Origin of the sequence: Paenibacillus sp. SAFN-117, assembly GCF_051966115.1 — a bacterium.
GTDB classification, from domain to species: domain Bacteria; phylum Bacillota; class Bacilli; order Paenibacillales; family NBRC-103111; genus Paenibacillus_L; species Paenibacillus_L residui.
This window is the reverse complement of sequence record NZ_JBQCLK010000011.1, coordinates 1-57,671: the sequence shown is the minus strand read 5'-3', so window position 1 is coordinate 57,671 and position 57,671 is coordinate 1. Positions and strand designations below refer to the sequence as shown.

The 57,671-nt window shown below is 46.4% G+C and carries 50 protein-coding genes (1 of these 50 running past the window's edge); 37 read left to right on the top strand and 13 right to left on the bottom strand.

All coding sequences use genetic code 11. The annotated features are described in order from the left end of the window. The 4 genes in view from ACTHRH_RS09260 to ACTHRH_RS09245 are tightly spaced (at most 4 nt apart) and all read right to left on the bottom strand, a layout consistent with a single transcriptional unit that may run on beyond the window. Nucleotides 1–711: the 5' portion of a GerAB/ArcD/ProY family transporter gene (locus tag ACTHRH_RS09260; RefSeq protein WP_440415211.1), read on the bottom strand. 636 nt of this gene lie to the left of the window's left edge; 711 of the gene's 1,347 nt are visible here — the first part of the coding sequence; its start codon is at nt 709–711; its stop codon lies beyond the left edge, outside the window. After that, nucleotides 692–949, bottom strand: a complete 258-nt coding sequence (locus ACTHRH_RS09255) for a hypothetical protein (protein WP_144934639.1) — start codon at nt 947–949, stop codon at nt 692–694. Before ACTHRH_RS09255 ends, ACTHRH_RS09260 begins: the two co-directional genes overlap by 20 nt. A 4-nt stretch (nt 950–953) precedes the next feature. Continuing rightward, the gene (locus tag ACTHRH_RS09250; RefSeq protein WP_186328282.1) at nt 954–2,135 is read right to left on the bottom strand and encodes a Ger(x)C family spore germination protein; all 1,182 of its coding nucleotides are present in this window, start codon (nt 2,133–2,135) and stop codon (nt 954–956) included. Then, nucleotides 2,116–3,630 carry a spore germination protein gene (locus tag ACTHRH_RS09245; RefSeq protein WP_225312799.1) on the bottom strand — a complete coding sequence of 505 codons (1,515 nt, stop codon included), beginning with the start codon at nt 3,628–3,630 and terminating at the stop codon, nt 2,116–2,118. The genes ACTHRH_RS09250 and ACTHRH_RS09245 overlap by 20 nt, the downstream gene beginning before the upstream one ends. Nucleotides 3,631–3,796: 166 nt before the next feature. Between ACTHRH_RS09245 and cls the strand changes: the two genes are divergently transcribed. The 6 genes from cls (at nt 3,797) to cdaS (ending at nt 10,126) form a co-directional block, all read left to right on the top strand. Continuing rightward, on the top strand, nt 3,797–5,290 hold the full coding sequence (gene cls / locus ACTHRH_RS09240) for a cardiolipin synthase (RefSeq protein ID WP_379287992.1): 1,494 nt from the start codon (nt 3,797–3,799) through the stop codon (nt 5,288–5,290). Nucleotides 5,291–5,383: 93 nt separating this feature from the next. Next, nucleotides 5,384–5,839, top strand: a complete 456-nt coding sequence (locus ACTHRH_RS09235) for a MarR family winged helix-turn-helix transcriptional regulator (RefSeq protein WP_144934630.1) — start codon at nt 5,384–5,386, stop codon at nt 5,837–5,839. 226 nt (nt 5,840–6,065) lie between these two features. Then, the gene (locus tag ACTHRH_RS09230) at nt 6,066–7,280 is read left to right on the top strand and encodes a stalk domain-containing protein (RefSeq protein WP_440415208.1); all 1,215 of its coding nucleotides are present in this window, start codon (nt 6,066–6,068) and stop codon (nt 7,278–7,280) included. Nucleotides 7,281–7,413: 133 nt separating this feature from the next. Next, entirely contained in the window at nt 7,414–8,304 is an 891-nt protein-coding gene (locus tag ACTHRH_RS09225; protein ID WP_440415206.1) for a PhzF family phenazine biosynthesis protein, read from the top strand. Between the two features lie 61 nt (nt 8,305–8,365). Then, nucleotides 8,366–8,974: a transglutaminase-like domain-containing protein gene (locus tag ACTHRH_RS09220; protein ID WP_144934623.1), complete on the top strand. Its 609-nt coding sequence runs from the start codon at nt 8,366–8,368 to the stop codon at nt 8,972–8,974. A 522-nt stretch (nt 8,975–9,496) separates the two neighbouring features. Next, entirely contained in the window at nt 9,497–10,126 is a 630-nt protein-coding gene (cdaS, locus tag ACTHRH_RS09215; protein ID WP_379287982.1) for a sporulation-specific diadenylate cyclase CdaS, read from the top strand. Between the two features lie 11 nt (nt 10,127–10,137). Here cdaS and ligD read toward each other — a convergent pair whose 3' ends face one another. From ligD to ku, 3 genes are all read right to left on the bottom strand, one after another. Next, nucleotides 10,138–11,022, bottom strand: a complete 885-nt coding sequence (gene ligD / locus ACTHRH_RS09210; RefSeq protein WP_440415280.1) for a non-homologous end-joining DNA ligase — start codon at nt 11,020–11,022, stop codon at nt 10,138–10,140. Between the two features lie 92 nt (nt 11,023–11,114). Continuing rightward, nucleotides 11,115–12,029, bottom strand: a complete 915-nt coding sequence (locus ACTHRH_RS09205; RefSeq protein WP_440415203.1) for an ATP-dependent DNA ligase — start codon at nt 12,027–12,029, stop codon at nt 11,115–11,117. A gap of 1 nt (nt 12,030) precedes the next feature. Continuing rightward, nucleotides 12,031–12,861: a non-homologous end joining protein Ku gene (ku, locus tag ACTHRH_RS09200; protein ID WP_150960470.1), complete on the bottom strand. Its 831-nt coding sequence runs from the start codon at nt 12,859–12,861 to the stop codon at nt 12,031–12,033. A 396-nt stretch (nt 12,862–13,257) separates the two neighbouring features. Here ku and ACTHRH_RS09195 point away from each other — a divergent pair, with 396 nt between their 5' ends. From ACTHRH_RS09195 to ACTHRH_RS09145, 11 genes are all read left to right on the top strand, one after another. Then, complete coding sequence (locus ACTHRH_RS09195) at nt 13,258–13,461, top strand: hypothetical protein (RefSeq protein WP_144934611.1); 204 nt, start codon at nt 13,258–13,260, stop codon at nt 13,459–13,461. A gap of 58 nt (nt 13,462–13,519) precedes the next feature. Then, nucleotides 13,520–13,699, top strand: coding sequence for an H-type small acid-soluble spore protein (locus ACTHRH_RS09190; protein ID WP_144934608.1), 180 nt, complete (start codon nt 13,520–13,522; stop codon nt 13,697–13,699). A gap of 325 nt (nt 13,700–14,024) precedes the next feature. Continuing rightward, a complete protein-coding gene (locus tag ACTHRH_RS09185; protein WP_379287977.1) occupies nt 14,025–14,567 on the top strand; it encodes an RNA polymerase sigma factor in 543 nt (180 codons plus the stop codon). Next, a complete protein-coding gene (locus ACTHRH_RS09180; protein ID WP_440415199.1) occupies nt 14,560–14,877 on the top strand; it encodes a hypothetical protein in 318 nt (105 codons plus the stop codon). Before ACTHRH_RS09185 ends, ACTHRH_RS09180 begins: the two co-directional genes overlap by 8 nt. Continuing rightward, entirely contained in the window at nt 14,874–16,376 is a 1,503-nt protein-coding gene (locus ACTHRH_RS09175) for a hypothetical protein (protein ID WP_440415197.1), read from the top strand. The genes ACTHRH_RS09180 and ACTHRH_RS09175 overlap by 4 nt, the downstream gene beginning before the upstream one ends. Nucleotides 16,377–16,895: 519 nt before the next feature. After that, nucleotides 16,896–17,915: a thiamine-phosphate kinase gene (gene thiL / locus ACTHRH_RS09170; protein WP_379287971.1), complete on the top strand. Its 1,020-nt coding sequence runs from the start codon at nt 16,896–16,898 to the stop codon at nt 17,913–17,915. 3 nt (nt 17,916–17,918) lie between these two features. Then, entirely contained in the window at nt 17,919–18,407 is a 489-nt protein-coding gene (gene tsaE / locus ACTHRH_RS09165) for a tRNA (adenosine(37)-N6)-threonylcarbamoyltransferase complex ATPase subunit type 1 TsaE (RefSeq protein WP_379287969.1), read from the top strand. Next, nucleotides 18,404–19,246, top strand: coding sequence for a tRNA (adenosine(37)-N6)-threonylcarbamoyltransferase complex dimerization subunit type 1 TsaB (tsaB, locus tag ACTHRH_RS09160; RefSeq protein ID WP_144934587.1), 843 nt, complete (start codon nt 18,404–18,406; stop codon nt 19,244–19,246). The genes tsaE and tsaB overlap by 4 nt, the downstream gene beginning before the upstream one ends. Continuing rightward, nucleotides 19,227–19,745, top strand: coding sequence for a ribosomal protein S18-alanine N-acetyltransferase (gene rimI / locus ACTHRH_RS09155; RefSeq protein WP_144934584.1), 519 nt, complete (start codon nt 19,227–19,229; stop codon nt 19,743–19,745). Before tsaB ends, rimI begins: the two co-directional genes overlap by 20 nt. Further along, a complete protein-coding gene (tsaD, locus tag ACTHRH_RS09150; RefSeq protein ID WP_150960463.1) occupies nt 19,742–20,785 on the top strand; it encodes a tRNA (adenosine(37)-N6)-threonylcarbamoyltransferase complex transferase subunit TsaD in 1,044 nt (347 codons plus the stop codon). The genes rimI and tsaD overlap by 4 nt, the downstream gene beginning before the upstream one ends. Nucleotides 20,786–21,656: 871 nt before the next feature. After that, complete coding sequence (locus ACTHRH_RS09145) at nt 21,657–24,476, top strand: hypothetical protein (protein ID WP_440415193.1); 2,820 nt, start codon at nt 21,657–21,659, stop codon at nt 24,474–24,476. A gap of 235 nt (nt 24,477–24,711) precedes the next feature. On the opposite strand, the gene ACTHRH_RS09140 is transcribed toward ACTHRH_RS09145, so the two are convergent. Next, nucleotides 24,712–26,637, bottom strand: a complete 1,926-nt coding sequence (locus ACTHRH_RS09140; protein ID WP_144934576.1) for an ABC-F family ATP-binding cassette domain-containing protein — start codon at nt 26,635–26,637, stop codon at nt 24,712–24,714. 312 nt (nt 26,638–26,949) lie between these two features. Here ACTHRH_RS09140 and ACTHRH_RS09135 point away from each other — a divergent pair, with 312 nt between their 5' ends. From ACTHRH_RS09135 to tatC, 4 genes are all read left to right on the top strand, one after another. Next, nucleotides 26,950–27,555 (top strand): 5-formyltetrahydrofolate cyclo-ligase, encoded by a 606-nt coding sequence (locus ACTHRH_RS09135; protein ID WP_440415191.1) that lies wholly within the window; start codon nt 26,950–26,952, stop codon nt 27,553–27,555. A gap of 134 nt (nt 27,556–27,689) precedes the next feature. Continuing rightward, nucleotides 27,690–28,181: a MogA/MoaB family molybdenum cofactor biosynthesis protein gene (locus ACTHRH_RS09130; RefSeq protein ID WP_144934570.1), complete on the top strand. Its 492-nt coding sequence runs from the start codon at nt 27,690–27,692 to the stop codon at nt 28,179–28,181. A gap of 203 nt (nt 28,182–28,384) precedes the next feature. Further along, nucleotides 28,385–28,639, top strand: coding sequence for a twin-arginine translocase TatA/TatE family subunit (locus tag ACTHRH_RS09125; RefSeq protein WP_144934567.1), 255 nt, complete (start codon nt 28,385–28,387; stop codon nt 28,637–28,639). A gap of 126 nt (nt 28,640–28,765) precedes the next feature. Beyond that, nucleotides 28,766–29,518, top strand: a complete 753-nt coding sequence (gene tatC / locus ACTHRH_RS09120; protein WP_144934564.1) for a twin-arginine translocase subunit TatC — start codon at nt 28,766–28,768, stop codon at nt 29,516–29,518. Nucleotides 29,519–29,591: 73 nt separating this feature from the next. Here the strand turns inward: tatC and ACTHRH_RS09115 are convergent, their stop codons facing one another. Then, nucleotides 29,592–29,972 carry a glyoxalase superfamily protein gene (locus tag ACTHRH_RS09115; protein WP_440415188.1) on the bottom strand — a complete coding sequence of 127 codons (381 nt, stop codon included), beginning with the start codon at nt 29,970–29,972 and terminating at the stop codon, nt 29,592–29,594. A gap of 330 nt (nt 29,973–30,302) precedes the next feature. Between ACTHRH_RS09115 and groES the strand changes: the two genes are divergently transcribed. The 11 genes from groES to ACTHRH_RS09060 all read left to right on the top strand — a co-directional run bounded on the left by groES (nt 30,303) and on the right by ACTHRH_RS09060 (nt 41,840). Continuing rightward, nucleotides 30,303–30,584 carry a co-chaperone GroES gene (gene groES, locus ACTHRH_RS09110; protein WP_144934559.1) on the top strand — a complete coding sequence of 94 codons (282 nt, stop codon included), beginning with the start codon at nt 30,303–30,305 and terminating at the stop codon, nt 30,582–30,584. A gap of 79 nt (nt 30,585–30,663) precedes the next feature. Continuing rightward, complete coding sequence (gene groL / locus ACTHRH_RS09105; protein WP_144934556.1) at nt 30,664–32,292, top strand: chaperonin GroEL; 1,629 nt, start codon at nt 30,664–30,666, stop codon at nt 32,290–32,292. A gap of 185 nt (nt 32,293–32,477) precedes the next feature. Next, on the top strand, nt 32,478–33,302 hold the full coding sequence (locus ACTHRH_RS09100; protein ID WP_440415185.1) for a DUF6597 domain-containing transcriptional factor: 825 nt from the start codon (nt 32,478–32,480) through the stop codon (nt 33,300–33,302). A 128-nt stretch (nt 33,303–33,430) separates the two neighbouring features. Then, entirely contained in the window at nt 33,431–33,871 is a 441-nt protein-coding gene (locus ACTHRH_RS09095; RefSeq protein ID WP_440415183.1) for a VOC family protein, read from the top strand. 572 nt (nt 33,872–34,443) lie between these two features. Further along, complete coding sequence (locus tag ACTHRH_RS09090; RefSeq protein WP_440415181.1) at nt 34,444–34,980, top strand: TetR/AcrR family transcriptional regulator; 537 nt, start codon at nt 34,444–34,446, stop codon at nt 34,978–34,980. A 122-nt stretch (nt 34,981–35,102) separates the two neighbouring features. After that, nucleotides 35,103–35,585 carry a hypothetical protein gene (locus tag ACTHRH_RS09085; RefSeq protein ID WP_379287953.1) on the top strand — a complete coding sequence of 161 codons (483 nt, stop codon included), beginning with the start codon at nt 35,103–35,105 and terminating at the stop codon, nt 35,583–35,585. A gap of 77 nt (nt 35,586–35,662) precedes the next feature. Next, a complete protein-coding gene (locus ACTHRH_RS09080; RefSeq protein WP_379287951.1) occupies nt 35,663–36,202 on the top strand; it encodes a hypothetical protein in 540 nt (179 codons plus the stop codon). 362 nt (nt 36,203–36,564) lie between these two features. Further along, nucleotides 36,565–37,332: a tyrosine-protein phosphatase gene (locus ACTHRH_RS09075; RefSeq protein ID WP_144941273.1), complete on the top strand. Its 768-nt coding sequence runs from the start codon at nt 36,565–36,567 to the stop codon at nt 37,330–37,332. Between the two features lie 116 nt (nt 37,333–37,448). Next, on the top strand, nt 37,449–39,917 hold the full coding sequence (locus ACTHRH_RS09070) for an S-layer homology domain-containing protein (RefSeq protein ID WP_440415278.1): 2,469 nt from the start codon (nt 37,449–37,451) through the stop codon (nt 39,915–39,917). A 101-nt stretch (nt 39,918–40,018) separates the two neighbouring features. Beyond that, nucleotides 40,019–40,720, top strand: a complete 702-nt coding sequence (locus tag ACTHRH_RS09065; RefSeq protein ID WP_440415178.1) for a hypothetical protein — start codon at nt 40,019–40,021, stop codon at nt 40,718–40,720. A 67-nt stretch (nt 40,721–40,787) separates the two neighbouring features. Continuing rightward, nucleotides 40,788–41,840 (top strand): copper amine oxidase N-terminal domain-containing protein, encoded by a 1,053-nt coding sequence (locus ACTHRH_RS09060; RefSeq protein ID WP_440415176.1) that lies wholly within the window; start codon nt 40,788–40,790, stop codon nt 41,838–41,840. A 469-nt stretch (nt 41,841–42,309) separates the two neighbouring features. Here the strand turns inward: ACTHRH_RS09060 and tnpA are convergent, their stop codons facing one another. From tnpA to ACTHRH_RS09045, 3 genes are all read right to left on the bottom strand, one after another. Then, nucleotides 42,310–42,780, bottom strand: coding sequence for an IS200/IS605 family transposase (gene tnpA / locus ACTHRH_RS09055; protein WP_144942112.1), 471 nt, complete (start codon nt 42,778–42,780; stop codon nt 42,310–42,312). Nucleotides 42,781–42,971: 191 nt separating this feature from the next. Next, nucleotides 42,972–44,591 (bottom strand): S-layer homology domain-containing protein, encoded by a 1,620-nt coding sequence (locus ACTHRH_RS09050; RefSeq protein ID WP_440415173.1) that lies wholly within the window; start codon nt 44,589–44,591, stop codon nt 42,972–42,974. A 121-nt stretch (nt 44,592–44,712) separates the two neighbouring features. Then, entirely contained in the window at nt 44,713–47,193 is a 2,481-nt protein-coding gene (locus ACTHRH_RS09045) for an O-antigen ligase family protein (protein WP_440415171.1), read from the bottom strand. A 691-nt stretch (nt 47,194–47,884) separates the two neighbouring features. Here ACTHRH_RS09045 and ACTHRH_RS09040 point away from each other — a divergent pair. The 5 genes from ACTHRH_RS09040 to ACTHRH_RS09020 are packed head-to-tail and all read left to right on the top strand — an operon-like array spanning nt 47,885 to nt 56,847. Beyond that, nucleotides 47,885–48,661 carry an ABC transporter permease gene (locus ACTHRH_RS09040; protein WP_440415169.1) on the top strand — a complete coding sequence of 259 codons (777 nt, stop codon included), beginning with the start codon at nt 47,885–47,887 and terminating at the stop codon, nt 48,659–48,661. An 18-nt stretch (nt 48,662–48,679) separates the two neighbouring features. Continuing rightward, nucleotides 48,680–50,215 carry an ABC transporter ATP-binding protein gene (locus ACTHRH_RS09035; RefSeq protein WP_440415167.1) on the top strand — a complete coding sequence of 512 codons (1,536 nt, stop codon included), beginning with the start codon at nt 48,680–48,682 and terminating at the stop codon, nt 50,213–50,215. A gap of 53 nt (nt 50,216–50,268) precedes the next feature. Further along, entirely contained in the window at nt 50,269–52,806 is a 2,538-nt protein-coding gene (locus tag ACTHRH_RS09030; protein WP_440415165.1) for a glycosyltransferase, read from the top strand. 40 nt (nt 52,807–52,846) lie between these two features. Then, nucleotides 52,847–55,522, top strand: coding sequence for a glycosyltransferase (locus ACTHRH_RS09025; RefSeq protein ID WP_440415163.1), 2,676 nt, complete (start codon nt 52,847–52,849; stop codon nt 55,520–55,522). A 17-nt stretch (nt 55,523–55,539) separates the two neighbouring features. After that, the gene (locus tag ACTHRH_RS09020; protein WP_440415161.1) at nt 55,540–56,847 is read left to right on the top strand and encodes a nucleotide sugar dehydrogenase; all 1,308 of its coding nucleotides are present in this window, start codon (nt 55,540–55,542) and stop codon (nt 56,845–56,847) included. 465 nt (nt 56,848–57,312) lie between these two features. Here ACTHRH_RS09020 and ACTHRH_RS09015 read toward each other — a convergent pair. Beyond that, the coding region (locus tag ACTHRH_RS09015) for a transposase (protein WP_440415159.1) at nt 57,313–57,671 on the bottom strand (359 nt) is incomplete at its 5' end.

Sequence of the window (57,671 nt, the reverse complement as noted above, 5' to 3'; positions counted from 1 at the left end):
GACGGCAATAGCTGTTGCAATAACGATGGTTAACGAAAAAGCCGACAGGATGACACCCAAACGGAAGCCGGTCAGCAGATGCTTCGCGTTCTGGACCGTATGGAGAAAAGCTCCAAAAACAATCAGATCCCCGAAGCGAATGGAATTTAAAATGCTCCCCAGCGCCAATTGTGCGGGGGTTTGGGTAAATACCGGCTCCCATTGGCTGACTTGAATTTCATTAACCAATAGAAGCGGAAAAAAGAGAATGATCACGAAGGCGAAAGGAAATACGATTTCATTCACCCTCGAGATGACCTCTATACTCGATTTTCCGTAATAAACCATGACCAAAATGAACAGCATGATCAAGATTTCCGGCGGTGTCTTCTGCAGGAGCGTAGCCCGCAAAAACATCGTCGTTGCGAAGGAATCCCGGGCAAAGATGAACCAGATGTTAAGCAGCACCAGGATGTTGATTATGCCGCCGCCCCATTTCCCGGCCACAATGAAGCTGATTTCGAACAGATTCTTGCCGGGAAATTTCTTGGACAGCGAATAGAAGAAATAACAAACTATGAAGGAGAGCAGCAGCGACAACGAATAGGTGAAAATAGCATCGTGGCCGGTGCTGCGCGCCAACTGCTGGGGATCGACAATGATCCCGGCCGTAATAATGGAGGAAGCGATAATTAAGGCCAGTTGGCGGCTGCTAATGACCTGACGTGACATAGTAAATTCCTCCTGTCCAGGCTTTGACCCAATAATATACCGTATTGTTCATTAGCGATACGGGAGTAGGAGGTCTATACTGCATAAATAAGGCGAAGAACAGCAGAAGGGTTAGCGTATTTATGGTAACGAATATAGCCATCATTGATTTCGATTTTGATTGTTTGATTTTACGGAAATCGATGGCGATCCAAATCAGAAAACCGATTATGAACAAAACTTGAAAAATCGGATCCATAGATTTACCCTCCTCTCACAATATTTTCGGAGATCAATCCGAACTCGCTGATGTCCGCCTTCACTTTGACGTCAAACTCCGCTTCCTTAAGTAATTCTCTCCAATTCGGCTCTAGCTTTTTCCATGTTATCGGATCTTTGCGGAACAGCTTCAATCCGAGTTCCGCGGAATCCGCCCCCGATTTCTGAATTAACCGGATCGTATCCATCACCTGAAGCCGTATATTGTCGGCAGCGTGTTTCTTCACCTTCTCCATGACCAGCCGGTTCGTCAAATCTTCCTTCGATTTATTCTCGTTCAATCGCAACCTGGCATCTATACGGATATCGAATCGGAGACGGCCGTCCTGCTCCACGATAGGCTCTATTTTGGCATTGGAACGAATAACGGTAAAAATAAGGTTCTCCGGTTTGTTCAAATTAACGACGACGGTGATCGGCCGAATGTTGTTTTTCAACCAGGATAATCCCATGGCGGATTCCCGCGCCATCACGTCTACCATTCGGTCCTCCAGAAATTGGGCGTACCCGAGCAGTTCAATTTCCTCGGTTCCCTTGCTGTCCTTTTCCTTCAGCTTCTTTACTCCCATATATGGGAGGACCGCATCGCTCCCATAATGGCTTAAGGACATGGCGGTATTCTTTACGTTAGTCGGCACGATTTCTCCCTGCTTAACCATTTCCCGGATGGCTTCGCCGGAGAACCTCTCCAGCTTGGGCTGGGATTTCATCAGGCTTTCTGCCGTCCCCTTGGCCACAATCATGTAGGAGGAAAGCCGGTTCTCCGGTCTTCTGGCAACGATATCGAAGACGTCCTCTATCCCGCTCCTCGCCATCTCTTCTCCTATAATGAGAACCCGGTAATGACCGAATTTCAGTCTGCGTGACATCCGGTCCTGTAGCTGGGCATAAGCTTGAACAAAAGTAGGGGCAATTTCCGAATCGATATAGTCGGCTCTGCCGCTACCGCCCGTGCCTCCCCCGCCGCCTTGAGTGCCTCCTAATTGGGAAGCCAACGGAATCTCTAGACTCACCCGTATGTTTCCATCCTTCTCCTTATCCACCGCAATGGCCAGTACGATGGCAATATCATTAATTTCAATGCGGTCCCAGCAACCGGTCAACAGGAGAGATATAGACAAGACCAGTGCCAGGAGCTTTCTCCGGTTAAGGGTTCGGATCATCATCGGAAGCTCCCTCCTGATCATTTTTCTGATGGGGGTGCGAAATGTTCTTCCCCTTTAAGCCATTATCCCGCTTAATAGTCTCGGGCAATTCTTGGCCGATTCGGATTTGATCCTGAGCCCCTACGAAGCTGGGACGGGTGGTAAGCTCCCATTGCGGCGCACGGATCAGAACGTCCTTGAGATCAGACCACTTGGTCGGGCCTAAAGGAGATAAGTAGGGGACGCCGAAGGAACGCAAATTGGCCATATGTCCGAGGACGATCATTATGCCGAACAGGATGCCGAAGATTCCGAAGATGGAGGCCAGAATCAGCATCGGAAAGCGCAGCATGCGGATAGCGATAGCCCCGTTGAATTGAGGAATCGTGAACGATGCAATTCCCGTAATCGACACTACGATAACCATAGGGGCGGAGACGATTCCGGCTTCGACCGCCGCCTGCCCGATCACGATAGCCCCAAGGATACCGACGGCGGAACCGACCGATTTGGGCAGGCGGACACCGGCTTCCCTCAAGGCCTCGAAGATGACCTCCATAATGAAGGCCTCGACAACCGCGGGAAACGGAATGGCTTCTCGGGATGCGGCTATACTGAGCAGCAGGGAGGTCGGGATCATATCCGGATGAAAAGTCGTAATCGCAACATATAGTGCCGGTGTAAACATCGACGCAAAAAGAAATAAATAGCGGAGCCAGCGAATTAAGGTTGAAATCTGGAACCGTTCGTAATAATCCTCCGCCGTCTGCATCAACTGCATGAATATGGTCGGAAGAATCAGGGCGAAGGGGGTACCGTCCACCATGATTGCTATCCTTCCCTGCAGCAGGGCGCTGGCCAGCACATCGGGCCTTTCCGTATACTGCATCTGCGGGAATGGAGAATAGGCGCTGTCCTGGATCATTTCTTCGATGTAGCCGGACTCCAGTATGCCGTCTAAATCGATTTTTTCCATCCTTTGCATGACTTCATCGATCAATGCCGGGTCCGTTAATCCGTCGATATAGGAGACAATTACGTTCGTATTGGTATGCTGTCCTAACACCAGGGGCTTCATTTTTAACCGCGGTGATTTGATCTTGCGCCGCACGAGAGCCGTATTCGTCCGCAGGTTTTCGATGAAGCCTTCGCGCGGCCCGCGAATGGTGATTTCGGTGTTTGGTTCCGAGACAGACCGGGTGTCCGGCCCCCGGATACCAAGCAGAATCGCTTGATCATTGTCTTCTACGAAGATTCCGGTATCCCCGCCCAGAACGGCGATCAGAAACTCGCCGTAATTGTCTTCCGTCGAAATCTGTGAAACCGGAAGCGTCGTAGCGACGATTCGTTCGATTTCCGACTCATTGCCCTCCATAACCATTAGAGACCGGAGAGCGTCATCCAGTACATCGGAGATGACCAGACCGTCGACAAAGACGGCAAGGGCTTGAATGTTTTTCTCGATGACAAAAGGACGGATGACCACATCCGAGCAATCGACGAACAGCTCCTTCATTAACCTTTTATTCTCTTCCAAAGAGGGGAGAATGCTCTTCTTTTTCAGGTCGTTGAGGAAATGATAATCGAGAATGTCTTCTATGGGCGATTTTTTATTTTGACGGTTTTTTGGGTACACTGGATAACCACCTAGCATTAAACTTCTTAGTTGTCGAGGTGAAGCTGTGATTTGGTTAGGCGTTCTGCTGCTTGTCATTTATCTCCAGGCCATCGTCATGGCGAGTCTGGAGTACCGCCATCCGGCCAAAGCCGTGGCATGGCTGCTGGTTCTGTTTATTTTCCCCATTGTTGGCTTTATTATGTATTATTTTATCTCCAGACGATTCTCTCACCGGCGCCATTTGCCCGTCCGGGGTACCAGCCACTTGGAGGCGGCAGCTTATGAAGGAATTACAGGAACCGAGGAGCCTGCCTCCGGGGCAGCGGGGAACTTGGAAGGGAACATAAAGGATAAGGACGGTTGTTACCTCGAGCATGGCGGTACTGCAAACCGCAAACCGGCCGCCGCAGGGGATCAGCAATTGGACAGGCTGCTGTGGTCGGTTCCCGGGCCCGGAATGACTTGTCATAATGAAGTCACCGTATTAACTAATGCTGAAGAAGCTTATAAAGCGATATTGGAAGCTATCGGAATGGCGGAAGATCATATCCATCTGGACTATTACACCATTCGCAACGACGGGATTGGCCGAAGGTTCAAGGAAGCCTTGATCGCGAAAGCGAGGCAGGGGATTGAGGTGCGGGTCATCTATGATGGAATCGGCAGCTACGAACTGGATGAGGCTTACCTCGGGGAGTTGCGGGCGGCCGGAGTAGAGACGAAATGCTTTCTTCCCGCACTCATTGCTTTCCTTGACAAAAGAATTAACTACCGGAATCATCGCAAGATTGTTGTAGTGGACGGCAAGGTTGGTTTCCTGGGGGGCATTAATATCGGAGATGAATATTTGGGCGGCAATCCGAAGCTTGGATTCTGGCGGGATACGCATCTTCGTATCAGTGGAGAGGCAGTCCTTTCTTTACAGGGGACATTTCTAAAGGACTGGGAATACGTAAGCGGCATTCGGATTAAGGACGAGCGGTATTTTCCTCCGCAAAGCTCAGAATCGAGCCAGCGGGTGCAAATTGTCAGCGGCGGGCCGGACGCGGAGGAAGATTCTATTCTGGCGGTCACTTTCGCAGCTATCGGGGGGGCCAAGGAACGGATTTATATTGCGACTCCTTACTTTATTCCGAATGCCGGTATCATTCAGGCGCTTAAGGTCGCTGCTCTAAGCGGAGTCGATGTCAGAATCATCCTTCCCGGAATTCCGGATACCCGGATCGTCTATTGGGCGTCTTTATCCTATGCCAAAGAATTGCTTGGGGCAGGGGTGAAGTTCTATCAATATCAGAAAGGGTTTATGCATGCGAAAGTCATCCTCGTCGACGATCGGCTGGCCTCGGTCGGAACGGCCAATATGGATTTGCGCAGCTTCTACAAAAACTTTGAACTAAACGCGATCATATTCGATCGATCGACGGTTCACAGGCTCGAGCGGGATTTCCTGCAAGATCTGAAGGATAGCAAGGAACTGAGGCCCGAGCATTATGCCCGCCGGTTTGGTCTTCATTCATTCAAGGAAATCTTGGCACGACTGCTGTCCCCATTATTTTGAAGAGCCGCCGGATCCCCGGGATAGCTTGACAAGAGCAAGGAGTAGACTTAAGATTACCCTTAATTCAAGATAACGGACAGGAAGGTATTGATTATGAATCCCACTCAGCAAGAATATGAATTGTCTTTAAAATTGTTTGTTGTCTTTTCCCGGGCTAACCGGGCGGTGGTGGACCGGATTAAGGAGGATATCAAAAATTATGGCCTCAACCCGACGGAATTCGCTGTTCTGGAGCTGCTGTTTCATAAAGGAGACCAGCCCATTCAAAATATCGGCAAGAAAATATTGCTGACCAGCGGAAGCATGACTTACGTCATTGACCAATTGGAGAAGAAGGGACTGCTGACGCGAAAGCAGTGCAAGGAAGACCGCCGCATCACCTATGCTTCCATTACGGAAGAGGGACGGCTCTTGATGGAGGATATTTTCCCTAAACATCGGAACGTCATTCACGACATGTTCAGCAGCCTGAACAGAGAGGAACAGGAGCAGATGATTCATCTGTTAAAAAAGCTGGGCCTGCAGCTGGGCAGCCAAAGCATCGACTAAGGGATAAATATGCTTGGTTCGGAAAAAGGATAAGCAATTTCATCTAGCCTTCGAATAATGCAAATAAAGGGATTGGAGCCGTTTCCGTCGAAAGATAAGGAACCGGCTCTTTTTTCATGGCTCTTATTGGATTTCCTTTCTATTTACTTTCCTGTATGAATTGCGATAACTTAATCTCATATGCCCTGTGAGCGATTGAATGGGAACAAGGAGGACACATGGGAAAATGCGGGTATCGAAAAGTATGCTTTCTATAATCGGGGTATGGCTTGCGTTGGCGGTTTGGGTCCTGCTGGTTCCATCCGCAACCTTCGCAAACTCGAATAATGTCGAACTGCTGCAGTCCGGGCATGAACTAGTGGACGGTAAAATGATGGTGACTGCCGACGTACGTGTGAAGTACGAGGAGAATGTCTCTCTCTTGGTGGTTGGGTACGACGCAGAGGGGGAGATCATAGAAATAAAGAAGGAAGACCACTTTATAGCGGGCGGCCAGACCAAGGCCATTCAACTGCCCATGGAGCATGGGGAGGAGCTTCAGAAAGTGGATGTCCGGGCACTGGGTTCCATTACAGAGCCGTATAAAGTGCTGGAGGAAACGACGGTGGCCAAGAGGGATCAGATGGAGGCCGTCGCAGCTATCAAGAATGGAGGCAAGCCCCAACTGATTAATGTGGTGGCTACGGCCTACAATGCAAACGGTAAGGTAGTGGAAGTGCGGGGGACCTCAAATTACGTAGTAGAGAATCGGGTATCCATTTTTAAGATCCATCTGGATGCAGTGCACGAAATCGACGAGGTTAAATTTACGGTGCTGACCGATGATCGAACCTATTTGGTTGATTCCGGGACCTACATGAAGGACGGACAGCTTGTTTTTACTTCCGTAGTCAAGAACGGGGATCAGCCGCAGAAGCTTACGGCCAGGGCAACTCCCTATTCGGCCGATGGCAGGGAGTTATCCATCCAGACCGCTGCGGACTTTATTGAAGCTAACCGTTTATTTAATCATCGCTTGACGATTAAAGATTCTAACGCCACCAGGGTGGCTGCGAAATATTACGATGAGACGGGCAAACAGGAAATTGAAAAGAGAGGGACACTGGTCACCGTTAACGGTAAAGGGGTGGCTATGGAGCAGTCACCCGTCAATTTGGAGGGGAATGTCGTTGTCCCGATAAGGGCCATTACTGAGGCTATGGGGGCGGGTCTGGAATGGGAGCAGGAAACCCGGTCGGTAACGGTTACCCGCGGGAATAGAGTGATTAAGCTGCAGAACGGATCGGAAATAGCTTATGTAGATGGACAAGAAATCACCCTTGCCGTTCCGCCCCAAATCATTAATAATCATACTATGGTCCCTATAAGGTTTATCAGTGAAGCATTGGGGGCGCAGGTATTCTGGGATCAGAATTCCCAGACCGTGCTGATCGTCCGATAACATATTACCAAGATGCCGGCGTGAGAAAATTGACTATCGATGAAGCATCGATCCGGGAGAGCCCGGGGAAGGTCATAGGCTCCGCCGGATTTTTTTGCCATATATAATGTTTAATACAAGAGGAGGACCTGTCATGAAGGAAGTAAATGTTTATCATTACGATGCTTTTTCTTCGATCCCCAACAAAGGCAATCCGGCGGGAGTGGTTCTGGATGCGGATGGATTAAGCGAGGATCAAATGCAGCATATTGCCCGTGAGGTCGGCTTTAATGAAACGACTTTTGTTCTCAAATCTGATAAAGCAGATGTCCGGTTGAGATTTTTCACTCCCGGTCACGAGATGAATCTATGCGGCCATGCTACCATAGCCTCTCTGTTCTGCCTGCAAGAAAGAGGAATGATTGACTCGGCGAATAATATCAATATTGAGACCAATGCCGGCATTTTACCTATTGAAATCATTAATGATATTAATGTAACCACTATAAAAATGAAGCAGGCAAACCCGCAATTCGGCTCCTTTAACGGAGATATCGAGCGGCTGGCCCACTCCATCGGTTTATCCGTTGAAGAGCTGGACGACAGGTATCCCATCGTATATGGCAGCACCGGCATCTGGACGTTGTTAGTCCCTGTGAAAAGCTTGAGCAGCTTTAGGCGGATGCTCCCGAAGAACGAATTATTTCCGGATATACTCACCGGGAATCCGCGATGTTCGCTTCATCCCTTCTGCCTCGAGACCATAGATCAGAATGCAAAGATGCATGCCAGACATTTTTCTTCCCCCTATTCGGGAACCGTGGAAGACCCCGTTACGGGGACCGCCTCCGGAGTTATGGGGGCCTACTATTTAACTTATATGGAGCCGGAGCTTCAGGAGGCCGCTTTCACCGTTGAACAAGGTCTGGAAATGAACAGGGATGGGAGAGTTAAGGTGGAAGTGCGCAGGTCTTGTCTGGGGCAAATGGATGTGCTCATATCCGGAACGGCCGTGAAGGTGAACGAGTTCCGGGTTAGTTTGTGAATGAATTGGTATAAGCCTGGGAAATGGGTTAGGGATGCCGCCCCCGGAAGGAGGAAAAGGTGTGGAATTCATATGTGAATCGGCCAACAAGGAGGATTATCTGCTGGAAACGAAGGAAGTCGATTTCAGTCACTTGGTCATAAGAGAGCAGGTCCGGAAGTGGGACAGAATGGCGCTGAATGAGCCGGAGCTGGTGAAAGAGGTGTTTGAATATGTGCGTGACGAAATAGCGCATTCCTGGGATATTCAGAGTACCCGGGTTACACGGAAGGCTTCGGAGGTTCTCATATTTAAAGAAGGAATTTGTTATGCCAAATCGAATTTATTTGCCGCCTTTCTTCGTGCGTTAGGCATTCCCGCAGGGTTTTGCTACCAAAGACTGACCATCGGGGTCGAGCCGGAGTCCGGATATTGCATTCACGCCTTGAATGCGGTGTACTTGTCGGGCCATAAGAAATGGGTTAGACTGGATTCCCGGGGAAATAAGGAAGGAGTTAACGCCCAATTTTCCATTGAAGAGGAAAAGCTGGCATTTCCGGTGCGAGCCCACTATGGGGAAGCCGATTATCCGACCATCTACGTCCATCCAAATCATAGAACTATGGAAGCTCTCATGAATCATTCGAATGCTCTAGATATGTATCTCCATCACCTTCCGACGGAAATTTAATGATGACTCCATGATTTTAGTGTGATTGGCAAATATAAGCTTGGTCATAGCCAATTGCCATAATAGAAAATGCTGATGAAAAGGTGTAACGGTTGCTGCAATCGTTATTCCGACAAAAATGCATTGGTGTACAACCAAATATCATGCGAAAACCTACACGGTTTGGTTTTAACGGATCTCAGAGACCTTAATTACCCCAGAAGAGCCTTTCGGTAATTTTAACGGAACCTGATGACCTTATTCCCAAAAAATGCTCACGAAAGTAGGAGAATTCTAAGCAATAAGCGCAACTGTTTCCGTTAGTCTAAAAAAACCGCCTGTTTTGACGAAATAGGTTCTCCCAGTTCCGTTACATTTTCGCTGTTTAACCATTACAAGAAGGTCATGATCAGGTGGGCCATAGGACTATGACAAACCTGCCGGTCTGCTGAGAAAATGGGTCTGAAACCAACATTCCTGCTGAATGTGAGTGATGGTAAACGGTCATACTGTCATAAAGGGCAAAAATAGGGATGTGATGATATGACCAATGAAGTAAAAACTCCGAAGGCGGACTGTGATTTTTCTCCCTTAAAAGAGCAGTTGAAGCTTGATTTACAGCAAATGAAGGAAGATATAGAAGCAAGTCTGGAAGTTTTCAACAACGAAGATCGATGTGTTCTGGGGCAAATTGAAACTTTCAAGGAACGGTTGATCCAGCTGGAATCCAGGGCCGCGACCTTTTATCTGAACTGTTATTTGGCTCCATTTACCGATAAATACGTCGATTTGTCAATAAGCATTAGACATTTGTCTGAGCGTAGGCACGGGGCCTTGATAGCGGTTGAACGCAGCGAGCCGCTGGAATGGTTAGTGCAGCCCGGTACACCGATCGGTGCGGCGATAACTTATACGCTTCTGGAATCGATTTTCTACCCGGGCAACCCGCTTCATGACGGGGCGGTGCTGGTACGGGCGAATCAAATTATTTCCGCTGCCAACGTTCTCCCGCTCACCAATACCATGTTCGGACAGAGGAAGCTGGGAACCCGGCATCGCGCCGCAATCGGCCTATCGGAGAAAAGCGATGCAATCGTTCTGGTCGTCTCCGAAGAAACCGGGCGATCCTCCTTTGCCTATAAAGGGCAGCTTTATCCGGTGATCAACCCTTAACCTCGCAGGAGTTAAGTAATAATTTTCAGAACATGATCCAATGACTGCGGTTCAACTCGCTCGATTAAATCCCCGTACTGCTTCAGCCGTTCCTCAATGGTCAACAGATTGAATTGACGGATATCGCAATCCCGGCGGACCTCCTCCCAGAGTAAAGGAGTAGAGACGGTGGCGTGTTCCCGAGCTCTGGGAGTGTACGGGGCCGACAGAGTCTTGCCGTACCAATGCTGCAGGTAGTCGACATAAATGAGATCGCCGCGATTTTTTTTGAGCCGTTCAATGGTAAATAAAGCGGGATACTTCTGCACCAAATATTTGCCGATAAATTCTCCGATGGCACGAAGCTGTTCGAAGGTGTACTTGGGAAGAATCGGGATGAAAATTTGTACGCCGGACGCTCCTGAAGTTTTGGGAACAGATCGGATGTTCATCGAATCCAGCACGTCACCGATCAGGCTGACGGCGTACATAATGCGGGGCTCGTGATCCAAAGACGGATCGATATCCAGAATCCACTCGGACGGCCGTTCGCTCCCTATATGATGGAAGGAAGAATGGAATTCCAGACAGGCTAAATTTCCGAGCCACAGCAAGGTGGGGACGGAATCCATATTGACATAGCGGATGCCTTGGAGCATGGCCGTCTTGACGAAAGCGGGAGTCGGCTCCGGGCAATTTTTCTGATAGAACGATTTGTCATGAATTCCATGGGGATACCGGATCGTAGTCAAATAGCGATCCCGGCAATATTTCAGCAAATAGGGAGAAAGGACAATGAGCTTCTGCAAATAAGTCAGCTTGGAGATGTTCTGCTCGGGCCATAAAATTTTGTTCGGGTTGGTAATCGTCAAGTCATGCCCTTCAATTTGAACCACTCCTTTGGTGGCGCTCTTCATAAGCATGGCGCCGTATCGCCGTGCGCGATGCGCTGGCAGGCGCCCCCCTCCTCTCATAGCTTTCTATACTGCCGGTTCAAGTCTGCAGCCTTTCACTGCCGGGTCATCGTACCGAAGGTAACGATTTTGGGATGGCGCAGCAGTCCGGCATCGGTAATTTCCAGGCCGGTGACTACAATGGCAAAAGGAGTCTGCAGCCAAATGAGCCGATCCCGCCTCAAATCGGAGGGCAAGGAGGCGAAGGGGGACTGCCGTGCGCTGTCCGCAAGAGCGAAATCTAGAAGCTGACGCTTCATCTGCTCATTTAGTCCCAGTGATACCTTGCCTAAATAAACTCCGTCCATCACCATAACGAGGCTGGCCAGACGTCCTTCTCTTATCGTTACGCCGACGATCATCACTTCCAGCTGCAGTGCTGTTTTTTTCTTGTACCAATCTCCGTGCTTCTTTCCTTCCCGGTAAGTGCTGGTCAAGCGCTTGCTGACAACGCCCTCCCATTGATGCTCTTCAACCCACTTCCATAAAGACTCGCCATCTTCATACAGGTCGGTAACGAAGAACAAGCCGTTCTTGTCCGGAAATTTGTTAAGCAGACGCTGATGTCTCTCCTGATAGGGAAGTCCGGACAGGTCCTCCGATCCGTCCTGAAGAAGATCGAACAGCACGTATTGCACCGGCTGCCTGGAACCGGCCTGGGAAATCGTCCCGGGGCTCCGCATTCTTTCCCTCTGAAGAACTTTCTGAAACACGGGACGCTGCTTGACCGGGTCGAATACTATCGCTTCCCCGTCGAGCACACACCTGCCGCCTACCGCGGACAAAGAAGCGGCAAGCTCCGGGTATACCGAGTTTTTGGAGAGCATTTTGCGCGAATACAGCTCGACCCGTCCCGCGTCGATATGGGCAATCAGCCGGACCCCGTCCCATTTCAGCTGATACCCCCAATCGGTTCCTTCGGGAAGCTGTTCGCGAAGAATGGGGGACATGGGATCAAACGGAGGGTGCATGTCAGGAAACGGTCTCCTTCGCTTTTTTGCCCCGCCCTTTGGGAGCCTTCGGCTTCGTTTCCTTAGGCTTGACGGCATCCAAACTGGCCTGCAGGGCGGCCATCAGATCGATAACATTGGTTTTAGGCTGCTCCGGAGCGACCCTGACCTCCTGGCCGGCGATTTTTTGCTGAATGGCATCCATCAGGGCGCTTCGGTAATTATCGCTGTACTTATCCGGCTCGAAAGGACCGGACAATTGCTCGATGAGCATTTTTGCCATATCCAGCTCTTTTTCATTAATGGACGCATTCTCGGGAAGGTTCGGCACTTGGGAAGTAGAGCGGATCTCGTCCGGGTAGAAAATGGTCTCCATAGCAATGCAATTGTTAATAATGCGGATGGCGGCAAGACTGCTCTTGGAACGGATGGAGACGGTCGCTATACCGATTTTGCCCGTTTGCTTGATCGATTCGAGCAGCAGGTTATATGCGTTTGAACCGGTATCCCCCGGCGACAGGTAATAAGTTTTTTGAAAATAGATCGGATCGATGTCCTCCAGATCGACAAAATCCATTATTTTGATTTCTTTGTTAATCTCTGAGGAGAGACTCTCCAGCTCATCCTTCTCAAACAGAACAAAATGCCCCGGCTCATACTCATAGCCTTTAGTAATTTCCTCCCAATCAATCTCCCGGTCGCAGGACTTACACTTGCGGACGTAGGAAATAGGCGTACCGCATTCCTTGTGGATATACCGCATGCTGATATCTTTGTCTTCCGTGGCGGCGAACATTTTTACGGGAACATGGACAAGACCGAAGCTGATGGCTCCTTTCCAAAGCGTATGCATCCCTGGTACCCTCCTTTAAAACTAAATTGAAGTGAAGCGAAAAAGAATAAGGACTCGACATAAGTTCCGGGGCTCCCCGCAAAGTACCCGGAATAAGCTACGAAGGCATACTTCACTTTGTGGGGTATTTACAGGGCTCCCCGCAAAGTACCCGGAATAAGCTACGAAGGCATACTTCACTTTGTGGGGTATTTATTATTATTTCCAAATAGAACGGCTTCTAAAAGCGGTAAGACCGGAATTCCTGCCCCTGGTCTGTCCGTCACGAAAGAGGCTCCGATGTTAGTATGTATCCGGCTGTCAGGATTATGAATGGTTCGGGTGGATCGGGGATAAAGTAAGCTATATTGGCACAGAAAATTTCAACTAAATGTTAATGAAAGGCGGGCTTAGAGTATGGCGGAAAATAAAGAGGATAAAAGAAAGCAGGATGAGTTAAACGAAGGAAGAGACGAACGCTTCATGGATATTGACCGGATGGTTAACGAAGGGTTAGGCGGGGGAAATGTAACGGTGGACAACGGATGGATTGACGAGTCGACCACGGATACTATGGACGAAGAGGAATCGTTCTTGAACTTGGAGGAAGACGAGGACTGAGGTTCTTTTCGCAGTCAACTCAACGATCCGGACATATCGAGAGAAAGGAGGGGATATCATGGATTTGCTAAGAGCCAAGGAAATTCTCGATTCCGAGAACAAAATTAATGTAGAAGTAAACGGCCAACGGGTCTGGATCGACAGTGTGGATACGGAGAGCCGGACGGCCAAAGTTCATGTGGAGCATAAGCCGGAAGAGATGAGGTTTGTTCCGCTGGAAGAGCTTCATGAAGTTTAGGGAGAAGATCCCGCGCCTTAATTGGCCGGGGTCTTTCTTTTTTTGAAATATAGAAGTATCAATTCCTGTTCTTACCACATTAGAAAATTTAAGTTCATTAAAGCATTAAAGTGGAACAAACTTTCTAATTGGCATAAAAAGCTTCCTCTAATACCGGGTTATTCGTCTTCGAAGAGGCTCCGTTAGAAGCTTTTTTATATGTCATCGGTAAACGCGCCTTTCCAAAAGGACGGCGAGTCGTTTATCCTTGTTACGACTAAATTAAATTGCAACCGAAACAGAGGCTTACCCCGTCTAATATAGAGAAGGGGTGGGAGGGTAAAGGATGAACTCGGAACAGGAATGGATAGACAGACTTCAGAAGGGGGACGGTTCCGCATTAGCTTGGCTTATGGACCGTTACGGGACCAGCATATACCGGACTGCCGCGCTGCTCTTGAAGGATCGGCACCTGGCCGAGGACATCAGTCAGGAGGTCTTTCTCAAGGCCTATCAAAAAATAAGCCAATACAAAGGGCAGGGCAGCTTGCAAAGCTGGCTGACCCGGATCGCCGTTCATCTATGCCGGAGCAGGATGAGGCTGGCTTCCTGGAAGAGGCTGTTTATCCGGGATCCGATAGAACAAGAGATCGTCGGAACGGATTCCAACATAGAACAAATGGTGGAAGAACAAACTCTGTGGAACCACCTGCAGAGAATTCCTTATTCGTATAGAGAGGTTATTGTTCTGCATTATTATCAGGATCTATCCATTCGGGAAATTGGAGAGATCACCGGAGATAAAGAAGGAACGGTCAAAAGCAAGCTGTCCCGGGGCAGGGCCATGCTGAAGAAGGAATTAATCCGGGGAGGGTGGGAAAATGAATAATTGGACGAAAGAGGAAGCGGCAAAGATTAAGGAACAACTGGACAAGGAATTGTCCGCCGTTCAATTTACAGACTCGATGAAAGCAAGCGTCCTCCGGCAAGCGAAACGGACCTTCTGGGAGAAGGAGGTATATATTCCTCATCCGTTTGTCGCGGCTGTGGTCGGAGTGATGGTTCTTGCGGCGGTTCTTATTTTTAACCCGGTATCCCGGGATCAACAGCCGGAGGCGCCTGCCGGCCCCAAGCTTGTCGTGCTGAACAGCGGGGTTTTCTATGAGGAACAGTTGCAGGAAGGGGGAGATCGGCCATGAGGGTAAAAATAAGAACGATAGCCATAGCTGGATCTATCCTTCTCCTTATGGCTATAGGATTGGTTGTGTCACTTCCCGGCTGGCTGTTGAAGATGGAGAAATATGACGCGCTTCTGACTTGGTTTCCCAAGAGTCCCGAAGCTCCCGAAGCCTTGTTTTGGTCGGCTGATAAGGCGATGAGAGGAGCTCAAACCAACAAGGTGGACCGGATTTATATTTTTCCTAATAGCTCCTCTTACTCTCGTTCAGAGACGGCTGCCCAGTTAGGCTTGGCGATAGACCGATGGGAAAGGCTGCTCGCTGAATATCCGGATTACCGTGATGCGGAGCAGGCGAGACGCAGATTGGCGGAAGCTTATTTTGCCCAAAATAACTGGCCGCAGGCCGAACGTGTCTACGAGCAACTGGCTTCCTCCGAGAACCAGTGGGTCGGAAAAGAGGCGCAGGGGTATTTGGAGGCAATCAGATCCAGGCAGCCCCGTCCCGGAGAAGAACCGTCAATAACCGGCCGGGTAATTGTAGGAGGTAAGGGAGTCGAGGATGTTTTTGTCATATTGAGGAAAAAAACAGAAAATAATACGTGGTATTCCAATCCTTTCGGGTATTATCCGGTAGCGATAACGGATTCGGATGGAACTTACCGATTTTATGATGTGGAGTCTGGTCATTACGAAGTGGGAGTCGGTATCGGAGCGGATGCCGTCAGCGAGTTTTACCGGACCGGACAAGAGGAGCCGGTGGCAGAGATAAGTGAACATTCGACAGCCGGTTACGATATCGTCTTTCTGCCGAAGGTGGAGACGGTCTCGCCGGTTAACCGGGAATTAATAGACGGGGATGCTATCCGTTTTGAGTGGGAGCCTTATCCTGCGGCTTCTTATTATCAACTGGGCATCACCTCCATAGACCGTGATAAGCAGGGCAAAGTGGCCGGGAGCTCTACAGTATTGCTGAATGAAAAATGGACGGAAACCACCGCCGAATATGATTTGGATACACTCCGAAATTATCGGCGGGGAACTTCCGTGTCTTACAGCCAGGATGAGATGTGGCTGTCCACACAGGGGGTTCTGGGAGCAATCTTCCCGGGAGGGGAGTTTACCTGGTACGTGGATGCATTCGATGCCGAAGGGCGTAAGATCAGCAGCTCCAGCGGTTATTATTTGTTAAATGACAATCAGGTTCCTTACTTCACGATCGATGACCGGGAGCAGTTGGAAGGGGACCGCTACGTCATGGAACACCGGTATGAGGAGGCTGTCCAGGCTTATGAAAAGCAGCTGGACCATCCTTATGCCCTGCGGGCGCTCGCCCGGCTGTGGTTTACCGGCTTCCGCTACGGGGAGGAAGGGGATAAAGCCAAGGCGCTTACTTATCTCGAACGGTTGGAAAACCCGACGGTTAATGATTATGAGCTGATGCTGCATGCCTACGAAGCTGCGGGGAACGAGGAAGCGAGCCGCCGAATTCAACAGCTTCTTGATGCTAAACAGCCGTAATCCGTAGTTGTTCAATGGTTGGAAATAATAAGGGGGAGATTGAGGCTGTCGATTAAGGTGTACAACCAAAGATCATGCGATAATCGCGCACGGTTTGGTAATTTTAACGGAACCAGATGACCTTATTCGCCCCAAAAGGGCCTTTCGGTCATTTTAACGGAACCAGATGACCTTATTCCCTAGAAATGCTCGCGAAAGTAGGAGAATTCCAAGCAATAAGCGCGACTGGTTCCGTTAGTTTAAAAAAACGGCCTATTTTGACGAAATAGGGTCTCCCAGTTCCGTTACATTTTCGCTGTTTAACCATAACCAGTTTCATTGATACTATACCAATTGGACTTTTCACTATACATCCTGTTGTACACCTTTCCTACAAATGAAAGACAGCCTCAGATTTAGCCCCACTTATCGGTTTGGCGCGGACGGCGGTCTGATTCGGTAATTCGACAGCGCTTCTTGCGGCATCTTTAACAGAGGGCTATAATATGTTCAATACTGAATGAGGGTGGCCTTGAAAGTATGGACGAATTTGCTCTTATCCGTCGCCTGACCGAACGCAGGACACGAACCGGGGCGGCTCTTCCGCCTCTGGCGGTCGGAATTGGAGACGATGCGGCTGTGGCGGATTGGCCGTCCGGATCGCAAATCGTCATGTCCTGCGATACGATGGTGCAGGAAGTTCATTTCAAGCGAGTGACTATGAAAGACAGTGACGTCGGATACAAGGCCATGGCCTCTAACATTAGCGATATCGCCGCCATGGGCGCCATTCCGCGATATGCTTTATTGTCGCTGAGCGCACCCAAGAACGTACCTGTATCCCGGTTGGACAATCTGTACGAAGGGCTGTACGAATGCGCCGAACAATTCGGAGTTACGGTGGCGGGCGGGGATACGACTTCAACCCCGGGTGAAATAGTGCTTGCCGTTACCATTATAGGAGAGATCGAGCAAGGGCGGGCGTTAGTCCGCTCTTCTGCCCGTCCGGGTGACGCGGTCTTCGTCACCGGCTATCCGGGCTGCTCCGCCGCCGGCCTGCACTATCTGCTCGGTAGGCAGCAGGCTGCCGATTCCATCGGCGAGCTTACGCAGCCTTACCGCTTTCTTGTGCAGGCGCATCAGAGGCCGCAGCCGCAGGTGAAAGCCGCCCGAATGCTGCTGCAATCTGGCTTCGCCGGGGCGCTGAACGATGTTAGCGACGGCGTGGCCAGCGAAGCCGCGGAGATTGCCGAAGCGTCCGGCGTCGGTCTGCTGCTGGAGGAAGGGCGGCTGCCGGTGCATCCGGACTTGGCGGAATATGCGCGGCTGGCCTCCCGGGAACCGCTCGATTGGATCTTGGGCGGCGGCGAGGATTATCAGCTGCTCGGAACGGTGAGGCCCGAGGGAGTGAACGAGTTGGCCGCGTTGTTCAGCCGACACGGCATTCCGCTGGCGATCGTCGGCGAGGTGAGCGAGCGGTTCACGGGCGTCCGGCTGCTTCGCCGCAGCGGAGCTATAGAGCCTGTGGACAAGCGGGGCTATAATCATTTTGACAATTAGGGGATGATGACTACGCAGCCGCAGTATACTTATGGGTCTGCTAACGAGCAGGACACGTCACGCTTGGCCGAAGCGCTGGCCCCGATGATGACGCCCGGTACCGTGCTGGCATTGGACGGCGATCTCGGTGCCGGGAAAACAACCTTCTCCCAGGCGTTGGCCAGGGCTCTGGGGGTGGCGGATGTGGTCAACAGCCCGACCTTTACCATCATTAAAGAATATTCGGGAGAATCGCTTCCTTTTTATCATATGGATGTGTACCGGATAACCGAGGAAGAGGCGGATGAGCTCGGGCTGGACGAGTATTTTTATGGCGACGGGGTAACGGTCGTGGAATGGGCCAGCCGGATCCCGGATTTGCTTCCGGAGGAGCGTCTGACGATCTATATCGAAACGACCGGCTTGCAGGAGCGAAGGTTCCTGTTGACTCCGGAAGGGCCGGTCTACAGGCATTGGTGCGAGACGTTGAAACAGAACGGAGTTTTCATATGACAGAAGAAACCAAGATACAGAATACAAGCGGAAGATGGCTTGCCCTGGATACCTCCACCTCTGCGATGACCGTCGCGGTGCTGGAGGGAGAACGGTTATTGGGCGAACGGAATTCGCGGGCGGAGCGTAACCATTCGATGTATTTGCTGCCCACCATTCACGAATTGTTGGCTGAGCTCCAGCTTCGTCCGGCTGATCTGGACGGCTTCGCTGTCGGACGGGGGCCCGGCTCCTATACGGGCGTTCGAATCGGCATCACCGTGGCGAAGACGATGGCGTGGGCGCTGAAGCAGCCGGTCATCGGAGTGTCCAGCCTGGAAGCGATGGCCTTGGGCGCTGCCGAATCGATGGCCGGGACGGAAAGGGAAGCGCAAGTCCGTGAAGACAGCCAGCCGGGTCCATCCTGGATCGTTCCTCTGATGGATGCTCGCCGGGGACAAGTCTATACGGCTTTATTTGCTTCCGGGTCCGGACGGTGGAGTAGAATTCGCGAGGATGGAATCCGACTGCTGGAGGTTTGGGTAGAGGAGCTGGCGGAGGCGGCCCGGAACGAGCCGGAGAAATCCAGACCGCGGCAAATCCGGTTTGTCGGAGAAGTCGGGGCCTTCGCCGATGCTATAGGACGCCTGGCGGAGCAATGGAGCGGAGAATCAGGGGCATACCCTCATGATATCCATGCATATGATGTCGGTAGGCTTGCTCTACGGCTTCATGCGGCCGGAATTCACGATGACGTGCACCGGCTGGTGCCCAATTACACGCAGCTGGCCGAGGCAGAAGCGAAGCTGTTGGCCAAAACGTCCTCGGGAGGAAAAAGGGATGGAGAAAAGCGTCCATAACGACACCTCGCCCAAGCTTGTTTTTCGCTTGATGCAGGTGGACGATATTGAGCAAATCTGCCAAATCGAGGAGGAGGCTTTCCCTACTCCCTGGACGGCAGCCGCTTTTTATAACGAGTTGGTCAATAATCACTTCGCCCGTTATATGGTGATGGAATACGATGGGGAAGTGGCCGGCTATGCCGGGATGTGGCTGATTATGGATGAAGCTCATATTACCAACATAGCGATCAGGGAGAAATACCGGGGCATCAAGCTCGGTCGGAAGCTGGTCGGCGAGCTGCAGAAGACCGCAGCCTATATGGGCGCTTCGCGAATGACCCTGGAGGTCAGGGAATCGAATGCCATCGCCCGGAATCTGTACCGGAAAATGGGCTTCGAGGACAGCGGGGTCCGCAAAGGATACTATACCGACAACAATGAGGACGCTATTATTATGTGGGCGGAATTGAACAAGTCCCCTCAGGCATCCAAGAAAGGAGCAGGTGGAGGCGAATGAAGCCGGCGGAAGAGCTGCGAAAGCAGCCTTGTTATATAGTTGCCATTGAGACAAGCTGTGATGAAACCTCGGTGGCTGTCGTAGAGGATGGAACGAAGGTCAGATCGAATATCGTCTCCAGTCAAATAGAGACCCATCGCAAATTCGGAGGGGTCGTTCCGGAGGTGGCCTCCAGGAAGCATGTGGAGACCATTACATGGATTATTGAAGAGGCCCTTAGGGAAGCCCGCGTGAGCCCGGCCGAGCTGTCGGCAGTGGCGGTTACTCACGGTCCGGGGCTTGTCGGTTCGCTGCTTGTAGGGATGGTGGCGGCCAAAGCATTGGCCACGGCGCTTGAGCTTCCGCTAATCGGAGTGCATCATATCGCCGGCCATATCTATGCGAACCGTCTGGTAGGAGAGCTGGAGTACCCGTTGGTCGCGCTGGTCGTATCGGGAGGCCATACGGAAATTGTTCATGTGCAGGAGGAAGGGCGCTTCCGCATTCTCGGACTGACCCGGGATGATGCGGTGGGAGAGGCCTTCGACAAGGTGGCACGGGCCCTGCAGCTCCCCTATCCTGGCGGACCGCATATCGACCGGCTCGCTCATGAAGCGAAGGAGAGCATTACGCTGCCAAGAGCTTGGCTGGAGCCGGGCTCATACGATTTCAGCTTCAGCGGCTTGAAATCGGCCGTTCTGGCCGTCCTGAACCAGGCGAAGATGAAAGGGGAGGCTTTGGACCCCGCACATGTGGCCAGAGGCTTTCAGGAGTCGGTCATCGACGTGCTCGTGGAGAAAGCGGTGCGCGCCGTTCGGGAGACAGGCGCACGGCAGCTTCTTCTGGCGGGCGGAGTGGCCGCGAATCGCGGGCTGCGGACCGAATTGGCGGGACGCTGCGCCGAGGAGGGAATTCCTCTGGTCATTCCCCCGTTCGAATATTGCACGGATAATGCGGCGATGATCGGTGCGGCTGCGTATTTGAAATATACGCGCGGGCAGTTTTCATCCTTTGATATGAAGGCCGAGCCGTTACTTTCATTAGAAGAATGGTCGGTTTAGAGGGGCATCGTCGATGCCAATTAAGATAAATTGGGACGCACAATCGTTTATCCACAACTTAATAATGTAAGAAATCTACCGTTTGCCTCACCCGTATGGGGGGCAGACGGTTTTTTTGCGCTTCATGTAGAAAAATGACGAGGTAAGGACTCTGTGGACATAGTTATCCACAACCTATGTGGACAATGTGAATAGAATCAAAAAGTCTATGGGAGAGTAAGGGCGACAATTATCCCCGCTTCGGGATAGTTTTTTCAACAAAAACTGTGGATAATGTGGATAAAGTTGTTGATAGTCATGTTTTTTTTCTAATTTTCCTTTGATTTTTCGATTATCCACTTGTGGATAACGATGTGGACATTTTTGTTCATATTCGGGTAGTAAAAGAAACCAGGCGAAAGCTCGCAGCAGATACACGGTTAGGGCTTTTTTTTAGCGGGTGGATAGCTCCGGGAAGGATGAAAAAATGCACAAAGGGATTAAACGAATACCTGAAATTAGCCAACCACTCACCTCGTGTCGATTTCTCCATCGGAAGGCTTCGCGTCAGCGGCATGGGGACTACCTTGAGAAATCCATCTATTTTCATTTTTGCCGGTGCCGTACCCGGAATGACGCGTCTAATTGGAATTCAAGTGCGTCCGTTGTTTAGATTTGGCGCGAGAATCGGGTTATTGCCGGGGCTATTCTTGGAAGGTATTTGTACGGAGTATGTCTGCAGGGATTCAAGACGAGACTAGGAATTGGCGGATCTATTCAAAGCTCCAGATTAAGGTAAACGTCTATTGGCCGAAGTCATGGGGCGATGTTGGAAGTCATCTTTATTTTCAAGTAACCTCTGGCGTACTTTCACAAGACCGGGAGGAAGAAAATGGGGTCCCAATCCAGTGTTCGTTCTTTCTTGCTGTTACTTACAGGGCTGTTGGTATCGGCCGGGTACATATTGTTTTTCGCTGTTCTGGGGCATCTGGGACAGGTTTATCTGAAGGACAACATAGCGCGGCGAAGCCCTGTCTCCGGGCAGCCGGTTCATCGTGTGAACTCGTCCGAAGAGAGGGAGTCAGCGGAGCGCTTGACGATTATCTCTATCCCCGGTTTGTCTTTCCTGGAGCTTCGGGAGCCCAGCTTAAGGGTGATGCCGGAGTTGAGCCGGCTATTGCAGGAAGGAGTGCTGGGGGCGGTCAATGCAAGGCTTGCGGGGCAAGGGGGCAAAGACAGCTACGCTTCCATCGGAGCGGGAAGACGGAGTGTGAGCGGCGGTGCTCAGGGGTATAACCGTTGGGAAACGGTAGAGGAGGTTCCGGCTGATGTGCTATATCAGCGATACACCGGACGCCCTTCCGGGAAGGAAGCGATTTTCGTTCCCGCTATTGAAGGGCTGGCGAGTACGAACCGGGCCACTTCTTATGGAGGAAGGCCGGGTTCGTTGGGAGACATTTTAGGAAGGAATCAGGTTCAGACCAATGTCTGGGGCAATGCGGATATAGTCTCGGAAGCCGATCCGGCGAAAGGTCTTCAACGGTACGCGCCATTGGCGCTAATGAATCTGGAGGGAACCGTGGCCCAGGGGGATGTCAGCCGGTCTCTGTTGAGATCATCGCCCTGGCGTGCCGGAGGGGTAAGCACGGACTATTCGGCCATCCTGGATCAGTGGAAACAGAGGGACAATCGTTCTGTCACGCTTATTGAATTGGGGGACTTGCAGCGGTTATATGCTGTTAGATCCTTTTATTCGGAGGAAAGCTTCGCGGCCCAAATGCAGGATGTACTTAAGGAAATGGATTCGTTCATAGGAAATGTTCGCCGGGAGATTGCGGATAAGGAAGATCTGTGGATCTTATCCCCAGTAGTTCATTCGGATGCTGCCAAGAGGAAGCTGACGATGGCTCCATGGATTATGCATCGCAACGATGGCGGAAGGGGGTTGATTTATACGGAGTCCACCCGCCGGGATGGAGTTGCCGTCATGTGGGATCTGACCCCGTCCGTTACCGAGCGGTTAGGTTTGGCCGGAGCTGCGGAATGGACGGGAAAAGCCGTTCAGATCAAGCCGCATGCCGACCCGCTCGCATACCTGCTGGGGGAAATAGGGCGGATGGAGGCGGTTTATCGCGTCAGGCTCCCTTTGTTATCCGTTTTTACGGTATATGAAATTGGGGTGTTATTAATCGGGCTTTATTATGCGTTGTCCCGTAAAAAAGAGGGGCGGCCCTTGGTGCGCGGCCTGTTGTGGTCGATTCCGGCGGCCCCCTTGCTACTGTTTGCCTTGGGCCCCGGGTTGAATGGGACCTTGTCTATCCATGGCCCGAAGCCGGGCGGCGGAGGCTTATCCCTGGCCAGCGCAGAGGGTACGGCGTTATGGAATGCCGCGCAAATAGCGCTGCTGCCGGTTGTTTTGGCAGCCATCAGTCTGTGGCTGGTCCGCAGAAGCCTCTGGGCCGGCTGCACCTGGATCGGCCTCGCCACGGCAGCGGTGCTCATGCTGGACGGCTGGACCGGAGCGAACGTCATGAAACGCTCGGTGCTTGGTTACGATCCGATTATCGGAGCCCGGTTCTATGGAATCGGCAATGAACTAATGGGCGTGCTGGTAGGATCGGCTGTGTTGGGAACGATGGCATGGGCCCAACAGCGGCAGGGCCAGCCCGCGGGTTCCATGCCCGGGTCTGCTTCAGTTGCAGCCGGACGGTCTGGCCGGCCGAAGCGCCTGGCGTCTCCCGCAGCCGCCCGGTCTGGCCGCGCGATCGGCCCGGCAGCTCCCGCAGCCGATCGGTTGTTCCATTGGGGACTGGCGGCTTTGTATGTCGCGCTGCTGATCTATCTGGCTTCTCCGGTCGGCGGGGCTAATGCGGGTGGTGCCATAACGGCGGCAGTGACCTGCGGGGCGGCCTGGTTCGGCCTACGCAGAGGGGAGCGATGGTCCTCACCGCTTTCTGCTTGGCCGGAAAAGAAGCCGCTGCGGGGTGGAGGGCGGGTGCCGAAGACAGGCGCAGGCGCTGTCCGTTATCTGGGCCCTCCCATTCCCTTGCGAAATCTGCCCGTACTTAGACAAACGCCCCGATCCGGGCAGCCGGAGTTAGTTCACACTGACCGGGCATCTATTGAGCGTCAACCCGGGCTGGGACAGTACGTACTAACGGTTTCTGGAGGGGAAGAGTTCGGGCGGACGACGCCCCGGTCCGGAAAGCCGGTGCCAAAACAGCCGGGACATGAGTTCCGGGAGCGTGGGACGAAGCTGCGGACAGCGCTTCTACTGGGACTTCTGCTGGTGGGCGGCATTCTGGTTCTATGGGTGGCCAATGTATGGTTTAAGGGAGGGCAGCATAGTCATATCGGGGATGCCTTTCGGTATTTGGCGGCGGGAGATCTGGCGGAGATCAAGGACATTCTCGTGAGGAAGCTGAAGATGAACGTGCACCTGCTCGGGGCGTCCATCTGGAGCAAAGTGGTTCTGACCTGCGTTCTGGTCATGCTGGCAATCTTGGTGAAGCCGCCGCGGAGATTCCGCAGGTGGAGAAGGCTTTATCCCGCTTTCCTCAACGGCTGGGCAGCCATAACCATCGGAACGGTTACGGCATTCCTCTTCAACGATTCGGGCATTGTCGCTGCGGGGACGATGATGACCTATGCGGCCGTACCCCTGCTGCTTCTTTCCTTGGAAGAGCAGGTGGAGGAGTCGTCCGACGGATGAAAATGCTTCCGCACATTTATTCAATTTTGACTAAGACAAGCGTCATTTTAATCAATTACTTAACGAATCAGTGACCGGCATAGCGATGCCTGCTGGATGATAAAGGAAGGCAAGCTTTTCGCTATTGGGGCCCCCATCAGCTATTGATCCAAAAGCCTCGAAAAAGGGGATAGTCCCTTTTGGACCATCCCCCGACAAGGTGCGCCGCAGACGAACGAATCTCGGCACGTCAAGCCTATTCCATCCATTCTGCCCATTGCTCGTACAGCTGCTCGAGGTGCACTTTTTTCTGTTCCAGGTCGTTGTTCTTCTGCTGTACGAGGACGTAATCGTTAAAGATTTCCGGCTGAGCGAGTTCCGCCTCAAGATCGCTTATCTCCTGCTCGACCTTGGCGATCTCCTGCTCCAGTTGTTCCAGCTTGCGCCTGCGGGTGCGTTCCTCCCGTTTGGCTATTTTATCCGCTTCATAATCGTTCTGTGGTTCAACAGGCTGCTGTCGGCCGCCGTTCGTGGGCTTCTCTTGTTCGCTTTCGGCCTGCAGCTCGGCAAGCTCCTGCTTTTTCTCCATATAGTCGTCATAATTCCCCAAATAACCGGTAATCCCGTCGCGGGACAGCTCGAGAACGCGCTCGGCCATTTTATTCAGAAAGTACCGGTCATGGGAAATAAACAGCAAGGTTCCCTCATAATCGATCAAAGAGGCCTCCAGCACTTCCTTGCTGAACAGATCGAGATGGTTCGTGGGCTCGTCCAGGATTAGGACGTTGGCGTTCAGCAGCATCAGCTTGGCCAGGGAAACCCGTGCTTTTTCCCCTCCGCTTAAGGCGGAAATTTTCTTGAACACATCTTCCCCGCTAAACAAAAAGTTACCAAGCACCGTGCGGATACGGGCCTCTTCCAAATGGGGGAAGGCATTCCATACTTCCTCAAGGACGGTATGATTGGGATTAAGTCCTGACTGGTCCTGATCGTAGAAGCCGATAGTGACGTTGCTCCCCCATTCATAGGTTCCCCGCTCCTGCTTCAGTCGGCCGGTGATGACTTTCAGCAGAGACGATTTGCCGACCCCGTTAGGGCCAATCAGAGCCACGGTCTCTCCCCGATTCAGGTGCAGGGAGACATTCGTGAACAGCTCATGCCCATCGTAAGCAACGGCTATTTGGTCGGCGCGCAGCACTTCCTTGCCGGACGTTCGATCGATTTCGAAGGAGAAGGAGGCTTTCTTTAAATCGCCGAGAGGCTTGTCCATCCGTTCCATTCGTTCCAATGCCTTCCTGCGGCTCTGGGCACGTTTGGTCGTGGAGGCACGGGCAAGATTGCGCCGGACGAAGTCTTCCATTCGGGCGATTTCTTCCTGCTGTTTCTCATAGTGCTTAAGCTGAACGGCATAGTCGGCTGCCTTGATCTCGATATAACGGGAGTAGTTCCCCGTATACCGGCGGGAAGAGTGCCTCTCGATTTCATAGATCGTCTGGACAAGGGCATCGAGGAAATACCGGTCGTGAGAGACGACCAGAATCGAGCCCGGGTAGCCCCGCAGGTAATCCTCAAGCCAGGTTAGTGTAGCGATATCCAAATGGTTGGTGGGCTCATCGAGCATCAGCAAGTCGGGCTCCTGCAGCAGAAGCTTGGCCAAGGCAAGTCTTGTCCGCTGCCCTCCGCTTAAGGTGCTCACCACGGTGTCCGGAGGGAAGTCTCCGAAGCCCATCCCATGTAGAACCCCGCGAATTTTCGCTTCCATTTCATAGCCGCCCTGCTCGCGGAAAGTCTCCGAACGGGCCGCATAACGATTCATGGTTTCTTCATAAAGCTTCTCATTGTTCAGAAGCTCGGGATCAGCCATGCGGACTTCCAGTTCGCGAAGCTCTTGCTCCAGCTCCAGCAGATGAGAGAATACCGTTCTCAGCTCTTCATAGAGGGTCCGTTCCGAGTTCAATCCGCTGTTCTGGGCCAAATAACCGATCCGTGCCTCTTTGGATTTGAACAGTTCCCCGCTGTCATAGGAAAGCTCGCCGGCCAGAATTTGCAGAAGCGTTGATTTGCCCGCTCCGTTCACACCGACCAGGCCGATTCGTTCCCTTTCCGAAATTTGCAGGGAGATGTTGGTGAGCACAGGGCGAACACCGTAATTTTTACATAAATTTGAAGCTTGAAGCAGCATTTATATTAACCTCCGGAATAGATACTTGCATCGGGATAACTACTATCTAGTTTAACTGATGGATGGGCTTCGGACCAGTACCGGAAATCGTCGGTTCAGAAAGCGGGAGGAGTGCCGGATAATCGAAAGAGGGGAGGGTCTTCCAACCAAAAGTGCTTGGCTGCCGCCACGGCCTGTATGTTATTTGACAGTTGATATTGACTGGATAGCGCTCTTTCGGAAACGGCTCCAAAGTAGCTATTCTTCCATATGGCCGTTATGCTACAATTAGTCTACAAGATCAATCGAGGACAAGAGGGGCATGCATATATCATGACCGATATGGACCGGAAACGGCGGCTTCGCCGGGAAGCCGAGGCGCGGCGATCCGGCCTCGCCGAATCCGAGCGCCGTTTGAAATCCGAAAGGATCTGCCAAGAGGCTATCCGGTATTTAACGGAGGAGTCTTCTTTGTTGTCGGAGGGACGGGCATTATTTACTTACCTCCCCTTCCGAACGGAGCTTGATGTTACGCCGATTATAGAATGGGCCTGGAGCCGGCAAATTCCCGTAACCGCTCCGCGATCTAACCCGGTTAGCAAGGAGATGGAGCCGGTCATGATCTCTTCCATGGAGGAAGTAGAGGAGAACGGCCCTTGGGGGATCCGGGAGCCCAAGCCGGATTGCCCGGTATGGACGAAGCTCGACCGGATCGGATGTATTCTTATGCCCGGCCTGGCCTTCGATGCCTGCAGGAGACGGTTGGGGTACGGCGGCGGATTCTATGATCGTTTTCTCTCCCGGTACGGGCGGCAAGGATTGATGATTCCCGTCAGGCTGGCTCTGGCCTTCGATGTGCAGATCATTCCGGAAGTGCCGGAAGAAGAGCACGACTACAGGGTGGACGTTCTGATTACGGAAAGCGCCGTTATCCGCTAACCGACAGTACAGGTGTTGATTGCGGCGCCCGTTATTTATATGATGGAAGAAACCGGTCTTGCCTCTAGGCAACGGCCGGACAGGAAGATCCGAAGCGAAAATCATCAAACAGTTATGGAAGAGGAGGAGCTCTCATGCGCTGGAAAGTGGCTATTCTTACCGCCAGTGATAAAGGATCCAGAGGCGAGAGGGAAGATACCAGCGCCCAGGTTATCCGTGAATTGGTTGAGGAAGAGATGAACGGAGAAATTGTGGAGTACCGAATTGTTCCCGATGAATTGAAGGAGATTATGGCGTCATTGATCGAGATGACCGACTATTATCAAGCGGATCTTATCTTTACGGCAGGCGGCACGGGACTGGGTCCGCGGGATGTCACTCCCGAAGCGACGCTGCAGGTCGTAGACAAGCAGGTTCCCGGCTTGGCGGAGACCATAAGAATGAAGTCGATGCAGAAGTTTCCGGAAGCCATGCTGATGAGAGGTGTGTGCGGGATCCGCGGATCGACTCTAATTATCAATTTGCCGGGACATCCGGAAGGTGTTCATGAGGGAATGAGAGCCATTATCGAACAGCTTCCGGCAGCACTGAATGCTCTCGGCAGGAAGAATAAAGAAATAATGTAGCTTTAGCATATTCTGGTCATGATTTGTTCAATGGACGTTCATATTTTGTTGATTGTACATCCAACAGGGTTGGGGGTATAATAGAATCAATTATTGCGGCAGACGCCCAGGAATGGTTTGTCTGCAGATATGATTGAAAGAACTGCGGATGCTTTAACCGGCATCCCCGGTGCAAGATATAAAGCAGAGAGGAGTTGCAGAGGATGTCAGGAATCGGAACTACTGGAATTATATTGATTATTCTGGTCGCGCTCCTGTTGTTCGGACCGAACAAGCTTCCCGAGCTGGGACGGGCCTTCGGCAGAACGCTTAAGGAATTCAAGAACGGAGCGAAGGATATTATGCCGGACGATGATCAGCCCAAGCGTAAAGAGGTGTATCAGGAAGATACCCAATCTCGCGCTTCCATGTCTGAAGACTCCGATCGCACTCGCGATACGAAAAGACTCCCGGACTGATCCGGGCTGCGGTTTTTCGTGCTGACGCATAAGGTTTAAGTTCAATCGGCCCGGCACTGATTCTGCTGCAGGTCATGAAGGCGGGTTGGACAGCCTCCACAGAGAGAAAGATCGGTTGGTGAAGCTATGCAGGAAGAATCGATGACCCTGGTCGAGCATTTGTCTGAGCTGCGCAGACGCTTGATCTGGGTAATTGTTGTTTTGGTCATCGCGATGATCGGCGGCTTCTTTGCGGCGATTCATCTTTTGGAATATTTTAAATCGGTGCCGCCCGCTTCGGAGATTGAATGGAATGCTTTCTCCCTGTGGGATGGTATCCAGGTTTATATGCAGTTTGCTTTTATTATTGCTCTTATTGTGGTCCTGCCCTTTACTTTGTATCAGATTTGGGCTTTCGTCAGACCCGGCCTGCGGGAAGTGGAAAGAAGGGCTACCCTGAGGTACATCCCGTTTACGGTTGTGATGTTCCTTCTTGGGCTTGCTTTTGCTTATTTTATTGTGTTCAAGATGGCCTTCATGTTTACATCTTCTGTTAACCGGAGCATCGGGTTGACGGAAACCTACGGGATCATACAATATTTTTCTTTCATGTTTAACATTTTGCTGCCGATTTCATTGCTGTTCGAGCTTCCCATCGTCGTCATGTTTCTGACCAAACTGCGAATTCTCACCCCCCCGCGTCTTCGGAAAATGCGCAGATACGCCTATATGATACTTGTGATTGTCGGTACGGTAATTACTCCGCCGGATTTGATTTCCGATATCCTCGTTATCATTCCGCTGATTCTGTTATACGAATTCAGTGTTTTCCTGTCGGGCATGATCTATCGCAAGCAGTTGGAGAGGGACAGGCAGTGGGAAGAAGAATTCGGAGATTGATTCACATAATTGAATGGTATGGAAGCCAGGGAAGGTGCCCTGGCTTTCTTTTGCTTGGATTATAGGAATGAGGTCATTCGGGATGGCCGTAGAAGATTAGCCGATTGCCGAAAGGGTCCGTAACGCTAACCTCTAAAGTACCCCACGGAGTTGTTTCCAGCCCGGGTTTGGCATATGCGTAATTTTTGGACAGCAATCTTTCATGAAAGGCGGCAATGTTCTCAGTTTGAATACGAATAGCAGAGCCCGGACAACAATCCCCATGATGTTCCGAAAGGTGAAGGACGGTTTGGTCACGGGAGACCTGCATGTACAGCGGGGCTCCTTCCTCAAACCGGTGCTCCCAATCCAATTGGAATTCCAGGAAAGAGAGATAGAACTTTTTAGCCTTATTATCTTCAAAGATTCGCAGAATAGGCGTAACCGATGTGAACTTGCCGTTTAAAGAATCCATGAAAAAAGCCTCCTCATTTTCAAGATAAAATCTTCGGCCTCAATCGTATTGTAGCGAACCTAAAGAGGGAAATAAACCGGGTGCGGCATCGTTTGAAAAATGAGGTGGAGCAATGGAAAACGCTTCAAATTTCCTCGGCTGAAGGGCTGAGGCCGCGGAACGTGTTCTTTTTACTCAGAGCGGCAAAAAAATATGAAATTTCCCTCAAAACTACTTGCAAAAGCATTGGAAAATGTTTATGATAAAAAGTGTTATTAGCACTTGAATCGAACGAGTGCTAATTCGGCTACATAGGCCGCTAAAGCAAAAATTAAAGGAGGCTATTTATCCATGATCAAACCGTTAGGCGATCGCGTTGTTATCGAAGCCATTGCTAAGGAGGAAACTACTGCTAGCGGTATTGTTCTGCCCGACACGGCTAAGGAAAAGCCGCAAGAAGGCAAAGTAATTGCAGTAGGCAGCGGTGCGGTGAAAGACGGGGAACGCATTCCTTTGGAAGTTAAAGAAGGAGACCGTGTACTCTTCTCCAAATACGCTGGTACCGAAGTGAAATTCGAAGGCCGCGAGCTACTGATCATGCGTGAAAGCGACATTCTCGCTGTATTAGCTTAAACCTGATAGATATCGATTCGTTTCGACGTTAGAGAAAGTAAATTTTTTGAGTACCTATTGAAATAGGAGGGTTTATAACATGGCCAAAGACATTATGTTTAGCGAAGACGCACGTCGTGCGATGCTCCGTGGTGTAGATGCTTTAGCAAATGCTGTAAAAGTGACTTTGGGTCCTAAAGGGCGCAACGTCGTTCTTGAGAAAAAATTCGGAAGCCCGTTGATCACTAACGACGGCGTGACCATTGCGAAAGAAATCGAGCTGGAAGACGCTTTCGAAAACATGGGAGCTCAATTGGTTAAAGAAGTAGCAACCAAAACTAACGATGTAGCCGGTGACGGAACGACTACCGCTACCGTATTGGCTCAAGCGATGATCCGCGAAGGGCTGAAGAACGTTACTTCCGGCGCTAACCCGATGGTTATCCGCAAAGGAATCGAGAATGCGGTTAAAGCAGCTGTAGAAGAGCTGAAGAAGATCGCCAAGCCGATCGAAGGCAAGAACTCTATCGCTCAAGTTGCCGCTATTTCTTCCGGCGACGAAGAAGTTGGCCAACTGATTGCAGAAGCAATGGAAAAGGTCGGCAACGACGGAGTTATTACCGTTGAAGAATCCAAAGGCTTCGCTACCGAATTGGAAGTCGTGGAAGGAATGCAATTCGACCGCGGTTATATTTCTCCTTACATGATCACGGATACGGACAAGATGGAAGCTGTTCTGGAAGATCCGTACATCCTGATCACTGACAAGAAAATCTCCAACATCCAGGAAGTTCTTCCTGTATTGGAGAAAGTAGTTCAGCAAGGACGTCCGCTGCTGATCATCGCAGAAGACGTGGAAGGCGAAGCTCTGGCTACCCTCGTAGTCAACAGACTGCGCGGTACATTCACTTGCGTAGCTGTTAAAGCTCCTGGCTTCGGAGATCGCCGCAAAGCTATGCTCGGCGACATCGCTGCATTGACCGGCGGTCAAGTGATCACGGAAGAGCTCGGTCTTGAGCTGAAATCGACCGGCATCGAGCAGCTTGGACGTTCCCGTCAAGTTCGTGTTACTAAGGAAAACACGATCATCGTGGACGGTTCCGGCGACAAGAAGGATATCGGAGTTCGTATCCAGCAAATCAGAACCCAATTGGAAGAAACTACTTCCGAATTCGATAAAGAAAAGCTGCAAGAGCGTCTGGCTAAATTGTCCGGCGGCGTAGCTGTCATCAAAGTTGGAGCAGCTACCGAAACCGAACTGAAAGAGCGCAAGCTGCGCATCGAGGACGCCCTGAACTCTACTCGTGCTGCAGTAGAAGAAGGTATCGTATCCGGTGGAGGTACTGCGCTGGTTAACGTATACAATGCTGTAGCAGCTGTAGATGCTTCCGGCGACGAGAAGACTGGTGTAAACATCGTTCTTCGCGCACTGGAAGAGCCGGTACGTACCATCTCCAGCAATGCTGGTCTGGAAGGCTCCGTTATCGTTGAGCGCCTGAAAGGCGAGAAAATCGGCGTAGGCTTCAACGCAGCAACCGGCGAATGGGTGAACATGATCGAAGCAGGAATCGTAGACCCTGCGAAGGTTACCCGCTCCGCACTGCAAAATGCAGCTTCCGTAGCCGCTATGTTCCTGACCACCGAAGCTGTCATTGCCGACAAGCCTGAGAAAGATAAGCCGGCTATGCCTGACATGGGCGGAATGGGTGGCATGGGCGGCATGATGTAAGTCGTTCCGTAAAAACCTTGATACACCAAGGATTGTCACTTAGAATGTGAGCGGAATTATGATTGCGAACCCCCCTCTAATTAATGAGGGGGGATTTTTTTTGCAGCTCTTTATTATTTGTCCACCTTATTCTATGGTATTATTAGGAAAATGTCTTTGGGACAATATAAAAGGTAGTGATTGTAGTGGCCTTATTCCGTACATACCACCCACAGCCGCCTTTGTCGGGTTTTATTAATATTTTTTGGTTATATAAAGGTTACAACCCGCCTCATGAAATGGAGCGTGTATTTCCAGACGGCTCCATTGAAATGATTATCAACTTAGAAGAAAATTTGATTAAAGTATACGATCAAAAGAATCATAATCGGTTCAAAAGCTTCCGTGGAAGCCTGATCTCTGGTCCGAGATCAGAATTCGCCGTAATCGACACAGCCTGCCAAGCGTCAACGATGGGTGTCCATTTTAAGCCTGGCGGTGCTTTCCCATTTCTGAAGTTGCCAGCCAATGAATTGTGCAATGAGCACGTCTCTTTGGAAACACTTTGGGGAATAAAAGCGGACCAAATGCGGGAACAGCTCATTGAAGCTAAAACGCCGCTTGCTAAATTTCAAATTCTCGAACAATATTTAATCAGGATGATGACCGGAGTATCTGAACACCATCCTGCTGTTGTATTCGCAATAAGTAAATTCCAGGACTACCCTAATCAGTGGAAAATTGCTGATGTTACTGCACGTATAGGCCTGAGCTCACGTAGATTTATTCAAGTATTCAAGGAAGAAGTCGGATTGACACCTAAACAATTTAGCCGTATTCAGCGCTTTCAGAATGTGCTCCGTCTCATCGAAGGTGGAGAGCAAGTGAATTGGATAGATATCGCTTTGTCTTGCGGTTATTATGACCAGGCACATTTTATCCACGATTTTCGGTCTTTTTCCGGCATTTGCCCAACAACCTACCAATCGCTTCAAGGTAAACAAAAAAATCATGTTCCGCTTGGTCAATAGGGTCATTTTTTTACAATACAACTCATTCCAATATGACTTAGAATAATTTTGATGAATAGTTCCCAATATTTGACCTGATTTTTTTGGGGATGAAAGCATCCAATTTTTAAGAAATGGAGGAATGTTTAATGACACCTAAAACAAAAGCCATACCAGAGGGTCATCACGCTGTGACACCTTACATGATTATCAAGGATGCAGCCGAAGCCATAACGTTTTACAAAAAGGCATTTGGGGCCACTGAATTGATGCGTATAACAGACGCCAATGGAAAGGTTCGGCATGCGGAGATCAAGATCGGTGATTCGCCAATCATGATCGTTGACGAGTTTCCGGAATATCCGATTATGCAGAGTCCGCAGTCTCTTGGAGGGGCTGCGATGCATATTTTTCTTTATGTTGATGACGTAGATGCACTTTTTGCACAAGCTATTGATGCGGGTGCAAAGGAACTGGAGCCTGTAGAAAATCATGTTGAAGGGGATCGACGCGGAGGAGTAATGGATCCTTTTGGACACATATGGTGGATCGCAACACATATAAAGGATGTGCCCCTTGAGGAACTATAATAACACTACCTTGATTTAAGTTGCTAAGACAACATAATAGAATCCCATCCAATACTACTACGGTTGGTTTGAAATTAATCCGGTTCACCCCTTTAGGAAAATTACCCGAAGGGGTGTTTGTATGTCTAAAGAACCGATTGTGGCACTTTGATTTCTAAAAAAGGTTATCCCACATTTCTTCATTCCTCTTAGCTAAGTAAACTACTTTCTGTGATACAAATTCTAGTCGATTAATGCGGAATGATTCCATTTAGTCCTAAGTGTAGAAATATCCCCCCTGCTCCACCAATTGCCCACAAGGCTGCGTTGGAGTCCATCAATCGCTTCTTAAACCCTACAAATTTTAATTCTTTCTTACTGGGATTGGTTTTATATAAATATAGCAAGACAAGCGAAGGTGGCACCATCGAGATATTATAAACAGCTATGGTAGGCAGCCATATAAGAAAGGGTAATTTATGATAAGTGATCAGCCCTAACATCGCCCAATAAGGTATTGCTTGCGTTACTTCAATTAAAAATGCCGATAAAGCAATGGTGATAACAACCTTGACACTTAAGTTGCTCCCTTGATGAAATATGGATTGGAAAGGTTGACAGTAAGAAAAATAGCAGAGGAAGCAGGTTTAACTATAGGGGGCGTACAATACTATTTTTCCAATCAACAGGAGCTATATGTGTATGCTATGGAGTTATTGTTAAAAAGGGGTGAGGAGAGGATTCATCGTTCTATCCAAGAGGGTGATGACGTATTTAAAGGGGTTATTAAAATGCTCAAGCAATTGATCCCGTTAAAGGACCCTGAACAAAGGATGGAAATTGAAGCGTGGTTCAATTTTGCTGTAATGGCAATGAAAGATGAAAAATTAAGTGAATATAACGAACAAATACGTCAATCAACAAAAGAATTTATGAGATATATGATTGAGGTTCTTGCTAAGAATAATCTTTTAAAAGACCATCTGAACATAGACGAAGAATCGGTCGGCTTATATACTTTTATAGACGGATTAACACTTCAAGCCATTTTTTATCCGTCTCATTTTGATGAAAGCATAGTTGAAACTTACATCGGTAATTATTTGAGTAAGCTATGTTATGATAAATAGAAACTCGGTTTCCTTCTAACTAGCTATAGAAAGATTGGAAGACGTTGAAACGAAGTACAGGGATTTACGTATTTTCTAAGAGGGAATAAATGATATGTTTCCCCAGTGAAGGTGTGAGATAAATGACAAAGAAAACGGTATCCCTATTTGCTTTATCATGTATGCTGTTTATCATCGTAGGACCTTTTGGTGCTTGGATGGTATATAAACAAGCACAACCCCCGGGCCAGTTTTCCAATCAAGTCATTAATCCTGGTGAACCCTTTTCCTCAACTAGACCATCGAAAACCGTAGCAGTGTGGGGGACTCCGGCTAATCTGGATATTCAAGGAGTACAATGTAAATTAGAAGATGAACAGATTAAATTAGAGAAAGAAAGAACAACTGCTGATATCAAAGGAACAGAAACTGTTTTGTTATTTGATGGCGATTATACAGTGTTTGATCGCATGTCCTGTGAGGGTGGAGGATTAGGGCAGATTCATATGTCAACTAGATTTCCAATGGATAAAGCCCGGACGTTCATGATGGCTTTACTTGTCGCGACTCCTATAGTGGGCGGGTTCGGAATCGTTCTATTCAGGCGTACCAGATTATCCAGATAAGGATACCGTTATATAGCCGGAGGGATTTATAAAATTAACATGTAGAAAACAATTATAGAAAGGGCCAAAATCTCTCTATGACAACAAAATCTAAAAGAAATGCTCTTATCGTTATTTCTGTATTCATTTTGCTGTTTCTTCTCAAGGAATTTGTCTGGGACAAATATATCGTCAATCCAACGGAGTGGGACGCTCTGAAAGAGAAATCCGGGCAGCCCGGTACTATGGTGGAGGTTGATGAAGACAATAAATTGGCCGTATTGTATCCCGGGAATGGCTTTCACATTTACCTGGTATCCAAAGGATATTGGGGCTGGTCAATTCATGATGAAATCGCTATTCCAAATGAAAGCAGCGGCGATCCATTTACTGCCCAAATAAAGTCGTTAAAACAAAAAGGAAAAGATAACCTGGATATCATCCTCATCCTCAGTCGGGATAAAGAAATCGATCATTTCATCGCTTTCGATGAAAGTGGCGAGGAGTATCGTTTTAATAGGACGATCAATCGAGAGCAGAATACCTATTTATATTATTCTATTAGGGAAGAAAACGTTCCCGGCAAACTGATTTACGAAGCTTATTCGGCCAACGATAAGTTATTATATAAAGAATAAAAGACAAATCTTCATATAAACTGTCACAGTGTAGTAGAAATATTACTTCTGGGGCAGTTTTTTATTATTCCATTCCCGGATGTTTCCGAAGGTGACCTCACCTATTCGAAGCATCCTTATTTATTTTGCTGGGGTTGGCATCATTAGTTGGTAAGGACAAAAGGCACAGGCTTATTTTTGGCGGCATTTACGAATGAAGGGACTATAACATGATGTAGGGTAATGGCACTAATATTTAACCTCATTTATGAGAACAACGATGCAGGCTTTTAGAACAGTTTTTTTCATACCATGGTTGGTTGTACGAGAATGGGGTAATCCATAAAATAGGTGTAATTATGGAGGATAGGAGAATTAATAGAATGGTAGATATTCATTGCCATATTCTTCCCGGCGTGGATGACGGCTCTCCTTCTCTGGAACATTCATTGCAAATGGCGAGAATGGCGGTGCGGGAAGGTATCGGGACAGTTATTGCAACTCCACATCATGCTAATGGGAAATATGATAACCCGGCAGGCAGGACACAGGAAAATGTAAAGAGGTTGACCGTAGAGCTGAAAAGGCAGGACATTCCGCTGCAGGTTTGTCCGGGCCAGGAAGTGAGGGTGTATTCCGATTTGATCTCGGATATGGATAACGGCAGCCTTTTCACATTGAACGGCTCTCGTTATTTACTGATTGAATTCCCGTCCCACCGTATTCCTCCTTCAATTAAAGAGCTTATTCATGAATTGAAGGTTATGCAAATTACACCGATCCTGGCCCATCCTGAACGCAATAAGGAAATTGCCGAGAACCCTGCCCAACTCTTCGAACTAATAGAATTAGGGGTTCTGTGCCAATTGACCTCCCATTCGATCACTGGCTTATTCGGCCCTGCTATTCGAAACCTGAGCTTGGACATGTGCAGAAGAAACTGGATTCATTTTATTTCTTCAGATGCTCATAACGTAACCCAAAGACCATTTTCCCTGAGAGAGGCCTATGCTGAAATCGATACCGAAATTGGGTCCATGTACTCATCTTATTATCAAAAGAATGCGAAAGCGATCATAGAGAACCAATCGATTTCGATCTGCTCGGAGCCAATTCCGATCAAGAAAAAATGGTACCGGCTCTGGTCCTGAAGTAATATTGTTCCACAAAATTAACTGTGCTAGTATTTGTTGTAATCTGCACAAGTCTCCTAATATATGGTTCGTAATTCGGATTATGGTAGATGGAGGATAAGGAGTTGAAGTTGATGGGTATGAAGAAGAAGATGCTGGTGTCTTCGCTAGCCGCGAGTTTTGTATTAAGCTCGCTGCCTGTGCTGCCGCTCAGCTCACAGGAATGGCCGAATAAGTTGGGAATCCAGAGAGCAGCCGCTTCAGACTTTTCCGAGCTGCCTCTACCAGAGCTGGCGGATAAAATAGCAGACCAGATAAAGGAATTAACCAAGGATTTTACAGAGGAAGAACGACAGGTCATTAAAGAGTTAAGATCAAGATTGGCATCTCTGGACGCAGCCACAGCCAAAGCCTTGGTTGCACCGATCTGGGCCAGGCTGGAATCGAAGGCAGACGATAAGGTCAAATACCCGGACCTGACTCTGGACAACCTGGTTTGGTTGATTCAGAGAATGGCGGCAATTAACGATGAAACATTAATAGAGGATTTGGAAGAGCTGCATCGCGATCCCAAGGCACGCAAAATGTTCAATCAATTGTCTAAAGTGGCCGGCGTACCCGGCATCGGTATGGGAGATTTTCAACAATTCAGGAAGAAGGTCTATGACGAGCTGGAAGCTTTGGTCCGGAAGGAAATTCCTTCGCTGTTCGTAGCAGTGATCGAGGGCAGATTTAAAGAGGAAGCGGACAAGCTGGTGGATCAGGCGATTGAGATCGTGGTACAGCACAAAAGTTTGAAAATAAGCAAATTGCTTAGAGAGCTCAATGTGACCTCGGAAGATTTGAGGAAGACACGGAAATTATTCTCGGGTATTCTTGATCCGGACAACAAAGTACAACTGGCCGTGGCGGGAGTTCTGGCTCGTTCTCAAATCGAATTTGTGCCGCAAACAACGAATAACGGGAAAACATTGACTCCAACATTGAGGCTGTTCGGCTATGAAATTAATAAATTACCATATCTGAGCTGGAAGGTAGTATCCGATAGCGAGATTTACGGGAAGGAAGGACGTTTTATTCTTCCGGATAATGTGGAATCAGCCAAAGCGGACATTGCCGCCACCTTGGAATATAAGAACATGAGTATGCTGATCTATAAGGGCACTATTGAGATGGGGAAGGGGATCGTAAATCCGCCTAATCCTCCGAAGCCTCCTGAGCCACCGAAGCCTCCCCGGCCAGGCGGGGGTAATGGAGGAGGGGGATGGGGGCCGCCAACCCCGCCCATTCACAGGCCGGATGTGAGTAAGGCCATCGAATCGATCTCTAAAGTGATAGCCGGACTCGAATCAGCACAGGGTTCATACACCCGCAATGAAGCCAGGGCGAAAGCCAGAAAAGCGGTGGAGGAAGCGATTCGTGCCGTGGCTGTGGCGAAACTGAACGAAAGCTTAAAGATAGAAAATGGCGTGGCCAAAGCGGATTATGATGTAGAGGACTTAAGGGACCTTCTGGAGGACGTCAAGGCCATCGCAAAAGAAGCTAATGAACAGCTTAAGAAAACAAATCCGGATGCTGGCCCTGCCAAAGTTGTATTCACGCTTGATTTTGGCGAATTGAAAGAGGTATCCAAGGCTGAATTGCCTATCAAGAAGGAGCTTATGGATTTGGCCAAGGAATACGGAATAGATGCGATTGCTGTCCGGATTAACGGCCTTACTGCGACTTTCGATACGGATCAGTTACAGGAGGACACCATTTGGAAAGTGGAAAAGCTGGATCGCCCAGCCACAGCGGCTCATCAAACCTTGGTCTCTGATGTCTATGAGCTGAGTTTTGATGCGGGCGGCAAGCCGCTCACTACGTTTAGTACACCTGTAGAGCTTAGATTTCCGGCTTTCCCGGGCAACCATGATCAAGAGCTCCTTACTCTGGTCAAATTCGATCAGGGCAAGACTTTGGTAAAAGGAGGAATGTATGATCCGGATCAGCAGGCGTTGATCGTGGGCAATAAGGATTTCTCGGTCTATGGAGTGATTGAGAATCATGTTTCCTTCCATGACCTGGATGAAGTCAAACAGTGGGCAGGCCGTCAGATTTCAGTGATTAGTTCTAAAGGAATTGTGGATGGCCGGGCGGAAGGAGAATTTGATCCGCGGGATTTCGTAACACGCGCAGAGTTCGCTAAGATGATTGTTAAAGTGCTGGGTTTGGAGGATTCCACCGCTACGGAATCATTCTCCGATGTCTCTGATCAGGATTGGTTCCAGCCATACGTTGCTGCTGCAGTGAAATACGGTGTCGTCAATGGCCGATCGGAGGACAAGTTCGAGCCTAACGCGTACATTACCCGCGCCGAAATGGCCGCCATGGCTTCCCGGGCGTTGATGGAAGTCAGAGATTATCAGATGACACCTGACATGGAAAAGGCCGCCGAGCTTTTTGTAGATGCCGGTGAAGTCCATTCGACTCTTATGCCCGGAGTATCCCTTGCGGCTTATGAGGGGATTATTATAGGGGAAGAAAATCAGAGGTTCAACCCTAATAATAACTCGACAAGAGCCCAGGCCGCAGTGATGATCTACAGGCTCTTGAATAAGTAAACAGGTCCCGTCGAATAATTCCTCCTCTCCCCCAAGACTGAGAGGAGGAATTTGCTTAAAGGAAGGCAATTTGATTCATTTTACAACCAAGACCCATGGGGGTGGACAACATCAAGAAGCGGAAATGGAAGAAATGGTTAGGATGGTCGGCGGCTTTGCTAATCGTTCTTGCTGTAGGCGGTTATTTCGCCATGGATTATGCGGTCGACCGGATGCTAAGGTCGATCTCGGCGGGACTGGAGCTGGAAGCTGTGTCCCAACCGGGAGGACAGGATAACTCTCCCGACCGTACCTCTGATCCGGCAACGTCTGATTCCAAGGAAGGGGATAAGAATGTTCCGGTGTCGGGAACCCCAGATCCTGAAGACAAGGGCGAGGCGGTCCCTGATCCAACTAGCGGCCCTGATTCTGGTGGCGCTTCTGACTCTGATTCCGGACAACCTCCTTCTTCCGGGGATAAGGAGACTAAGGAAGAGGCTGCCGCTGACAAAGGAAAATATCAGGCCAACATAACTCCGGATAAGGCGTCGAAGGCTCAGGAACAGATTACTTTGCAGGATAAGACGAAGGTGACCTCGGTTCTTCTCAAACGATTGGGCGCCTCAGACATTAAAACGCTGATGGACCTGGCTTCCGGCGGAATGTCGGTGGAGGAGAAGAGGGAAGCGAAGAAGGTGATATTGGAAAAGCTGAGCGAAGAAGAATATGACGAGCTTATAGCGATTGCTGCCAAGCTAGGCCTGAGCCAAGGGAAGTCTTATGAAGACAGCTTGAAAGAATCGTCGTCTAAAGCCAGCAAGTAATTCCCCGACTCTATCTATTGGCGATACAGCTGCAGCATCTAAACTATTGTAAGGAAAGGTGAGACTTGTGAATAAACTGCGTCGAGTCCTTGCGTTGCTATTATCCATCGTACTATTCCTGGGAATGATGACCAGCGCTTCTGCTCAGCAGATCAGTGAAGAAATTCAGGTATATTATGCTCCCCTCAAATTTAAAATGAACGGGGAAAACATGAGGCCTCCAGAAGGGCAAGAGGGCTTTATCTATCTGGGAAGCACCTATGTACCCCTGCGGTTTGTCGCCTACTCTCTGGACAAAGCCGTTCTGTGGGATCAAGAAACCTATACCGTAACTATTCAGGAGCCCAGCAAGCAGGAAAAGGCCATGATTAAAGACTATAAGCTCAATCGGGTGGTCAGAACCCCCGAAGCTGCTTCTAGCGAGCCGGTAAGCCCGACAACGATTTCGGTTTATTTCGAGACAGTGCAATATATCTTTGATGGAAAACAAAAGTGGCCGGAAGAGGGCCTGCCAGGAATGATCTTCGAAGATACGTTGTATGTCCCTATCCGATTCGTCTCGGAATCTCTCGGGCTTGAGGTGAGCTGGGATCAAGACACCTATACAGTAACCATCGGGAAGAAGGAAACACCGAAGAAACCGGATGAGCCTTCGGAACGACCCGAAGATACGCCCGAAGAACAAACGGACGTTCCTAATCCACCGAATAACTCCGGAGAATCAGCAAATCCCGGAACACCTGGATCGGGTGGCAATGGAGGAGGGAACGATGATGGCTCCGGCGATTCAGGCGATGGAACGGCCAAGCCTTCCTATGACAGCATAATCGGAGGGGCGGAGGCTCAAATCGGCAGCTTGCAGAGCAAGGCCGAATCTGAACTAAGTGCTATCATTAATGAATTTAAGCAAACCAAAGACAGCTCCTTAATTACGGAAGGTCAGAACAAGCTAAACGGCTTTGACAACGAATTTAATCAGATCATGAACGACCTGTCCAATGACTTAAGCAGTAATGGATACGACACCAGTGCGGTACAAAAGTATAGAGAGGAATACGAACGAATTAAATCGGAGAAGGAGCAGGAAGTAATTAACGACTTGCTGTCCTCTATGAAGTAAGGGCGAGTAGGGGGATTTAGCCTCTTCGATAGCTGGGAAGAACAAGGGATAAGATCATTTAGCCATTGGAAGTATGCGACTTAGCCTGCACCTGGGACAAATGTGGTAACGGAAGTAAGCAGGGGAGGGCCTACGGCCTTACGTAAAAGGTGTCCCCTCTAAGTCGTTGGAAAGAAAAGCGACTGAAATCATGGAGAAGGAATAAACAGTCCGAGGATACAGTTTTGAAATCGCGCCCGTGGGCGGCATCATTTTCTTGTAACGACGCATAAGACAGGCCATGTAAGCAGGGCATGGCAAAGTAAGCTGGATAAGGAGTACTTAAATCATAACCACCCGTCCAACGGGTGGTTTGCTCTTGGGGTATAACCCCCTGTTGCCAAACTGCGCCTAAAGACGCTAGCCTGACAACAAAGTTGTTCAGGCTCAGTGTAATTTGTCACTTTCACTTACCCGTTAAACGGGTTTATTACTTTTTGCTCCTGTTACTGCTAAACGGATCTTCGTATTCTTTTACACTCAATTTATCTACAGCTTGGTCATGTGCCTCTTGTTCACGAATGTATTTTGCTACGGTTGCTTCATTTAAGCCCACTGTACTCACATAATATCCTTCTGCCCAGAATTTTCGATTTCCATATTTATACTTGAGTTGTGCGTGCTTTTCAAAGATCATTAGCGAACTCTTCCCCTTCAGATATCCCATGAACGATGATACGGATATCTTGGGCGGAATGGCTACCAGCATGTGCACATGATCTGGCATCATATGACCTTCTAGAATCTCCACTCCCTTGTACTTACATAGACGTTTGAAAATTTCAATTAAGTCTTTCCTCACTTGATTATAGATCGCTTTCCGTCTATACTTCGGGGTGAACACAATGTGGTATTTGCACATCCACTTCGTGTGAGCTAGACTGTAGTTCTTGTTTGCCATCTAAGACCATTCCTTTCATTGAGCCTGAACATCTCAATTTTATCGGAATGGTCTTGGTGGTCAAACCCTCGATCCCTCCACCCGCATAGCGGGTGGTTTTTTGTTTCGCGCGTTTCACGCACTCAACTGGCTAAAGCCTAAACAAGAACAAAGCCTCGATACCGAAGTATCGAGGCTTTGTGGTAAGAGAATTAGTTGATGAATCCTGCGTTGTTCAGAAGACGATTCAGCATCGTAGCTGCTTGAGCACGAGTTGCATCGTTTCTAGGAGCAATCGAAGTGTCGGTCATGCCGTCAACGATTCCTGCTTTAACAGCAGCAGCCAGTTCAGCTTGACCCCACACGATGCTGTCCGCATCGGCGAATTTCGCCAACAGGGCATCTTGCTCCGTGCTGGATACTTTCACATCTTTACCGACATAAGCCAGTGCTCTTACAACCATAGCGGCCAGTTCTTCGCGGTTGATTTGGGCATTCGGACGGAAAGTTCCATCTTCGTAGCCATCAACGATTCCGCTTTGAACAGCTGCGTTAACAACTCCTGCGTACCAATCGCCAGATTGTACGTCAGAGAAAGTAGAGGAAGAGCTTGCGCTTGTATCCAGACCTAAAGAGCGAGCGATGATAGCTGCAAATTCAGCACGAGTAATGCTGCGCTCCGGACCGAAGCTTCCATCTTCATAGCCGTCAACAATCAGTTTGTGAGACAGAAGATCAACATAGGACTTAGCCCAGTGGGAAGCTACGTCGTTGAAGCTGATGTCCGTTTCGATTGCTGCGTAAACGCCAGTTCCGTTCCGCTTGATGGTAACTTTAGAGTTATCTCCATCGTTGCTGAATAGGGAAGGAGCGAAAGCCAGTGCGTTGGAGTTGGCAACAACACCGGTTGCTTTGTTGGCATCTGCTTTGCCTTCAAAGTTGATGGAGCTGTTAGTATAAGTGCTGCCGAAGGAAGTAATAGCCTTCGTCTTATCTCCAGCTTCAGCGGTAACTTTGAAGTCGTACGGAGTAGCAAGCAGCTTAGCATTCAGAGCTTTAACTGCATCTTCAATAGCTTTAAGTGCGCTGTCTTTAACTTCTTTCATTTCTACACGGATCCACAGATCCTCAAGCTCTACACCCATCTCTTTAGCCAGATCTTGAAGCTTGAGAGCTTTGATCGGAAGAGTGAAGGAAGTATTCTCGTTGTAGATGGTCAGAGTTTCCCCTTCAACCAGTGCGGAAGCCGGAAGAAGAACAAAATCATTTTGGATTTCCAAAGATGCATTTTTGTTTTCTTTCAGCAGATTAGCCAGTCTGTTAGCGTCAGCTTTACCGTTTAAATCAACGATGCCGCCGATCGGGCCGCCAAAGCCGCCGCCAGGGTAACTACCGCCAGGATTACCGCCAGAGGTTTCTCTGTAAACCCAGTCAGATACTACATCATCGTTATACTTGAGTTTAATCTTAGTGTAGGTCGCATCAGTTATTGTGCCGCTGATGTTAAAATATACAATACCAGTGACATTCCTCGACGTGTCCTTATTGGCGATAATACTTTGAATTTTACCTTTCTCATCATAAACTGCCAAAGTGACGTAATCTTGGTCTTTGAGAGCATCATAATCGACGCCATCAAAATAAACACTGCCGGTTACGTTTCCGTTCGCCTTATATGTAATCGCTCCAAATCCGGATGCAAAAGCAAGCAGCGGAGTAAGAATGGATACGATCATAAGGGTCGCGAGAAGACCGGACATCTTTTTCATAACAGAAGCTTTAAACAAGTTCCTATCTCTCCCTCGCAATTGATTGTTTTTATTAGAAAGCATTGAATAGTTTCACCTCCTTTCAAGCGTAAATTAAAAATATAAAAAGTATCATTATCAGTTTAAAAGTATAGCATCTTTTCACACCAAATGGTAGTTTCTGAGAAACAATTGATATATCGATTCAATCAAATTTTGTATTTAGCAGCTCTTCAAGTTTTTTAGCCTCTTGAGGGTTTGCGATGAAGAGCTTCTCTTTCAAGCTGTCCTCCGATTTCCCTTGTTTATGCAGAGCTGCAAGGTACCACCTGGCGATAGTCTGAGCCAACGAATCCTCTAAGTTATCAGTGATTCCATGTTTCAATGCCGATTCCGCATTAGAGTAGTCACCCTTGATATAATATATCTGCCCCGCATATAAAGCAATAGCTGGGGTCACATTAAATTCTCTCCCCTGAAGCTGTCCTTCCGGCAGAGATTCTAAATGCTTCACTTTGGCAAGAACAACATTATATAGTTCGATGGCCTCATTCCAATATTGGTCGGTCTGTGCAATATTTTTATCCGACCTGGACTGATTCCCCAACTCGTACAAAATATACACCAGGGATTGATACATATCGATATCCCACGGGAAAATTTCTATCCCTTCTATATTGACGCTGTGAGCCTCCAAAAAGTTTCTCTGTTCCATGAAAAAATTTAATTGGAATAATATCCCCAACCGATGGTACGGCTCCGCTTTCCTAAAATCCTTAATAAGCTGAACGGCTTCTTGTTCCAATGAAGGATCTTTTATTTGTCGGAACACCTGCATCAAAATATCCTGCTTTAGATCAACGTAATCCGGATGATTAGGCTGCATTGACAAGGCTTTGTCCACCGTAGCAATAACCTCTGTATATGGCTTCGCTTGCTGTGCTTCCGCAATGGCCTGGTGATAATAGGTATTCCCGGAAAGGAGCCTGATTGACATGGTGATAAAGACAATGGCTGTAACAAGCGTTCCCCCGGAAATTATTTTCGGCAGATAACTTTCCCATTTGCTTAATCGATTTGTGAATGGCGCTGCTATCGTGTCAAAACTGGACACAAGTCCACCTAAGCATATAAAAACGACAATAGCAAGGTACGCATAACTCAGATTGAAATCGATAACGCTATGAATAAGCAATGAGATCAAAATAATGAGATATAGGACCCTGGTATCTTTCGTATCCTTGTCGCTTTTAAAGTAGATTCTGCAATAGTTATATAAAACTAACCCAAGTAAAACGGCAAAAATGAGAAACCCGAAAATTCCGACTTCAACAAGATATTGTAGGAAGAAGTTGTGAGCTTGTTTGCTCGTGTAAGGATTGTTTTGATATTTCTCATAAAGTGCTGCCCAGCCGCCGCCGCCAGCTCCGAAAACAGGATAATCTTTGACCAATTTCAACGAATCAGCATAGAAAGTTCCTCTCTCCAATACACTATGCTGTTGAAAATTGATATTGTCTATCCTTATTCTAATATTTTCGGGCAGAAGCTTGGTGATCCCAGTATCCGTAAATAGAATGACAACAGCTATGGTTCCTAGGATTACAGCCCCAACCGGCAAAATGACTGGTGCATATCGCAGCTTGATTTTTTCCTGTATTGTTTTTTCTAACACTGGGGATAGATAACGATTCAACAATGTGACAAGAACCGAAACAATAATCGAGGCCACTGCAAGAATTCCCCAGCCTTTGAGCGATAAACTCGGGCTGAAATTATTTTGTAAGCTCGAACCGATTTCTGTAATGTTTCCAATAGTCAGTAATACGGCTACAGCGGATATTCCCAGGTATAAAAGCAGCTTGATCTGTCTTTCCACGGAAAAAAACAAAAGCAGCACCAGGAGCACGACAGGTAATATAACCAATCCTCCGCGGGAGAGGGTTAGCATGAAAGAAACAAGGATTGGAACCAGCATTAGAGAATGCAAAGCAACAGGATACCATTTGCGTGATCTGAAAATGAAAAGCATACACCCAAAGAGTAGAGCTATTAAATAGGCAGAATAAGTATTAGCGTATTGAAATACGGAAGTAAGTCTCAGGCCGTTGGAATCACTCATCACCGCATGTTTATAGGCGGGTAATCCTTTTAGGCTCGTGAAAAGTTCAGCAATTCCATTAGCAATTTTAAGATTGCCAAGCCAATTGAGCATACCGAAAATAACTATTAAATATCCGGATATTAATAAAGTATATTGCAGAATATTATTTCCAAGCCGGTTATTAGTAACATAAATGGCTAAAATAAAAAATGTTGCATACATCATATGCATGTACAGCATGTTGGCACCATAATAATGAGATGCGGCACCAATTAAAGAGATTAAAAAACTTAACGGAACCAACCAAATGTAAAGTACAAAAAAATCTCGTAAATTGCGATACTTATAGTTGAAAAATAAGTAAAAAGAAGTAATTAGCAATAAAATAGATGACCAAACAAAGGACGAATAGATAGGCCGATCGAAGTCCATGTTATAGCCATTAAACAGCCCCCTTTGAAACGGGGCCCACAGTAAAAATAAAACTGCAATGGCAATTAACGACCAGAATAAAATGGAATGAGAGTCATTTGTTGCTAATGTACTTGATGAGGAGGATTTTCCTTTTGCTTTATGTTTCATTATCGAGTACTCCCTTTTTAAACGTAATTCTACAATATTTTATCACAGGTAGAAGGGGGAGTGAAACTAATTCTCCGATGGTCGAAATTTAATCCAATATGTTGTAGGCCGGATCTAGAGGCATAGTTGAAGGGTTAGGATTCAGATTTTAAAACTGCAAAAATTTAAACAAACATTCTTTTCGCTTTGATTGGTATGTCTGAAAATATTTAACTGATAATCTAACATCAGGCTGTTCATATCAATGGAGCAAGGTTATAATGGTTATTTATAGAAAATTTCTATAGAAGCCGTCTAATCACGGAAATAAGGGGAGGGCTTCTCATATTAATTGTGGATATAGGAAAAGATTTGAGTAAATGACAACTACAGTGCTAAAAAGGCTTTGATGGCTAGCGTTTTTTTGTTTATAAGTGCTTCTAAACTATGACATTTTCTAAATACTGATTTTTGTGTTTAACGAGTTAGCATCCACTGGCCTTTAGGCTTTCATTTTACAATTATTTGCATAGTTCGTAATGATCAATTTAATGATACGCTGCTCCACATTTCCCGCTGTTCATGCTATTCGATTGACATTAGCAAACGTTGGACAAGTATCGTCTTGTCCTAGGAAAAATTACATTATAGCAAGACAAACAGCGTTTGGTATAATAGGGTATTATGTAAAGAGAGAAAGGTGCATTTAAGGATGAAAGCTTACTTGAGTGAAATATTAAAAAGAAAAGATTTAATTGCATATTTAGTTAAATCGGGACTAAAGGCAGAACATCGAAATAGTTTTCTTGGTTATTTTTGGTGGTTGCTTGATCCATTACTTGGCGCACTTGTTTATTATTTTCTAATTGTAATCGTATTAGGAAGAGGAGGAGAGAATTTCGCGGTATATCTTGTCATAGGACAAGTAGCATGGAGGTGGACAAGTTCAGCAGTTAGCAGCTCCACTAGAGCAATATTACAATATTCTTCTATCATACAACAAGTAAATTTACCGAAGGTTATTTTTCCTATTACGAGAACCTTATCCCAATTAATTAACTTTATGTTTGGTTTAATAGTTGTCGCGTTGTTTCTAGTGGCATTTGGAATTATTCCGCAAGCAAACATACTATATTTACCCTTAATAGTTATTGTGCAATTGCTATTCTTAATGACGATTAGTATATTAGTATCCTATATTTCAGTCTTTATAAGAGATATTGGTAATGTTACTTCCCATATTTTGCGTATATGGTTTTATGCTTCCCCCGTTATTTGGGAAGGAAGTCGTCTTCCTGAAGCTTATAGATGGATAGAAACGTTTAACCCGATGTCTTACATTCTTAATGGGTACCGTAATATTCTTATGTATGGACAAGCACCCAATATTGCTGTTTTGCTTATGATTGGATTTTTATGCTTACTGGCAACGGCAGCTTTAATATACTATTACAGTCATAATGAACATAAAATTATTAAAGCCCTTTAAAGGAGATATCCAATAGTTATGAATAAATATGATAAAATAAATTTTAGTAATGGTGGCAGAGAAGTTATAATTCGGGCTCAACATCTTGGAATCTCCTATATGTCAGGTTATCGATCTATTGATTATAAATCTAGAGTGTATAACTTCTTATTAAGAAAAACTGAAGGGAAAGACCGCCGTCAAATTTGGCCTTTAAGAAATATTAATTTTGAAGGATATAAAGGTGAAATATTAGGTGTAATTGGATCAAATGGGTCTGGCAAGACAACGTTATGCAAATTAATAGCTGGGATTGTAAAGCCTGACGAAGGTAGCATTATTGTAGACGGTCGAGTCACTGCGTTGTTTTCGTTAGCTATGGGTTTTAATAAGGAGATGACAGGGAGGGAGAACATATATCTAAATGGGACAATGCTAGGTTTTGGAAAAAAGAAGATTAGAGAATTTATAGAAGATATACATAATTTTTCAGGGATTGGTGAATTTTTCGATCAACCTGTTAAGTTTTATTCAAGTGGGATGAAAGCCAGATTGGGATTTAGCGTTGCAGCATTTACCGAACCAGAGATACTTATATTGGATGAGGCATTAAATACGGGAGATTTGGCTTTTAGCGAAAAAGCCTCAATAAAAATGCGGGAGCTAGTAACAAAGGCTAAAATGGTTGTTCTTGTTACACATAGTCTTAACTACGCAAAGGAAAATTGTGATCGTTTAATATGGATTGATAAAGGGGTCATTCGAGAAATCGGAGAACCTGGAGATATTGTAAGTCATTACGAACAAACAGTGAAAGAAAAAAAACACAAAAAAAATAAGCACGGACTTGTATTGCAACAAATAGTCACAAAGAAAACAGATCAAACAATTATAAATGCACAGAATATAAGTGTTTCATACAAATTAGGTAAAAACTTATTCTGGGCATTAAAAAATGTCAGTTTTAAAATAAATGAGGGTGAAGTCGTAGGTATTATCGGACACAATGGGGCTGGAAAAAGCACATTATGCAAAATACTTACGAATATACTGTTACCTGATCATGGAGATTTGCAAATTGAAGGTGAGACTACATCGTTGCTTGGTTACGGAACAGGGTTTAATGGAGAGCTATGTGGCAAAGATAATGTTTATCTAAACGGTATGTTATTAGGTATTTCAAAAAAGACGATAGATCAATATTACACTAATATTATTGATTTTTCAGAGATTGGTGGAGCTATAGATAAACCTGTTAAGCAATATTCAAGCGGTATGAAGTCTAGGCTTGGTTTTAGTGTAGCGGCCTTTCTAAATCCAGATGTGTTTATTATTGATGAGGCATTATCAGCAGGGGATATGGCGTTTAATCAAAAAGCTTCTGAGAAGATACAGGAAATGATCTCCAAAGCAAAGGCAGTCATTGTTGTGTCCCACAGTATGGGTTTTATTGAAAAAGTATGCACTAGGGCAATTTGGTTGGACAAGGGAGAAATTATTTTTGATGGTCCAACCAAAGAAGTTGTCAAAAAATATAAAACAGTTACAAAAAGTAAATTGAAGACTTCTCTATAAACAACAGAATTATAGATTGCAGTCTTGAGGGATGGATGTGAGCAGGATATTTTATGAAAGTATTGCATAAATTGATACAAAATGCTGCCGCTAGAAAGTTAATAAGCTTTATTACAGCTTTTATATATGAGAGATTGACGGATACTCAAATAGAGACGTTGAAAAAGAAAATGTCTATCAAACATAAGGAATTTATTAAAAAAATTCTGCATTCAGAGGATTATTTTTCCGTCCATCATGTCAAACAATTGATTACGAAGTTACTTAACCTTGGCTTCACAGAGAAAGCGCTAGAAGATTTAGAGATTATGGCGGCGGATTACTCCAAACCCAAATTACAAAAAGCCTCCGCATGGGAGTTGTCACTTTATTATGCTGATCAACGAACAAATGAAGGTGCTGCTAAATGCTTGGAATTTCTAGACATAGCTATGAATGGCGACGAAACTCCTAAACGATTGAGACAAGCCACAATAATTAAAGCCGAATGTCTTGCGAGAATAGGCAAATTAACTGAAGCGCAAAAAATATTATTTCAAATGATCGAGAAAGATTCTCATCCTGATCTCCTGTTTGCTGCTGCAAATCTTGAAGACGATATCGAGGTAAGAATTAAATGGATAAATAAAGTATTTGAACATAACGGATTGAACAAAGTGCAACTCTCCCGAGAACTACCTCGACTAAGTACTTATGATTCTTTAAGTACTAATAATTTATTAGGAGTTCATAAGATAGATAAAAATAAGCCAAAGGTTACCGTTATTATGCCTGTTTATAATGCGGGCAAATTCATTGATACTGCAATTAATTCTGTCTTGGCTCAAACGTGGAATAACTTAGAAATTATAATAATTGATGACTGTAGCGAGGATAATACTGTAGAATTAATTAAGCAGCATGCAAAAAACGATCATAGAATACAATTGATGCATACTGGGAAGAATAGCGGGGCATACATGGCAAGAAATATAGGCCTAAAAGCAGCTACTGGGGAATTTATAACTTGCCACGATGCAGATGATTGGTCTCATCCAGAGAAAATAGAGAAGCAGGTAATTTATTTAATAGAACATCCCTCAGTATTAGGTACTATATCATTACAATGTAGATTATCCGAAGATCTTTTTTTTCATCGAAGAAATTGTCAGCGAGGATATTTGTCACCTAATATATCTTCTCTATTATTCCGTAGAATTCCTGTACTTGATTCCGTTGGCTATTGGGATAGTGTACGTTTTGGTGGAGATGGAGAGTTTATTCGCCGCATTAAAAAGATATTTGGTGAAAAGTCCATCAAGACACTGGACATAGGCCCATTATCTTTTCCACGAGTATCAGCTAATTCGTTAACTGAAAATGGTGCATTTGGTTATTATGGGTATTTGTTTGGAGCAAGAAAAGAATATGTCGAAGCGTTTACTCACTATCATAATAAAGGAGAGTCCCTTTATTATTCTTTTCCACTGGGAAAACGCCCTTTTGCAGTTCCTTTACCAATGATGCCTGATCGAAATGATAATGATACTTCAAAACGAAATCATTTTGATGTAATAATTGCTTCCGATTTCAGACTTACTGGCGGTACAACATCTTCTAATATTGAAGAAATCAAAGCGCAAAAAAATGCTGGTTTAAGTACTGGACTTATTCAAATATCACGTTATACAGGAGATGCAAATACACCAATCAATGATAAAGTTCGTCAATTAATAGACGGTAATCATGTGCGGATGATCGTTTTTGGTGAGAAAGTTTCCTGTGATGTGCTTATTATCAGGCACCCGCCTATATTACAAGAAAAACAACGATATATTCCTGATGTCGTGGCAAAGAAAATTAAAGTAATAATTAATCAAACTCCTAAAATTGACTATGGGTTAGATGGAGAGACTGTATATGATATAAAACGTTGCAAAGAAAACCTAGAACAGTATTTTGGAAATAAGGCTATTTGGTATCCCATAGGTCCAGCATTAAGGAAAACGCTCGAACAAAATCATATGGACGAACTTAAAACGATAGATTTATCTAATGAAGATTGGTTCAACATAGTTAATATAAATGAATGGAGGCGAAATAAGTTTCCAGAAAATCACCCGAAAATCCGGATAGGAAGACATTCGAGAGACCAATATGTGAAATGGCCCTCAGATCCAGAAATGTTAATGACCATTTATCCTGATTCCGAAGATTATGAGATTTGCGTACTGGGGGGAGCAAAAATACCAGAACAAACTCTTGGTAAGTTGCCCCGAAATTGGAACGTGCTTGAATTTGGTGATCAGCATCCTAAGGATTTTTTGGCAGGCCTTGATATTTTTGTTTATTACATTCACCCCGATTGCATTGAATCCTTTGGTCGAGTCATTATAGAAGCAATGGCAGTCGGAGTACCAGTAATATTACCGCATAGTTATCATGAATTATTTGGAGAGGCGGCTATATATGCGGAACCAAATGAAGTGCAAAAATACATTCAAATGCTAATGAATGACCGTACTTTTTACAAAGAGCAAGTTGAGTTAGCTTATCGTTATGTGGATCAGAAGTTTGGGTATGGCAAACATATATCAAGATTAACAAAATAGTCAAGGTTGCAATTGATGGAACGGAGTGTGATTTAAAACTATGAAGGAAGAAGAAATAAACACCCAACAACTGTCTAATCAAATGAACCCTTACTCAAGAGGTGCGACTGGTGGACAAATTCACATTGAATTTTTATTAGCTGAAAACAAGAGACTTATTAGAGAAAGAAATTACTATAAAAGAAAATATCGCGAAATAGAGAATAGTAAATCATGGAGATATACAAGAGTTCTTAGAAGTATCATTCATAAGTGTAAAGTACTATTGAAATTGCAAGACACAACTGAAAAAGGTAATCAATCAAAAATTAAGGGTAAAAATAAAAAAAAGAACAGACAAGTGAAACTAATTAACCACATTAGGGGAAAATTATATAGTTTAGGATTTAGTGAACGCCCTTGGGAAGAATTAAAAGAATTGGCATTTAAATCTCCAATCCAAACTATCAGACAAAGTGCTGCCTGGGAGTTAGCACTTTGGTATGCAGATATTAGGACAAAAGAAGCTGCAAAAAATTGTTTAGAATTACTTGAAATGACAATGAAAGATAAGACGGAGACAAACTATTTGCGTGAATATGCGATACTTTCGGCGGAGTGTCATGAAATATTAGACAATATAGAAGAAGCGCGTACTATAATATTAAATGCGATCACAATTGAAAAACATCCTGATCTATATGTGGCTGCAGCGAATTATGAAGAAAGTTTAAATGAAAGATTGAAATGGATAAATAAAATAATGGATATGTACGATCTTTCGCATGTGGAATTTGATAATTCTATTAGTAATAGTTCAATATACGATGGATTAAAATGTATCAAGAGAGATAAAACGACATTTAATGAGCATACATCTAATCCAACTGTAACGGTTATTATTCCGGTTTATAATGCAGAGAATGTTATTGAGACGGCGATTAATTCAGTATTAAATCAAACATGGAGCAATCTTGAGGTAATTGTAGTTGATGATTGTAGTACCGATAACACGGTAAGGATTATTGAAAAATACGCTGAAAGAGATGGAAGGATTCGTCTAATAAAAGCACATACAAATGGAGGAACATATGTAGCACGTAATCTAGGGTTAAAAGCTGCATCAGGTGAATATGTTACTTGTCATGATGCTGATGACTGGTCACATTCACAAAAAATAGAACGACAAGTACTACATTTATTGGATAATCCACAGTTAATCGGAAATACAACAAGTCAATTTCGTGCAACTGAAGACTTTAAATTTCCTCGCAGGAATAGCCAAAGATTCTATATATCACCTAATTTATCTTCCCTTATGTTTAGGCGTATTCCAGTGATGGAAGCTTTAGGATTTTGGGATAGTGTTAGGTTTGGAGGTGACGGTGAACTACTACGTAGAATTCGAAAGGTTTTTGGCGATAAAGCAGTTGTTAATCTAGATGGTCCACTATCGTTTCCAAGACTTCGAAATGATTCGCTGACTGGCAGTAGCAAGTTCGGATTCCAAGGTCATTATTTTGGGGCGAGAAAAGAATATGTTGAGGCTTTTACTTCGTATCATTCAAGTGGAGGAAATTTAAAGTATCCGTTTCCTCAAGAAAAACGCATTTTTCCAGTTCCCTATCCAATGTTACATAATCGAATTGTGGGGGAAAATAGGCATTTTGATGTAATTATTGTATCAGATTTTAGACTTCCTGGGGGAACTACATCTTCGAACATAGAAGAAATCAAAGCTCAAAAAAAAGCAGGATTAAAGACAGGATTAATTCAAATGTCTAGGTACACTACTTCTAGTATCAAAGGAATTAATCAAAAAATTAGAGACTTAATAGATGGAGATCAAGTTCAAATGCTAGTTTATGGTGAGACGGTATATTGTGATAATTTAATAATAAGGCATCCACCAATACTTCAAGAAAAACAAGAGTATATACCGAACGTAGTAGCAAAGAACATCTCTATCATAATTAATCAAACTCCATTGAAAGATTATGGAGACAAGAATAGTGAAGTGGCTTTTGACATTATTCATTCAAATCAACGTGTAATTGACTATTTTGGACATGAAGGTATTTGGTATCCAATTGGGCCTCAAGTCAGAAAAACTCTTATGGAGCAGCATTTAACAGAAATTAATAAGATTAATCTTTCTACAAGTGATTGGGTGAATATTATAGATGTAAATGAATGGAAACGAAAGAAGAGGCCGGATAAAAAATCAAAAATACGTATTGGTAGACATTCTAGAGATATGTATGTCAAATGGCCGCCAGACCCCAATCAGTTATTAGAAATTTATCCGAATTCAGATGAGTATGAAATACATGTTCTTGGTGGGGCGAAAACGCCCGAAGAGACTTTAGGGGAATTACCCCCCAATTGGCGAGTCTATCAATTTGGGGAAATGTCCCCAACAGAATTTTTGAAAGATATTGATGTTTTCGTTTATTATACTCATCCTGATTGTATTGAAGCGTTTGGAAGAGTTATATTTGAAGCCATGTCCGCGGGTGTTCCCGTTATAATTCCGTATAGTTACAAGGAATTATTTGGGAACTCAGCTATTTATGCGGAACCTTCAGAGGTGCAAAAAAAGGTTCAACTGTTAATGTCAGATCCGAATTATTACAACACGCAGGTAGAGATCGCCTTAAACTATGTAGAAGAAAATTTTGGGTATACAAAGCATATAAATAGATTGAAATTAAGACAATTACAAAAATCTATGTAGAATTAGAGGGGATAGACATGAAAGACGTTTTATTACAGAAAATAGAAAATAGAAGTATAGTGGTAGGTGTTATTGGCATGGGATATGTCGGTTTACCACTTGCAATTGCATTTGCTCGATCTGGTATAAAAGTGGTTGGATTCGATATTGACCCAGATAAAATTCAGAAGATAAATAGTGGTATAAGTTACTTTAAACATATACCATCAAAACTATTAAAAGAGGCTACCAATGAGAATAAGTTAACAGCTTCGACAGACTTTGCAGATATTAGATACGTGGATGCAGTTATCATGTGTGTGCCTACTCCACTTAATCAATTTAGAGAGCCTGACTTGTCTTATGTTATTAATACAATTCAATCTATTTTACCTTATATACGTTCGGGACAAGTAGTCAGTTTAGAAAGTACTACCTATCCTGGAACGACGGAAGAAGAGTTGCTTACAAGAATCGAAAGCAGGGGCTTCAAAGTGGGTGAAGACTTCTTTCTTATATACTCTCCAGAGCGTGAAGATCCAGGAAATCCAAATTTTTCAACAAGTACAATTCCTAAGGTTGTAGGAGGAACAACAAAGTCATGTTTAGATGTAGGGGTTGCATTGTATGGGAATATTATTGAAAAGGTAATCCCTTTGAGTTCGACAAAAGCTGCTGAATTAACGAAATTACTTGAAAATATATATCGATCTGTAAATATTGGATTGGTTAATGAGATGAAAATGATAGCTGATAAGATGGAAATAGATATATGGGAAGTAATAGACGCTGCGGCAACCAAGCCATTTGGATTTACTCCATTTTATCCGGGGCCAGGACTTGGAGGCCATTGTATTCCAATTGATCCATTTTATTTGACATGGAAAGCAAAAGAGTATGGAATAAGTACAAAGTTTATCGAATTATCGGGTGAAATCAATACCAAGATGCCAGAATGGGTAGTTCAGAAAGTTATTGATGGTTTGAACGATAATGAAAGATCATTAAAAAATTCAAATGTTCTTGTTATTGGTTTGGCCTATAAGAAAAATATTGATGATGTAAGAGAATCGCCATCTGTTGAACTAATGGAACAACTTAGAAAGAAAGGGGCTAATATATTTTACTCTGATCCATATGTCCCCCATTTTCCAAAAATGCGAGATTATAAATTTGATTTAAGTTCTTTGGATATTACTAAAGAAAACTTAACACTTATGGACTGTGTGATTATCAGTACGAATCATGACGATGTGGATTATGACTTAATATTAAAACATAGCAAGTTAATTGTAGATACAAGGGGGGTATATAGAAAAAACTATATGAATGTCATTAAAGCATAAATTTTGTTGCTTGGATAAATAGGTATAAGAAGTATTGGGATGTGTTGAGTCCAAATGAGCAGTAATGTCGAAGACACGTATAAGAAAGCTGTATTTTCAAAATTGGGAGTTCAAAGGAACTCTATTTATACCTAAATATATCAAGGGTTGGTATACCTTCATTATTCTTCAATTGTTTTTGCGCTATCAGTATACATCTACAAGGTGGTACTTATCATAGTCTGAGTCTATCAGAAGACTAGGATTGTGTATATGTGAAGATTCTAGTATGTCTTTTATGCTTTTCATCGTACGGGGTTTTGTTCTTTCTTCTTTACCTATTTTATGTGTCCGCTTCAATGTTTATGCGGTTATCTTTATCTTCTACCTTGAAAATCTAGATATGCATAAAGTAACTTTTTAGACAATACGAAACTAGACCCTTTGCCAAATAAGGGACTTGGAAAAATTAGGTATGTATCAAATTTAGGCCGATTGTTCGATGTTGATTCTGATTCCCAATGACTCTAAACGTTTAATTGCTTGCTTAATTACGATGTCTCTTCGCCTTTGATCATAAAAATCGGCACCGAGTTCGATATAGTTTTCTTTCCGCGTTAAGAGATGATAGGCTATGGTTAAAATAGTATGCCCTACTGCTACTGCAGCGCGATTTTTCCCCCTACGGGAAGCAATACGTTGGTACTGGGCAGATAAATAAGTGTTCTTTGTTCTTGCAGCAGAACGAGCAGCTTCTACTAGGGTGGATCGAAGCTTTTTGTTACCCTTTCGTGTTCGACCGGACTTGCGCTTTCCAGCGCTTTCGTTATTGCCTGGAGCCATCC

Excerpts from the sequence above, each read along its gene's own strand:
- ACTHRH_RS09255 (WP_144934639.1), bottom strand. The coding sequence starts at position 949 with ATGGATCCGATTTTTCAAGTTTTGTTCATAATCGGTTTTCTGATTTGG.
- ACTHRH_RS09250 (WP_186328282.1), bottom strand. The coding sequence starts at position 2,135 with ATGATGATCCGAACCCTTAACCGGAGAAAGCTCCTGGCACTGGTCTTG.
- ACTHRH_RS09245 (WP_225312799.1), bottom strand. The coding sequence starts at position 3,630 with ATGAAGGAGCTGTTCGTCGATTGCTCGGATGTGGTCATCCGTCCTTTT.
- ACTHRH_RS09235 (WP_144934630.1), top strand. The coding sequence starts at position 5,384 with ATGAATCCCACTCAGCAAGAATATGAATTGTCTTTAAAATTGTTTGTT.
- ACTHRH_RS09230 (WP_440415208.1), top strand. The coding sequence starts at position 6,066 with ATGCGGGTATCGAAAAGTATGCTTTCTATAATCGGGGTATGGCTTGCG.
- ACTHRH_RS09225 (WP_440415206.1), top strand. The coding sequence starts at position 7,414 with ATGAAGGAAGTAAATGTTTATCATTACGATGCTTTTTCTTCGATCCCC.
- cdaS (WP_379287982.1), top strand. The coding sequence starts at position 9,497 with ATGACCAATGAAGTAAAAACTCCGAAGGCGGACTGTGATTTTTCTCCC.
- ligD (WP_440415280.1), bottom strand. The coding sequence starts at position 11,022 with ATGAAGAGCGCCACCAAAGGAGTGGTTCAAATTGAAGGGCATGACTTG.
- ACTHRH_RS09205 (WP_440415203.1), bottom strand. The coding sequence starts at position 12,029 with ATGCACCCTCCGTTTGATCCCATGTCCCCCATTCTTCGCGAACAGCTT.
- ku (WP_150960470.1), bottom strand. The coding sequence starts at position 12,861 with ATGCATACGCTTTGGAAAGGAGCCATCAGCTTCGGTCTTGTCCATGTT.
- ACTHRH_RS09195 (WP_144934611.1), top strand. The coding sequence starts at position 13,258 with ATGGCGGAAAATAAAGAGGATAAAAGAAAGCAGGATGAGTTAAACGAA.
- ACTHRH_RS09190 (WP_144934608.1), top strand. The coding sequence starts at position 13,520 with ATGGATTTGCTAAGAGCCAAGGAAATTCTCGATTCCGAGAACAAAATT.
- ACTHRH_RS09185 (WP_379287977.1), top strand. The coding sequence starts at position 14,025 with ATGAACTCGGAACAGGAATGGATAGACAGACTTCAGAAGGGGGACGGT.
- ACTHRH_RS09180 (WP_440415199.1), top strand. The coding sequence starts at position 14,560 with ATGAATAATTGGACGAAAGAGGAAGCGGCAAAGATTAAGGAACAACTG.
- ACTHRH_RS09175 (WP_440415197.1), top strand. The coding sequence starts at position 14,874 with ATGAGGGTAAAAATAAGAACGATAGCCATAGCTGGATCTATCCTTCTC.
- thiL (WP_379287971.1), top strand. The coding sequence starts at position 16,896 with ATGGACGAATTTGCTCTTATCCGTCGCCTGACCGAACGCAGGACACGA.
- tsaE (WP_379287969.1), top strand. The coding sequence starts at position 17,919 with ATGATGACTACGCAGCCGCAGTATACTTATGGGTCTGCTAACGAGCAG.
- tsaB (WP_144934587.1), top strand. The coding sequence starts at position 18,404 with ATGACAGAAGAAACCAAGATACAGAATACAAGCGGAAGATGGCTTGCC.
- rimI (WP_144934584.1), top strand. The coding sequence starts at position 19,227 with ATGGAGAAAAGCGTCCATAACGACACCTCGCCCAAGCTTGTTTTTCGC.
- tsaD (WP_150960463.1), top strand. The coding sequence starts at position 19,742 with ATGAAGCCGGCGGAAGAGCTGCGAAAGCAGCCTTGTTATATAGTTGCC.
- ACTHRH_RS09145 (WP_440415193.1), top strand. The coding sequence starts at position 21,657 with ATGGGGTCCCAATCCAGTGTTCGTTCTTTCTTGCTGTTACTTACAGGG.
- ACTHRH_RS09140 (WP_144934576.1), bottom strand. The coding sequence starts at position 26,637 with ATGCTGCTTCAAGCTTCAAATTTATGTAAAAATTACGGTGTTCGCCCT.
- ACTHRH_RS09135 (WP_440415191.1), top strand. The coding sequence starts at position 26,950 with ATGACCGATATGGACCGGAAACGGCGGCTTCGCCGGGAAGCCGAGGCG.
- ACTHRH_RS09130 (WP_144934570.1), top strand. The coding sequence starts at position 27,690 with ATGCGCTGGAAAGTGGCTATTCTTACCGCCAGTGATAAAGGATCCAGA.
- ACTHRH_RS09125 (WP_144934567.1), top strand. The coding sequence starts at position 28,385 with ATGTCAGGAATCGGAACTACTGGAATTATATTGATTATTCTGGTCGCG.
- tatC (WP_144934564.1), top strand. The coding sequence starts at position 28,766 with ATGCAGGAAGAATCGATGACCCTGGTCGAGCATTTGTCTGAGCTGCGC.
- ACTHRH_RS09115 (WP_440415188.1), bottom strand. The coding sequence starts at position 29,972 with ATGGATTCTTTAAACGGCAAGTTCACATCGGTTACGCCTATTCTGCGA.
- groES (WP_144934559.1), top strand. The coding sequence starts at position 30,303 with ATGATCAAACCGTTAGGCGATCGCGTTGTTATCGAAGCCATTGCTAAG.
- groL (WP_144934556.1), top strand. The coding sequence starts at position 30,664 with ATGGCCAAAGACATTATGTTTAGCGAAGACGCACGTCGTGCGATGCTC.
- ACTHRH_RS09095 (WP_440415183.1), top strand. The coding sequence starts at position 33,431 with ATGACACCTAAAACAAAAGCCATACCAGAGGGTCATCACGCTGTGACA.
- ACTHRH_RS09090 (WP_440415181.1), top strand. The coding sequence starts at position 34,444 with ATGAAATATGGATTGGAAAGGTTGACAGTAAGAAAAATAGCAGAGGAA.
- ACTHRH_RS09085 (WP_379287953.1), top strand. The coding sequence starts at position 35,103 with ATGACAAAGAAAACGGTATCCCTATTTGCTTTATCATGTATGCTGTTT.
- ACTHRH_RS09080 (WP_379287951.1), top strand. The coding sequence starts at position 35,663 with ATGACAACAAAATCTAAAAGAAATGCTCTTATCGTTATTTCTGTATTC.
- ACTHRH_RS09075 (WP_144941273.1), top strand. The coding sequence starts at position 36,565 with ATGGTAGATATTCATTGCCATATTCTTCCCGGCGTGGATGACGGCTCT.
- ACTHRH_RS09070 (WP_440415278.1), top strand. The coding sequence starts at position 37,449 with ATGGGTATGAAGAAGAAGATGCTGGTGTCTTCGCTAGCCGCGAGTTTT.
- tnpA (WP_144942112.1), bottom strand. The coding sequence starts at position 42,780 with ATGGCAAACAAGAACTACAGTCTAGCTCACACGAAGTGGATGTGCAAA.
- ACTHRH_RS09050 (WP_440415173.1), bottom strand. The coding sequence starts at position 44,591 with ATGCTTTCTAATAAAAACAATCAATTGCGAGGGAGAGATAGGAACTTG.
- ACTHRH_RS09045 (WP_440415171.1), bottom strand. The coding sequence starts at position 47,193 with ATGAAACATAAAGCAAAAGGAAAATCCTCCTCATCAAGTACATTAGCA.
- ACTHRH_RS09040 (WP_440415169.1), top strand. The coding sequence starts at position 47,885 with ATGAAAGCTTACTTGAGTGAAATATTAAAAAGAAAAGATTTAATTGCA.
- ACTHRH_RS09035 (WP_440415167.1), top strand. The coding sequence starts at position 48,680 with ATGAATAAATATGATAAAATAAATTTTAGTAATGGTGGCAGAGAAGTT.
- ACTHRH_RS09030 (WP_440415165.1), top strand. The coding sequence starts at position 50,269 with ATGAAAGTATTGCATAAATTGATACAAAATGCTGCCGCTAGAAAGTTA.
- ACTHRH_RS09025 (WP_440415163.1), top strand. The coding sequence starts at position 52,847 with ATGAAGGAAGAAGAAATAAACACCCAACAACTGTCTAATCAAATGAAC.
- ACTHRH_RS09020 (WP_440415161.1), top strand. The coding sequence starts at position 55,540 with ATGAAAGACGTTTTATTACAGAAAATAGAAAATAGAAGTATAGTGGTA.